This is a genomic window from Rhizobium sp. BR 249 (assembly GCF_047445895.1).
Classification (GTDB): Bacteria; Pseudomonadota; Alphaproteobacteria; order Rhizobiales; family Rhizobiaceae; genus Rhizobium.
Map to the genome: position 1 here is coordinate 168750 of NZ_JARWKX010000008.1, position 42003 is coordinate 210752.

The following is a 42003-nucleotide window of genomic DNA, read 5'->3' on the forward strand; positions in this document are numbered from 1 at the left end:
CTATGGTTGTGAGAAAAAATATGTATTTCAGCTACTTAAGTCATCGACGTACATCTAATTCGCACGCGGAGTATAGCCCCAGTAAGTGCAACACGCGGTTGGGCGTTCGAGTCCTAAACGTTGCGGGTTCGTGTCCCACGATACCCGCAATTTCCTATTCACAGCCGAAGGCTCGGGCTTTGCCGCCTGAGTTGGTTAACGCTACCAACCATGATGGTGCTACATGAGAAGCATCCCTGAAAATTTCACCCTGCTCCATACCGGCGAAGAAGACCTTCGAGCGAAGTCCATCCGCTTATCGAGGCCAGCGAGGATATGTCGCTGCATGTCGCGATGATCGAAACCTGTATGGATATGCTGCAGTACGTCCGCATGAACACTTCCGAGATGAGTGAGGATCAGGTGATTGTCGCGCTTATCGGCGCTAGCGTGTTTAACTCAATGGCTTCGGCATTCAAACTTTTGCTCAGCGGCTACTATCAATCTTCCGGTCTGCAGATTCGCTACATTATGGAGAGCGGTTGGCTGCTCGACTATTTGATGACTGACCGGAAGCTGATGCAGGAGTGGAAGGCTACCCCCGAGGACAAGCGACAGAGTGTCTTCCGCCCTGGCAAGATCCGCGATGCTTTGGACAAGCGGGACGGGTTCAAAGAGAAGAGGCGCGAGGCTCACTACAAACGCCTCTGCGTCCTCTGCGGCCATCCGACGTTTGCTGGGTTCGCGATGCTTCGACCAGAACCGACTGCTGACGCCCACATGGGACCGTTCCTTGTGCCCAGCCTGCTCAAAGCGTGCATTCAGGAACTGGTGCAGGTGTCGATCACGGCCTCTCAGGCTTTCATGCGTTTCTTTCCGCCAAAGACGCTCTCTGACTACAAGGCCCGTGTCCATTTCATCGAAACCAACGGAGATTGGATGGAGAAGGTGTTTGACAAACGGCCTGATCCCACGTCAGTGAACGAACTCAAGAAACTCATTGCGCAATTGGAGGCAAGACAACGACAGTAGCAATCCCAGGCCTTTGAACGGCTGGTAGATCGTTGTGAAACACAAAAGCCCCGCTGTTTTGTCGGGGCTTTCTCACTGCTAATCTGACAAACTGCTAATCTGACAAAAAGCTCTTAGAACTTCACACCAATGCCGAACTTGACTTCGTGCTGATCGAGATCGACATCCACGCCGAGAACGTCTTTCTCGCCGAAGTCATTGAACCGATATTCGCCGCGAGCGAAGATGTTGTTGGTGATGGCGAAGTCGACGCCGGCTCCGACGGTGTAGCCGTTGAAGGTCTCTGTTTCCTTGTCCAATCCCGGCAGGTCGACATATCCGCGCGTGGTGGCCCAGCCGGCTGCGCCGTAAAGCAGCGCTCTGTCGAAGGCGTAGCCGACACGGCCGCGAACGGCGCCGGCCCAATCGGTCCCGGCGTCCCCGCCCAGCACTTCCTCTTCGTTCCAGTTGTATTCGAGATTGCCCTCGATGCCGACGACGATGCTGTCGAACTGGAAGTTGTAGCCCGCGAATCCACCGAAAACGCCGCCGTTGAAGTCTTGAGAATCGCTGACGCCGCCGGCACTGAAGTCACCGTTGAGCCACGCGGCGCCGCCATCGATACCGAAATACGGGCCAGACCAGGTGAAAACAGGTGCAGCCGCAACAGGTGCCGCCGGTACGTCCTGCACGGCATCGGCGGCAAATGCGGTCGATGCAACCAGTGCTACGAGAGTGGTGGCTATAGCTAGCTTCATTTTCGTTTACCCCATGGCATGAGAATACAACCAAAGGATACAGCCCATCTCAACAGATAGCTGTAACGCCAAAGACACACACGCAGGAATGTACGGTAGCGGACATATTCTCCGAGGTGATTGCGCCTTTTAGTAGCTGCAAGAGCGCCCATCGCTCGGTCTGAACCCGCCCCCGCAAGCTGGATTAAGCGGCTGACGTTCGTAATAACCGCCGCCATAATAACCGCCGTTAATCGACGAGGTGTAATCGGCACTTCCGGATGAGGTGCAGCCCGAAGCGATCGTGGCAAGGCCGATCAGCGTTCCGGTCAAGACAAATGCGAAAAATCGGGTCATCTGAGCTTCTCCTTCGCAGGGGCTGGCTTTAGCCCAAGCGCGCAATCTACCACGACGCGGCGTTCACAGGCGAAGATTCATGGCAACTGACCGCCCTCAACACGCCCTTCTAACGTCAATGTGATCGCCATGCACGGCTGTGCATAGCAGTTATGCCGAAATGCCCATTGTTATGGCAGCCTGCGCAAAATATATGCCGCCGGCTAACAAGAAAAAGAATGAGTGAATCGCCATGAGTGCCATACATAAACTTTTCAACCGCCGGCTCCTGACGCGTTTCGTCAGCGGTCTCGGTGCCGTTCCCCAGCGCATCCGCGAAGCCCGCGAAGAGCGCACGCCTGCCATCCATCCCTCCTTCATGGATGATTTCGGCGCCTGAACGCGCGCCTGACAATTCCTTTCGGAACCAGATCCTGTCGACGGGCCGGCCTTCGGCCTATCCGCTGACCCTGCCGAATTCGGCACAGCGGAGTTTTCCGCCTCCATTAGCTTCGCGCAGGGAACGAAGGGCGTGCCGTGTGGTCACCCCCTCTGCCCTGCCGGGCCCGGGGTCGAGCCACGGGTCTCGACCCGTCCTTCGGACCCCCACAGGTGGGGAGATCAGCTAGGCGCATCGGCTTCCCCAAGCAACTGAGCATAGTTCTCTCGATAGAGAAGAGAGGGACGGGTGATCCATCCTCTTGCCGATCTCCCTCCTTGTGGGGGAGATGCCCGGCAGGGCAGAGGGGGGTGACACGACGCGCCCTTTCGATATTCGTCATGGCACCGGATCCTGGTGTAAGCGCCCGCCGTCATATTTTTCACTCCGCGCCCATCCGTCCTTCCCTTCCGCCGCAATAGCTTCACAATCAACCGACAGAAAGTTCATCCGGGAAACGACAACTAGGGAATGAAAACATGGCGCCGACTCTTACCAAGACTCTTGTAATGACTGCCCTTCTGGCCCTGCCGCTTGGCAGCGCGGCCCCCGCATTCGCGCAGGAGGCAAAGCCGCGCGAGCCGGTGATCTCGGTGACGGGCGACGGCGAATCGGCGCTCGCTCCCGATATGGCCGTCGTCAACCTTGCCGTCGTCAAGCAGGCTAAGACCGCCCGCGAAGCGCTCGACGAGAACAACAAGGCGATGAACGACGTGCTGAAGGCGCTGAAGGATGGCGGCATCGCCGAGCGCGACCTGCAGACCTCGGGCTTCTCCATCCAGCCGCAATACAACTATCCCCAGCCGGTGGACGGCCAGCCACAGCAGCCGCAATTGATCGGCTACCAGACCATCAATTCCGTCACCGTCAGGCTGCGTGATCTTTCCAAGCTCGGCGCGGTGATCGACCAGTCCGTCAGCCTCGGCATCAACCAGGGCGGCGACATCCAGTTCACCAACGACAAGCCGGAAACAGCGCTGGAAGAGGCGCGCAAGAATGCCGTCGCCAATGCGGTCAAGAAGGCGAAGACGCTGAGCGAAGCCGCCGGCGTCAAGCTCGGCCGCATCATCGAGATCAACGAGAACGAACCTCGCCCCCTGCCGCAGCCGGTCTATCGCGCCACGATGATGAAGGAAGCCTCCGACGCCGCCGTCCCCGTCCAGGGCGGCGAGAACAATTACACCGTCAGCGTCACCGTGACCTTTGCCATCGAGCAGTGAAATAAGGGTCGGAGGGAGATTGGTGAAAACAGCCCCTCATCCGCCTGCCGGCACCTTCTCCCCGTAAACGGGGCGAAGGGAACGGGGCGCAACCTCTCCGTCCCTCTCTTACCTCTCGCGTGGCACGTCCCCTCGCCCCGTTTTTACGGGGAGAGGGCTAGGGTGAGGGGCCGCGTTCATCGCGCAAACCGGACAGCCGTGACCTTGATAAAACTGCGCCGCGCGTCTTCCCGGACACGCGGCGCAGTAAAAGTTGCTCATTCCGTTCCGGCAAGCCGGGCGGTATTCTTCTGAAATCAGCGGCGCAGCGGAGGGCAGCCGCGGACGTTGGCGAAGCTCATCTCGTCGGGGCCGCGACGTGTCCAGCCCTGCACGATGACGCGGCGCGGGGTGATGTCGACGACGCGCGCGCGGCGGAAGCCGTAGTCACGGGCCATGTCTTCGGCAAGGCGCGGATCGCAGGCGCGCATCGGGCGGCGGCCGTAGCCCTGCGGCGGCGGTACACGACGGTAATCCGGCGGCGGCGGACCGCGGTCCGGCTCGCCGATAATGATATTGAGCTGGGCGGCGGCCGGAGCCACCGTGCCGGCAAGAGTGCCGACGGTCAGCATGGCGGCAAGACCCGCCTTTGCCAGAAAATGCATCATCAAAAACCTCTCCTTTGAAGTCGGTGCGGTCAAGCCGCCCTCCCCACGACCCCATCACGCGGAAGCGTCGTCTGGGAATCACCTGTACGAATCTGACAAGAGACGGCGGAAAGTGGCGCCGTCAAGGCAAAACGGCCGGAAGCGGCGTATCGAGCCTCCGGCCGCAGCCCTTACAGCGCCGAGTGTCTTTTAAGACGCACAGAACACTGCAACACTTTCAGCCTTCGTGTCGTGCTAGAGCGGTTCAGCTTTTCACGGAAGCGCAGAACCGCTCTAGCCTTTTGGATTTACGCAATTCCCGGCAAAAGCGCTTCGCGCTTTGCCTGAGAAAACCGCTTCGCACTTTTCCTGGAATTGCTCTAGTTAGCGCCGGATCAGCGGGCAGCCGCGGACATTGGCGAAGACCATCCGGTCCCAGCCGCGACGGTCACGCCCGGCAACGACGACGACGCGCGGCGACATGCGGGTGATATGAGCTCTGTGCAGACCGAAGTCGCGCGCCTTGCGCACCGCATGCATCGGAGAGCACCCGCGGATCGGGCGATGGTATTGCGCCTCGACGATGAAGTTCGTCTGCGGCCCTGCCGCCGCCGCCGTGGAAGCCGTTGCCGGAATGGCGCAGAGGGCGAGCACTGCGGCAAAGCAAGCCTTGGTGAGGAAATGCGTCATGAGGTGTCTCCGTCGATTGGTAAGACCTAAGCTCTCCCTTCAGGGATTGTCTCGACAGTAACCGCGGTAAACTGAACGGTGTTCGAACCGCCCATTCAGTTTGCATTCACAAGAGGATGACACCGAAGCGGCCAGACCTCACGGGCTGAGATGCAGCACGATTTCGCGCCGGTGCGGCCGGTCGCGATGTTCGAAAAGATAAAGGCCCTGCCAGGTGCCGAGCGTCAGGCGCCCGCTTGAAACCGGAATGCCGATCGAAACCTGCGTCAGCGCCGATTTGATATGCGCCGGCATGTCGTCCGGCCCTTCGTCCCTATGGATGACCCAGCCCATCGAGGCATCGGAGGCCGGCGGCACGAGGCGGCCGAAGAAGGAGAGAAGGTCGGTTTTCACATCGGGATCGGCATTCTCCTGGATCAGCAGCGAACAGGAGGTATGGCGCACGAAGACGGTCAGAAGCCCCTCCGCCTGCCCCGAGGAACTGACGAAGGCCTCCGCCTGACCGGTGAATTCGTAAAGGCCCTGCCCACGCGTGGACAGGGTAAGGATCGTCTGGGGCAAGGCGCTCTCCCATCTCGCAAGCATACCGCCAGCGAGGTGGCGCGCCGTGAGCGACAAGTCAAGACTTGACCGGGCAAGGGCAGTTTGCCCAGGCAAGCCAGCTTGCCCTAAAAGGAGGACAGGATGAAGCGTCGGTTGGCGGCCAGCACCGGCCGCGCATTCCTCGGATAGAGCGCCGTGAAAGCCTTTATGTCCTTCTCGTCGACCTCGATCGGCTGCTTCAGCACCATCCAGTCGACGATCTCGCTGCAGGGCGGCGTCGTCAGCGACCCCTCGTAAGACCAGTAGGCGCGCTCCTTCGGCAGGAAGCCGTTCGGGTCGACATCCTCCACGGCCGCTTCGCCGCCTGCCGTTTTCGGAAAAGCCGCCGCCAGCCGCGAAAAACCTGCATTGGCCGCCCCCAGCGTCACGAACACGCCGAGCACCCCAAGCGCGCCGGTCTCCTTGTGCTTGTGGACGAAATGCGCCTCCATCGGGAAGCTCCTGCCGTCGACATGATGCTCGCTCGGGGCATGAAAATGATATTGCAGCAGCTCGTAGCGGCTGCCGTCGCGCGAAAGCCCGCTGCCTCCAGGCATATTGATCTGGATCGTGTGGCCGTTATTGACCATCTTGCCGCCCGGCTTCCAGTCGATCGCCAGCGGCGGAAGCTCCGCCTTGACCGCGCCGGCCAGGTCGAGCGGCGATTGCTGCGAACCGGCCGAACAGGCGGCATTCTCCGGCGCCATCGCGCCCCAGTGGTCGGGGCCGGACTGGCCCTCATAGCTCCAATGCGCACTCTCCGCCGCAAAGCCTGCCTTGGCGCAGGCCGGGCAGGCGCCGAGCACAATCATTCCCTTGATGAAATCACGTCGCTGCATATCCGTTTCCCTCATCGGCTGGCGGCCGCTGCGGCCTGACCAAACCTACGGCGGGACTATATCACAGGCGGAAACGGACTGAACGCACTGGTGCGACGAAAGCCCTGCAGCGCCCTTCGCGTGTCTAAAAAGACACGTCGATCAGAGCTTGAGCAGCGTCTCGAAGCCGCCATAAATCATGCGCCTGCCATCGAACGGCATCTGCCATTGGTCGCCCTTGAGCCTGGGATCGTTCATCACCTTGGCATTGATATCGTCACGCTCCTGCCGGGACCGGTAGGTGATCCAGGAAAACACCACCACCTCGTCCTCCGTGGCCTGCACGGCGCGCGGGAAGGATGTCAGCTCGCCATAGGGCACGTCGTCGCCGATGCATTCGACATATTCGAGCGCGCCGTATTCCTTCCAGATCGACCCCGCGAACGTCGAGAACTCCTTATAGGCCTCGACATTCTCCTTCGGCACCGCGACGATGAAACCATCGACATAGGACATTGCATTTCTCCTCCGCTGTCCTCGTGAGCGGAGAGATAGGAGGCCGGGCGGACAGGTCCAGACAAAGTCGGTTTCCCGCCCGATCAGTGCCCATTCACCAGCTTGAGGATGAGCTGCTGGATATTGCCGCCGTCGCCCATTTCCACCTTGTCGAAGTCGCGGCCGCGCTGACGCTGCTTCGCGGAAATCTCGCCGAGGCGCCGGGTCAGTTCGACCCTGATCTTCTTGCAATCGGGGTCGTCGGCGACGGTGAGGCCGATGCTCATCGCCTCGATTTCCCGAACCATGTCCTTGATGGTGTCGCCATGCACCCGCTCATGCGCCGCAACGCCCGAAACGAAGGTCTCCCAGTTGCCCTTGACGGCCGCCGGCAGATCGCCGGCCGGTTTCGGCAGCGTATAGGTGATGATGAGCTTCGGCCGGTTGGTCGTAATCACGCAGGCATTGCCCTGCGTTTCGTATTTCCGGGTCCAGGTCAGCTTGAAGGTCGTATGCGCGATGACCCGGCCGGTGACGCCGGCCTTCGGCCCCCGCTCCCCGATCGATTCGTAGAGCTCCGCTCCGGTCTTGCCTGATATCGAATAGGGCCGCACTTCTTCGACCGCCTGCCATTCGGCCGATGCAACAGGCGCTGACGCGAAAAACGCCGCCAGCACATAGGATAGAAAACGTCTCGTCACGCACGCCCCCGGATGATGTTTCGCGCGAAACTAGAGCAATTCCGGGAAAAGTGCGAAGCGGTTTGTCAATTGGTACGGGCTGACATCACCGGATTATGCAAAAAGTGGTTCCCCCTTTCTTCGGCCGGATCAGAAGGTGCCCGCCTCGGGCGAAGCCATTTCCTCGATTCCATCGACCCGGTCGGGATAGAAGGCGAGATGGTCCTTGATGCTGCTGACGGCGGCATGCGGCGCCTCGTAGGTCCAGACGGCATTCTTCGAACGCTCGCCGCCAAGCGCGATGCTGTAATAGGAGGCATCACCCTTGTAAGGGCAATGCGTGCTGTGATCGGTGCGCTGAAGCAGCGACATGTCCACATCCCCGCGTGGGATATACTGCACCGGCGGATAGGAGGCCTCGCGCAGCGTCAGCGCATTGTGGGTATCGGCAATCGTCCTGCCGCCGACGGTGACGACGACGCGGGAGAGATTGTGCTCGACGGTGATCGGATGGTCCGGCCCTGGAATCTTGATCGACTTGTCCAACATGGGTTCGTCTCCAGAAGATATCGGTCCCCCTGAGATAGGGCGCCCATGCCGCCGGCCCAAGGCCTGAATGCCGCGTTGCCTCAACGTTCGAATTCGAAACGCGGTGAAGCCGAGGTCAGCATCGCCGTCTTCGGCACGACCGGCCAGTGACGCGCAAGCTCATCCGCGACCGTCGCGACCAGCCTGCCGATATCCTCGCCGGCGGAAGCATGCAGCGCCTCGGCGACGATCAGCGCTGAGCCCGTCGTCTCCCGCACCGCCGAAAGCCCGCTCTGCCGGTTCGTCCAGCGCCGTGCATGCGCCCTCCCCTCGCCATCCGCGAAGATCACCTCGTCCGGCTCGGGATGCTCGGTCTCGCCGCCGAAGGTCAGATAGGTCTCACGCCCCGTTGCCCGCCGCACCTCGAGATCGCCCGCAATCTTATTCGTGTCGAAGACGGCGATGGGAATCGCGAAGGCGAGCGAAATCGCATTGCAGAGATCGACGAGCGGATGGAGGCGCGGCAGTCCATGCTCCTGGCGGAAGCGGCGCAGCAGCGCTTCGGAAGCGCAGCGATATTGCGTCGGCTTCAACCCCATGCGGGAAAAGCCGCGCCGCCACGCCTGGATCTCCGGGAATTCGCCTTCCTGCGCTTTGGCGAGCCGCGCCTCGGCGATGGCGTTGAAGCTTGCGACCGCCTCTTCGACGTCCGCCCCCGCCTGAACGCCTTCGGCATGGAGCACGCCGGCGCGAAGCTCCGGAAATGCCTGCCATATCGCCTCCGAATGGCTGAACTGCATGGTCTATCTCCCCTCGATGAATTTCGGCTCGGTGCGGCTGCCGGCAAAGGCAAGCCCGAACACGGCCGCAAGCACGCAGGCGATGCCGGCGATCTGGTTGAACCCGACCGGCTCGCCGAGAATGGTGAAGGCGAGAATGACGGCGGAAACCGGGGCAAGCGCGGTGAACAGCGAGGCCTCCGTGCCGCTTACCCTTTCGGCGCCCGCATACCAGAGCAGGAAGCCGCCGACCGTCGGCACCAGCGCATAATAGACGACGGCAGCGATGGCACTGGTGGAAAACCCATGCGCGAGAGGCGCCTCGAAAACAGCCGGAACGACCGAAACGACGAAGCCGATGCCGGTCACCAGCGTCGATTGCACAAGCGGCGGAATGTCGATCGTCAGCCGCTTGTTCAACAGGATGAACAGCCCCTCGCAGACGACTGCCAGGAAGATCAACGCATTGCCGGCAAGCGACCCGCCGGCGGCCTCCGGCGTGAAGGCGATCGAAAATACGCCTGCACTCGCCAGCCCCACGGCAAAAAGCAGCGCGCGCCGCGGCCGCTCGCGAAGCAGCAGAATGGAGATCGCCGCCGAGACCACCGGCAGCGTACCGATGATGACGCCGGCATCCGCCGCCGAGGTCAGGCTGAGGCCGGAGATCAGCAGCGTGGTATAACCGACGCTGCCGGCGCCGGCCTGAACGAAAAGAATGAGACGGTCATGTCGGGAGAGCTTCGGCAGCCGAACTCCGCTCGCCCGCATCAGCAGAAAAAAGACGGGAAGAGCGAGAGCGAAGCGCAATGCGGTGGCAGTGAACGGCGGCAGGCCGGCCGCGATCAGCTTGCTCGCAATGACGGTGCTTCCGACCGTCAGCATGGCGAGCGCCAGATAGAAATATCCTTGAACCTGTTTCGACATTCAGCGCCTCCTGTTGGCGCGCCGAGAAAACAGCAGGGATGATCAAGGGTCTTGAACGAAATTGCAGCCGCCGTTCAAAGAAAAGCGTTGGCGTAAGAGCGTGGCGACAGGCCATACTTGCGCACGAAGACCCGCGTCATGTGGCTCTGGTCGGCAAAGCCGCTGGCAAAGGCGGCTTCGGCAAGCGGCACGCCCTGAGCGATCAGCCGCCGCGCAATATGGATGCGGGCCTGCACGAGATAGGCATGCGGCGTCAGTCCCGTCGCCCTGGCAAAGCCGCGCAGCACCTGGAACCGGCTGAGCCCGCTTTCCCGGGCAAGATCGGCGAGCGAGACGGCGGCCAGCGGATCGCTGTCGATCAGATCCCGCGCCGCGCGGATGGACGCCGGCACCGCCGGTCGCTCCTCCTCTTCGGCGCGCTCGCGCATGACGTCGGCGACGAGTTGCAGAAGCAGTTCCTCATGCAGCAGTCCCGGACTTGCCGTGGCCTCGGTGAGGGCGCGAAACAGCGTTTCGAAGCGGGCGGCAATGCGTGGACTGCGGATGACGGGATGCGGGATCTCCGATCGTCCCGCACCGCTCTCGCTGATCTCACACGACAGACCGGTGACGATGGCAGGATCGAAATAGAGGATGCGCCAGGATCGCCCCTCACCGATCGGCGCGCCGTCATGCACCTCGTTCGGATTGACGGTGATGATCTCGCCGGCCTCGGCCTCCACCATGCCGCGCCCGCTCAGCGATTTCTGCGCGCCCGCAGAAATGAGGCCGATGCCGAACTGCTCATGCGTGTGCCTGGCGAAGCTGTGCTGCGTTTGCGCCTCCACCGCTTCGATGCCGGCAACCGCCGAGCGCAGCATTCTGAACTGATTTTTCGGCATTTCTGGTCCGCCGCTCCGCTCCGGCCACTTTGCCAGCCGGACGCATGGCACGCAACCGCTGGAGCCGTTCAGAAGAACTCGTCGAGCAGCCGGTAATAATCGAGCCGCGCCCGATCCGGCGCCGGCAGGCCGTAGCGATCGAGAAAAGGCTGAACCAGCGCCTCGCCGAAATTGTGGGCGATGCTGCGGCAGGCAAGCGCGATATCCTGATGGCGGTCGGCGAGACCGAGACGGCTGCAATCGATATAGCCCGAGAACCGGCCGTCGGAAGCGATGAAATTCGGCAGACAGGCATCGCCATGCGCAACGACGAGGTCCTCGCCGTCCGGCCTCATGCTCTCGAGCGCGGCAAAAAGCTCGGCAGCGCTTTTCCCAAGCCGGGCCGCATCGAAATCCTCCTCGTCGACGATCCCTGCATCCATATGCGCCTTCGCCACCGGCAGGCGCTTTTCCAGGCGGTGATCGAACGGACAGGAAGCGATCGGCAGGCGATGAAGATCGAACAGTGCCTCCGCCAGCAGCTCGACGCGGGCGAGCGGCGTCAGCGCCGCAGCGCTGGCAAGGTCGCTCCCCGGCAGCGCGCTCAGCAGCAGCCAGTTGCGCTCGCTGTCGCTTTCCCGTGCAATCACATCAGGACATGCGAGACCCGAGGCCTTGAGCCAGCCGAGCCGGGCCGCCTCATCGGCAAGCTCGCCGAACGGACCCGCCGCCTCGACCTTCAGATAAAGCGCCGGCAGGCCCTCGCCTTCCAGCCGGAAAACGCTCGCCGCCGACTTGCCGAGCGCATCCCGCTCCATCCGGTAGCCGGACAGGCGCGCACCAAGCGGCCCAGTCGGCAATCTGTCGGAGAATGTCAATGAATCGTTTCGGCGGGCGCTGCTTCGAGAAGGACCTCGAAAGCCTCTTCAAGCGCCGCCACCAGAATATCGGTCAGCTCGTCGGATTTGTTTTCCAGGAACCGCATGCTCACGGCTTCGTCCTGACGCTCCAAAAACTGCTCGATTTCGTTCGACATATCATTGTCCCTTCTTCACCGTACCATCACGGCCATGGGGAAACGATAAGGGCGCTTCCTTGCGCGTGGCTTGTTGTGAGCGGCGGATCGCATCAACTACTCACGAATGCTGTAGGTCGCATACTGGCTACGAGGGATCAACCCGCCAGCTTCATGAGCGAACGAGACGACTTTCGTGGCATCCTCGTTAACCTCACAACGAAACCGAATTCGATACCAACCCTCAGCAGTACGGAAAGCCGCGCTCTTGATATCGAGAACGGTGCCACGTGATAATCCGAAAGTAGGCACTATGATTGGCTGAAAGCTGGGCGAACCATGCATGAGCTGTTGCTGGAGCTCATTGCCGCAAAGCTGTGCGACACGTCTGCCACGCGGCACACCATTCATCGCGATTCTCGCCATCGGATCATCGTCGGCTGTCTGCGAAAATAATGTCTTAGCCTTAGGCAGATCGTTCTTTGCAACATCTGCCTTCGGCGGTTCAGGGGGCTTCTGCTCCGGCGGCGGGACGGCCTCGATAGCGGTCTTGGCTTCACTGTCGGCTTCTGCCAGAGGCGCATTGCGCTCAGAAGAGACATCGGCCGTAGCAATCTCGGGAAGGTTCACATCATCCGGAACCGGCCTTGCAGGTGGCGTCTCAGCCTGCGGTTTTTCCACGGCAACCTTCGCAGGCTCTTGTTCCGGTTTTGCGCCATGCTCAGGTGCTGTCGTCGCGGGCTTCGCGTCGCCCTGGGAGGAGTTCCCCGCCGTCGATTTTTTGGGTCCGCTGTCCCTGTCGCCGAACTCGAAGACAGGTCTCAAACTGGGCATGGGGGCGGCAGACCTGGCTTGCTCAGATGGCTTATTTCCAGCTGGCGGAGGTGGCGGAGGAGGAGGCGCGGCCTTTGCCTGCTCTTGCGGCTTCTCCTTCGGTTTTTCCTCGGCCTTCTTTTCCTCCGGCTTCTTCTCCTCCGGCGGCGGCACGAGTTCCACCTTCACGCTCTCGTCTTCCGGAGGCTTCGGCTCGATCTTCGGCAGGCCAAAAATCAGCAGCGCGAGAAGCGGAACGTGCAAGAGTAGGGACACACCGACACCCCAGCGGATTTCGGGCCGCCGTCTTGCCGTTTCGTGATTCGCCTCTGCCAGGTCCACTTCGTCTGTCACAGCAGCGATGTGGCCTCTAAAGCCGGCAGCATCAAGCCGTTAACGGAAAAAACCTCGTGATCGCGGCGAAGTCATCCGATGGCGCGCACTATCTCTTTCCCCAGGCTTGGGCAACGGAGCACCGACGAGCGGGGCCGAAACCGCGACCTTGATGGGAATGGGTGCCAAACTTCCGCATGTGTTAACTGAGTGAGCCGATGAGGTCCCGATAGGCGGCCTCCGGGAAGGCCTTGAGCGTCTGGGTTCGGACATTGCCGCCCATCGCCAGTGACAGGGTAAAATGCGCCATTACGGCGTCATCGGGCGCTTCGCAGACGGCGACCATGTCGTGCCCGCCCATCGTCAGAAAGAATTGATTGATTGAACCGCCGACGCCGGCGAGCAGTTTTTTCGCCGCGTCCAGCCTTTTTGCCGAGTCGCGAACGTTGCGAATGCCTTGATCCGTCCAATTGATCAAAAGAATGTAAGTGGTCATTTCGCACCTCCCCGGGCATGATGCCGAAAAGTGTAAGCGGTTTTCGGACAACATCATGCCCAATTTTTCGAGGTAGGTTCGGATTCAGATTTGAGGCCGATCCGGCCTAAAATCATCCGGACCTAGCGGAGGATCAGTCCACGCAGGGACGCGTCGACTCTCGCTCGCATTGCGATTGATCTCTTCCCCCGTGGCCGGATTATAATCCTGTCGCCACGGAGGGACAAGAAAACCGCCGGGATCATTGGTACTAATCACAAAAGCAAAAGCCGGGCACGAGGCCCGGCTTTTCAATCAGAATAAAGTCGTCGACGCCTTAGCTGTCGAGGAACGAGCGCAGCTTTCTCGAGCGGCTCGGATGCTTGAGCTTGCGCAGCGCCTTCGCTTCGATCTGGCGGATACGTTCGCGCGTGACCGAGAACTGCTGGCCGACTTCTTCGAGCGTATGGTCGGTATTCATGCCGATGCCGAAGCGCATGCGCAGCACGCGCTCTTCGCGCGGCGTCAGCGAGGCGAGAACGCGGGTCGTCGTCTCGCGCAAGTTCGCCTGGATGGCGGCGTCGATCGGCAGCAGCGCGTTCTTGTCCTCGATGAAATCGCCGAGATGCGAATCTTCTTCGTCGCCCACCGGGGTTTCAAGCGAGATCGGCTCCTTGGCGATCTTCAGGACCTTGCGCACCTTTTCGAGCGGCATGGCGAGCTTTTCGGCCAGTTCTTCCGGCGTCGGCTCGCGGCCGATTTCATGCAGCATCTGGCGCGATGTACGGACAATCTTGTTGATCGTCTCGATCATGTGCACCGGAATGCGGATCGTGCGGGCCTGGTCGGCGATCGAGCGGGTGATCGCCTGACGGATCCACCACGTCGCATAGGTCGAGAACTTATAGCCGCGGCGGTATTCGAACTTGTCGACCGCCTTCATCAGGCCGATATTGCCTTCCTGAATGAGGTCGAGGAACTGCAGGCCGCGGTTCGTGTACTTCTTGGCGATTGAAATGACGAGGCGAAGGTTCGCTTCGACCATTTCCTTCTTGGCGATGCGCGCTTCGCGCTCGCCCTTCTGCACCATATGCACGATGCGGCGGAATTCCGAGATCGAAATGCCGGTTTCCGTCGCGAGATTCTGGATCTCCTGGCGGATGTCGCGGATCGTCGTGTTCTCGGCCTTGGCGAATTCCTTCCAGCCGCGGGCGGCCAGATTGCCGATCGACTTCATCCAGTTCGGATCGAGCTCGGCGCCCTGATACTGCTCCAGGAACGAGTCGCGTTTGACGCCGTAGGATTCGGCCAGACGCAGCAGGCGGCCTTCGTTCTGCACGAGGCGCTTGTTGATGTCGTAGAGCTGCTCGACCAGCGCATCGATACGGTTCTGGTTGAGCGACAGCGACTTCACGGCCTTGATCAGTTCGTCCTTGAGCTCCTTGTAGCGGCGCTCCTGGGCGGAAGACAGCGTGCCGGTGGCCGCCAGGCGCTGCTCGACCTGCTGGTCCTGCAGCTTGCGCAGCTTCTTGTAGGTCTCGGCGATGATGTCGAGCGTTTCCATGACCTGCGGACGAAGCTCGGCTTCCATCGCGGCGAGAGAGAGGTTGGATTCGTCCTCGTCCTCTTCTTCCTCTTCCGGAGGCATGCCTTCGCCGCCGACATCGGTAATGTCGTCGTCACCGGAGCGCGCGCGCCGGGTCTTTTCCTTCTCCTCGGCAGCCTTGCGGTCGGCCTCGATCTTCTCGGGGCTCTGGAACTGCGGCGCAGCCTTGGCTTCCGGACCGGAATAGGTCGTTTCGAGATCGATGATCTCGCGCAGCAGCGTCGTGCCTTCGTTGAGTTCGTCGCGCCAGATGATCAGCGCCTGGAAGGTCAGCGGGCTCTCGCAGAGGCCGGCGATCATCGTCTCGCGGCCGGCTTCGATCCGCTTGGCGATGGCGATTTCGCCCTCACGGGAAAGAAGCTCCACCGAGCCCATCTCGCGCAGATACATGCGCACCGGATCGTCGGTACGATCGGTCGGTTCTTTCTTCTTGGCGGTCGCAAGCGCGGTGCCGCTCGAAGGCGCGAGTTCGCCGCCTTCGCTGTCGTCATCGCCGCCGGCATCGTCGTCATCGCCGCCGGAAGCTCCTGCCTCTTCGGCTTCCTCGTCCTCGATGACGTTGATGCCCATGTCCGACAGCATCGACATCGTGTCTTCGATCTGCTCTGATGTCACTTCCTCGGACGGCAGGACCGCATTGAGCTCGTCCATCGTCACGTAGCCGCGCTTCTTGGCGGCCTTGATCATCTTCTTGACCGCGTCGTCGGAAAGATCGAGAAGAGGGCCGTCGCTTGCGCCGTCGCGTTCGACTTCCGCGTCTTCGTTCTCTTTGACCTTGGTTGCCATTTATATCGTCGCCTTCCTGACGCTATCCAATCTCGCTACGGTGAATGGGCCGTCTCAGGGCCTGACGCGCCGCTCGCGTCGCCCTTGAATCACCTGAGCCCACCTAACGGGATGACATTTAAAGTCTGATTAACCACGATCGCCGGTACCGGACAGCAAAGCTTTCTTGCCTTTGGATTTCCGGCCATGGTTGCGCGATCCGCCTTGACCCTGTTCACCGTTTCAACAAGTCGAACGGTGATTCCCACATTTTTTGTTCTCGTCAAGCTTTTCCAGAAAAAAAGCCCGCGAAAACTCGGAAAAAGCCTTATCCACAGGCTTTGAACCGCGGCTGCGATTGCGAAGCTTATTTAAGAAGCGGCGAACAAAAGACAAGGGCGGCCGGAATTTTGCCCGCCGCCCCAGTTGTTCCGGCCATTTCCTGCAATTGTGCCGACGGTATATTCGCCTCTCTCCGGGCAAATATTGGCTAACGTGCCTGGCCGTCGTAAGGCGTTACCTTCAGCGCGCCGAGATCGATCGCCGGAATGCAGCGCAGGTTGATCGAGGCCATCGCCGCACCGTTCGGCGCCACGCCCTCGCCGAAGGGGGCGATGCCGCAATTGGCGCAGAAATGATGCTTGATGACATGCCGGTTGAAAGTATAGGTCGAAAGATCGTCTTCCGGTGTCTTCAGCGCCAGTTTCTCGCGCGGCACGAAAGCGAGAAGCCCTCCCCGCCTGCGGCAGAGCGAACAGTTGCAGTCCAGCGCCTCGGTGAATTCGCCTTCGACCTCGAAAGCGACGTTGCCGCAATGGCAGCTTCCCTCGTAAAGCATTTCGTTCTCCCTCACATCCAGTCCATCACGACCTTGCCTGAATTGCCCGACCGCATCGCCTCGAAGCCGTCGCGGAATTCGTCGATCTTGATGCGATGGGTGATGACGGGCGAAAGGTCAAGCCCGCCCTGGACGAAGGCGATCATCTTGTACCAGGTCTCGAACATCTCGCGGCCGTAAATGCCCTTGAGATTGAGCATCTTGAAGATCACCTTGTTCCAGTCGATCTCGAAACCGGCGGGCGCGATGCCGAGAATGGCGATCTTGCCGCCATTGTTCATCTTGTCGATCATGTCGCGGAAGGCGGGAGCGGCGCCCGACATTTCGAGCCCGACATCGAAACCCTCCGTCATGCCGATCGCCTTCATCACATCGGCGAGATTTTCCTTCGACGCGTCGACGACGTGATCGATGCCGAGCTTGCGCGCCAGCGCCAGCCGGTGCGGATTGATATCGGTGATGACGACCTTGCGAGCGCCCGAACGCTTGGCGACGAGCGCCCCCATGATGCCGATCGGCCCGGCGCCGGTGACGAGCACGTCCTCGCCGACGAGATCGAAGGAGAGTGCTGTGTGCACCGCATTGCCGAACGGATCGAAGATCGCGGCGATCTCGTCTGATATATCGTCCGGGATCGGCACGACATTGCTTTCGGGAATGCAGACGAATTCGCCGAAGGAGCCCGGCCGGTTGACGCCGACGCCGAGCGTGTTGCGGCAGAGATGCCCCCTGCCCGCCCGGCAGTTGCGGCACTTGCCGCAGACGATATGCCCCTCGCCCGAGACCCGCTCGCCGACATGATAACGTGTGACCGCCGAACCGATTTCGGCGATCTCGCCGCAGAATTCATGGCCGACGACCATCGGCACCGGAATGGTCTTCTGCGCCCACTGGTCCCAGTTCCAGATATGCACGTCGGTGCCGCAGATCGCCGATTTCTTCACCCGGATCAGCACATCGTTCGGCCCCACCTCCGGCACCGGCACGTTCTCCATCCAGAGCCCGACCTCCGGCTTCGACTTCACCAGCGCCTTCATCATGTTCGACATCGACAATATCCCGCCCTTGTTCTGGCGCCGACTTTGCGACTCCCTCTTCTCCCCAGCGGGGAGAAGGTGCCCGTAGGGCGGATGAGGGGGCCGCACGGCACACCATATAATGCTTGGTTTGTTTCTCGCTTATCGCTCGAAACCTCGCTTCGCTCGCCCCCTCATCTGTCCTGACGGACACCGAACCGGGGTCGAGCCGCAGGTCTCGCCCCGTCCTTCGGACCCCCGCTGGGGAGAAGCGGGAGCAGCCTCGCTCAAATCACACCCAGTTCCCGCCCAGCTTCCGCAAAGGCCGCAATCGCCCGCTCCACATCCGCCTTCGAATGCGCCGCAGACATCTGCGTGCGGATGCGAGCCTGGCCCTTCGGCACGACGGGGAAGGAGAAGCCGATCACATAAATCCCCTTCTTCAGCATCAGCCCCGCCATGTCCTGCGCCAGCTTGGCATCACCCAGCATGACGGGAATGATCGGATGGCCCTTACCGGCAAGCGTGAAGCCGAGCTTCGTCATCTCGCGGCGGAAGAGATCGGCATTGTCGGAAAGGCGCTGGCGCAGGGCATCGCCGTTTTCGATGAGATCGAACACTTTCAGCGAAGCCGCAGCGATAACAGGCGCCAGCGTGTTCGAGAACAGATAAGGCCGCGAGCGCTGCCGCAGCCATTCGACGATCTCGGCTTTCGCCGAGGTATAACCGCCGGAGGCACCGCCGAGCGCCTTGCCGAGCGTGCCGGTGATGATGTCGATCCGGCCTTCGACGCCGCAATATTCCGGCGAACCGCGGCCATTCCTGCCGACGAAACCAACCGCGTGGCTGTCGTCGACCATGACCATGGCGCCATATTTTTCGGCGAGATCACAGACGCCGCCGAGATTGGCGATGATGCCGTCCATCGAGAAGACGCCGTCGGTGGCGATCAGCTTGAAGCGGCTGCCTTCGGCCTTTTTCAGCTCCTCTTCGAGCGCCGCCATATCGTTGTTGGCGTAGCGGAAGCGCTTGGCTTTCGAAAGACGCACGCCATCGATAATCGAGGCATGGTTCAGCGCATCCGAGATGATCGCATCCTCTTCGCCGAGCAGCGTCTCGAACAGGCCGCCATTGGCATCGAAGCAGGAGGAATAGAGGATCGTGTCTTCCATGCCGAGGAAGGAGGAGATACGGGCTTCGAGCTGCTTATGCTCCTCCTGCGTGCCGCAGATGAAACGCACCGAGGCCATGCCGTAGCCGTAGCGGTCGAGCGCCTTCTTGCCGGCCTCGGCCAGTTCCTCGTTGTCGGCAAGGCCGAGATAGTTGTTGGCGCAGAAATTCAGCACCCGCTCGCCGGAAACAACGGCGATTTCGCCGGCCTGCTTCGAGGTGATGACGCGTTCGGACTTGTAGAGGCCGGCGTCCTTGAGAGAGGCGAGTTCAGATTGCAGGTGGGAGAGAAATGCTTTTGTCATTGTAAGCGCCCTTTTCTCCAAAACATTCTCCGATGGGCGCTGCAATTAGCACAAAGCAAGTGCAGATGTCGCCGATCCGGTACGAAATATTTTCACAAAGGAAGGCCGGCAGCGAGAGAAATTGAAATGAATATTCAAAAATGATATCTGTATATGCAAAAGGAATATCAACGTGGCGCTTTATATCAGAGACCCTGAAGTAGACGAGCTTGCGAGTGAGCTGCAGCGCCTGACCAAGGCTGCGACAAAAACCGAGGCCGTGCGAACCGCACTCCATCATGAGCTTACGCGCGCGCGGCAAAGCCGGCCGCTGCATGAACGCCTCACGCGCGCAAAATCGCTGGCGGATGCGATGGGAGCAAACGACCCGTCATTCGACATGAAGAAATTCAGCGACGACATGTGGGGCAGCTGATGTTTATCGACGCATCGGCGATCGTCGCCATTCTTGCGCGAGAGCCCGGCCATGAGGAACTTGAGAAGGCTCTGGCGGCATCGGGCGATCCCATTATGCACATCTCGCCCCTTGCCCGCTTCGAGGCTATCCAGGCGCTCGCACGGCAGAAGACGCCCGCAGGCAGGAAAACGACACCCGAACTTCTAAGGGCATCGGCCGAAGCGGTCGACGCATTCGCCGAAGATCTGATTCTCGAAGAGATTTCGATCTCGCATGAGATCGGCGAAGATGCGCTGTCTGCAAGCATGAACTATGGAAAAGTCATTGGTCATCGGGCAGACCTGAATTTCGGCGATTGCTTTGCTTATGCTTGCGCCAAAGCACTGAAAACGCGGCTTCTCTACAAAGGCAACGATTTTCTTCACACAGACCTTGCCTAACCAACTGCTCCGCGAGGCCGGCCTATTGGCCGTGCGAGAGAATGATATCGAGAAACGCGTCACCGTAGCGCTCGAGCTTCGACTGGCCGACGCCTGATATGCCGAGCAATTCCTTGCGGCTGCGCGGCCGTTCCGTTGCAAAGGCAATGAGCGTCGTATCTGGAAAGACGACATAGGGCGGCACGCCGAGCGACTTGGCGATCGACATGCGCTCGGCCCTGAGCGCCTCGAAGAGGCTGCCATCGGCGCCGGACAGTGCCGATTTGCGCTCGCTGCGCTCCGCCTTCTTCGTGCGCCGTTCCGAGGCCGGCCGGTCCTTGCGGAAGAAGACCTGCCGCTCGTGCTTGAAGACGGCGCGCGACTCCGGCTCCAGCTTCAGCGCGCCATAGGCTTCATGATCGATGCGGATCAGCCCCATGGCGAGCAGCTGGCGATAGACGGATTGCCATGTGCGCGCCGGAATGTCCTTGCCGGCGCCGAAGACCGGCATATTCACATGGCCGAAACGCTCGGTCTTTTCGTTGACGTTGCCGACCAGCACGTCGATGACGTGACCGGCACCGAAGCGTTCGCCGGTGCGGTAGACGGCGGCGAGCGCCTTGATCGCGGCTTCCGTGCCTTCCCAGGTCTCGACCGGCTTCAGGCAGGTGTCGCAATTGCCGCATTGGCCGGCATGCGCCTCGCCGAAATGGGCAAGGATCGCCTGCCGGCGGCAGGAAGCGGTTTCGCAGATCGCCAGCAAGGCATTGAGCTTGGCGCGCTCGACCCGCTTGATCTCGTCGGCGGCACTGCCCTCGTCGATCATCCGGCGGCGCTGGATGACGTCGGCCATGCCATAAGCCATCCAGACCTCGGACGGCAGGCCGTCGCGGCCCGCGCGTCCCGTCTCCTGGTAGTAGGCTTCCACCGAGCCCGGAAGATCGAGATGGGCGACATAGCGCACGTTCGGCTTGTCGATGCCCATGCCGAAGGCGACGGTGGCGACCAGGCAAAGGTTTTCCTCTTTCAGGAAGGCATCCTGATTGGCGTCACGCAGCGCCCGGTCCATGCCGGCATGGTAGGCAAGCGCGCGAACTCCCTGCCCGTTCAGCCAGTCAGCCGTATCCTCGACCTTGGCGCGCGACAGGCAGTAGACGATGCCGCTGTCGCCCTTGTGACCGGAGAGGAAGCGCAGAAGCTGCTGGCGCGGCTGGTCGCGCTCGACGATTTCATAGGCGATATTCGGCCGGTCGAAGCTGGTGGTGAAGATCTCGGCATTCTCGAGCCCCAGCCGCTCGACGATATCGTCGCGCGTATGCGGATCGGCCGTTGCCGTCAGCGCCACGCGGGGCACACCCGGATATTGCTCGCCGAGCCGGCCGAGCTCGCGATATTCCGGCCGGAAATCATGGCCCCATTGCGAGACGCAATGGGCCTCGTCGATCGCAAACAGCGCGATCTTCTCGTTGGCGATCAGGTCGCGGAAACCATCGGTCAGGATGCGCTCGGGCGTTACGTAGAGAAGGTCGAGCCGGCCTGATGAAAGCGCGCGGCGAACCTCGACGAACTCCTCGCGCGACAGCGACGAATTGAGTGCGCCGGCGCGGATGCCGAGCTGCTTCATCGCCTCCACCTGATCGCGCATCAGCGCAATCAGCGGCGAGACGACGATACCGACACCGTCACGGCAGAGCGCCGGGATCTGGAAGCACAGCGATTTGCCCGCGCCCGTCGGAAAGAGCACCACCGCGTCGCCGCCGGAAACCACGTGCTCGACGACCTGCTGCTGCTTGCCGCGGAAGGAGGAATAGCCATAGATCTGCTTCAGCACGTCGAGCGGCGCGCGGCCAGCCGAAAACAGCGCGTCGGAAGCGGAAAAGCCCGGTTCATTGCGTTCGCTGAGCGGCATCAGTGGTTCGCCGCCCCTTTGACGCGGCCGGAAAGCACGCCGAAGCCGTCGATGATCGCCTCCTGGTTTTCGAGGCGCACCCCTTCGAAATGCACTTCCTGCTGTGCCCGCATCAGCTGGGCTATGGCCTCGCCGTCTCCGGCTTCGGTCGCGAGCGCAATCTCGCGCTCCAGTTCGATCTTCTGCCGGCGCAGCGCCTTCGCGCGTTTGTGGAAGGCGAGCGCCTGGCGGTATCCCTCGCGCGCATCCTCCATCGCCGCCTCCTCGGTCGCCGTCCACAGCCGGGCATTGCGCACCTGCTGGTCGAGGCTCTTGATGAGCGGGCCGAAACCCTCGAATTCCAGCCGTTCGGTCAGATATTCCCGCGTCAGATGCGGACCGGCGACGGCCGCGGCTGCCCCCAGCATCGCCGACCAGAGCCGCTGCAGCGGCTTGCTGTCATATTCGATCGCGGCAATTTCGTCGTAATCGTCGATCATCAGCGAGGGATGGTTGACGATCGTCAGCGCCAGCACGCTCTCGCGCAGCGCCGTATTGTCCTGATGGCCGCGCACCAGGCCGGAGCGGGCGAGCCGGTCGGAAATGACGTTCGGGCTTTTCGGCCCCGCCTTGCCGGCATTGTCGCGGCCTGCCCGGCCGTTGAAGCCGCGCCGCTCGCCATTGCCGCGGTTCTGGAACTGCGGCTGGAAGAAGGCGTTCAGCCGGTCGCGAATGTCCTGCTGGTAGTGGCGGCGCACATTCTCGTCGGCGATGACGGCGACGAGCTGCTTCAGCCGCGCCTCCAGTTCGGCGCGCGCTTCGGGTGTGTCGAACTTGCCGGTGTTGATCTCCCGGTTCCAGAGCATCTCTGAGAGCGGCTTTGCCTGGCTCATCACCTTATCGAAAGGCGCGCGCCCGTCATCACGCACGAGATCGTCGGGGTCCTTGCCATCAGGCAGCAGCGCGAAACGGACGGAGCGGCCGGGCTTCAGATGCGGCAGCGCCAGTTCGGCGGCGCGATTGGCCGCACGGATGCCGGCGCCGTCGCCGTCGAAGCAGAGCACCGGCTGCGGCACCATTTTCCACAGCAATTCGAGCTGGTTTTCGGTGAGCGCCGTGCCGAGCGGCGCAACGGCATTCTCGACGCCCGCCTGATGGAGCGCGATCACATCCATATAGCCTTCGACGGCAATGATGGTGCCGGACGCGTTGTCGTCCTGGTGATCACCGCGCCCCGGCCCCTGGATTGCGCGGCGCGCACGGGCGAAATTGTAGAGCACGTTGCCCTTGTGGAAGAGCTCCGTCTCGTTGGAGTTCAGATATTTCGCCGGCGCATCTGATGACATGGCGCGGCCGCCGAAGGCGATGACCTTTTCCCGCGACGACAGGATCGGGAACATGATGCGGTCGCGGAAGCGATCGTAGGACACCGGCACGTTTTCATGCACGACGAGACCACAGGCCTCGATCTGCTCCTTGGTGGCGCCCTTGCCGGCGAGGAACTCCTTGAGCGCGTTGCGGCTGTCGGGCGCATAGCCAAGCCGGAAGGTCTCGATGGTGCGCCCCGTCAGCCCGCGGTCGCGCAGATAGGCGCGCGCCTTGGCTCCATTCGCCGTCTGCAACTGATCCTGGAAAAACTGCGTCGCCATTTCCATGACGTCGATCAGCGAGCCGCGCTCCTTTTCGCGCTTTTCCATCGCGGCATCGGCAAGCGGCATCGGCACGCCGGCCATGTCGGCAATCTGCTGCACGGCCTCGGGAAAACTCAGGCCCTCCAGTTCCGTCAGGAACCGGAAATGATCGCCGGTGACGCCGCAGCCGAAGCAATGGTAACGGCCTTTCCGGTCCTCGCAGTGGAAGCTCGGCGATTTCTCGCCGTGGAACGGGCAGCAGGCCCAGTAATCCCCGCGCGAAACGTTGGTCTTGCGCTTGTCCCAGCTCACGCGGCGCGCGATCACGTTCGAAATCGGAACGCGGTCGCGGATCTCATCGAGAAAGGTGTTGGAAAAGCGCATTTATACCTCTTGGCCAAGCTCCATATAAGCTGCTTTGCCGCGCCATGCCACGAAACTTGTCGGGAAAACCCGCTATTCACAGGCAAGTGCACCCATCGCCGACAGTGTCGGTTATCCGATCAACAACGCGTTATCGCCCCTGCGACAAGGGGTGCGACACTGTTATCGTCAGAGGTTGCGATTTCGGTTGCCGCCACTCTTCCATCGGGAGCTTCCGCCTTCGGAAACGCTGAATTAAAACGTTTTAAAACAGCAGCTTATCAATTCCCTCGATCGAGCGGCGTCATTGTCCGCCCAAGCGCCGAAACGCCGCTTCGACGCCTCCGAAACCGCCGTTTGCGGCAATCATTATTTTTTTGTAATTTGAATAAACAGCCGCCCGGCCATAGGTTCATCTCAACAAAGCGATCCCCGAGCGAAGCACCATCCCTACCCCCGGCGCCGCTTCGCAAGGGTGCCTTTGCAAATACCCTCCGGCTTGGGCCTCAGCCCTGCGTGCCGGCGGAAGCAAAGAGCAAGAAGGCAGGAGCGCCCCCAGCTCCTGCCTTCTTAATTTTTGGCTTCTCCTGATACAATTTCCCTTTGAAATTAACCGATTATTGACAAAGCCGTTGACAGGCGGCGGCAGCATGAAAGATGTATGCGCCGATATCCTGGACCCTCCCAATGGCCTTCACCGCTGAAAATCTTGCAGCAGACGATCGCTTTTCCGCTGCGATCCTGCATTGCGCCAATCAGTTGCTCGCGATCTATCGCGAAAGCCCGCGCATCGCCTCGATTTTCGCCGCGCAGCAGCGCTGGCTGATGGCCCATGCCGGCTTCGCGCTTCATTACGGCTATCCCGGCGATGGGAAGCGAGGCCTTTATTCCGGCCGCTTCATCGATTTCGCGGTGAGGAACGACATCGCCAGCCGCAACACGGCCGCCGCCTTCATGCAGGAGATGCTGGCCTATCGCTTCCTGCAGGCCGTTCCCGGCCCTGACAAGCGCACGCGCTACCTGGAACCCACCGAGATCGCCGAGCAGCATTTTACCCGGTGGCTCCTGGCGCACATGATGATCCTCGACAACCTCGACGGCGGTGAACGCGCTGCGAAGGTCGCCGCCGATCCTTCGGCGATGATGGCGGCCATCCAGCCGCTGATTGCAAGGGCGATCATCGACAGCCAGGCGGTGCGCAGCCCGGGCCCGACCTTCAACCTCTTCAACTGGGCGAATTCCGGCGGACTGGTGATGGATTACCTGATCTCGCGGCTTCCGGAATTTCCCCGGGCGGCCGAACGCGTCGTGGTCGGCCCGCTGTCGCTGCGGGAACTGCGCGAGCAGTTCATGATCTCCAACACCCACCTGAAGCGCCTTCTGACGCAGGCGTCGAATATGGGAAGCGTCGGCTGGACCGAGCCCTCCCGCAAGGGCGACTTCTGGCTGTCCGGCCCCTTCATCCTGGAATATTGGAATTATCAGGCGGCGAAATTCGCCATTATCGACGCCGCCGCCGAGGCGGTGCTCGGGCCTGCGGTCCACGAAGAACCGCAGGCGAGACGTTTTAGTTCAGCAGTTCTTTGACGGTCGCCGACGCCTTGGCGAAATCCATCTGGCCGGCATAACGTTCCTTGAGCGCCGCCATCACCTTGCCCATGTCCTTGACGCCCGAGGAGCCGGTCTCCGCAATGATCGCCGATATGTTGGCGCGCACTTCGCCGTCGGAAAGCTGCTTCGGCATGAAATCCTGAATGATGGTGATTTCGGCACGCTCCTTGGCGGCGAGTTCCGGGCGCGAATTCTCCTCGTAGATCTTGGCCGATTCGTCGCGCTGCTTCACCATCTTGGCGAGGATCTGCAGGATTTCGTCCTCGCTCGCCTCTCCCTTGCCGGTGCCGCGATTGGCGATATCGCGGTCCTTGATCGCGGCCTGGATGAGCCGGACGGTCGAAAGCCGCTCCGAATCCTTGGCCTTCATCGCCTCTTTCAGCTGGGTGGCGAGTTGATCGCGCAGCATGGTCTTCACTCCTTTTTTGATGCCGCTTCATAAACCACGCCGATGCGAGGGATCAAATAAATTGCGCGATCGGCGCGATAAACCGCAGGAAAACAGCCTCGATCTCGGCTACAAAGAGTTGACCGTGAGCGATTGCGTGGCTATCTACCGCCACCTGCACCAAAATTCGTGATCAGGCCTGAAGCGCGCGGCATTGCCGCGTCCACACGCCTGCGAGATCAAATGGCGACGAGCGCGGCAACGCGACCGACCGCCGGAAACGGGATGAAGATGACCGCGACAGCACCCTGGACAATCGAAAAGCCGACCGCCCTGCTCGTTCTTGCCGACGGCACCGTGATCGAAGGCAAGGGCATCGGCGCCACCGGCAAGGTCCAAGCCGAAGTGGTCTTCAACACGGCGCTGACCGGCTACGAAGAGATCATGACCGACCCTTCCTATCTCGGCCAGATCGTCACCTTCACCTTTCCCCATATCGGCAACATCGGCACCAACGATGAAGACATCGAGGACCTGACGCCCGCCGCCCGCCACGGCGCCGTCGGCGTCATCTTCAAGGCCGACATCACCGAACCCTCGAACTACCGCGCCGCCAAGCATCTCGACCAATGGCTGAAGGCGCGCGGCATCATCGGCCTCTGCGGCATCGACACGCGCGCGCTGACCGCCTGGATCCGCGAGAACGGCGCCCCGAACGCAGTGATTGCCCACGACCCGAACGGCGTCTTCGACATCGAGACGCTGAAAGCCGAAGCCAAGGCCTGGAGCGGCCTCGAAGGCCTCGACCTCGCCAAGATCGCCTCCTCGGGCCAGTCCCTACAATGGACCCAGACCCCCTGGGTCTGGAACGAAGGCTACGGCGAGCTCGGCGCAGCGGATGCGAAATACCACGTCGTCTGCCTCGATTACGGCGTCAAGCGCAACATCCTGCGCCTGTTTGCCGGGCTCGACTGCAAGGTCACGGTCGTACCCGCCGCAACGAGCGCCGAAGACGTGCTCGCCATGCAGCCGGACGGCATCTTCCTGTCGAACGGCCCGGGCGATCCGGCGGCAACCGGCGAATATGCCGTGCCGGTGATTCAGACGCTCATCAAAACCGACATCCCGGTCTTCGGCATCTGCCTCGGCCATCAGATGCTGGGCCTCGCCCTCGGCGCCAAGACCGAGAAGATGCATCAGGGCCATCACGGCGCCAACCACCCCGTCAAGGACCACACGACCGGCAAGGTCGAGATCGTCTCGATGAACCACGGCTTCGCGGTCGACTCGAAGTCGCTCCCCGACGGCGTTGAAGAGACTCATATTTCGCTTTTCGACGGCACCAATTGCGGCCTGCGCGTCCTCGGCAAACAGGTCTTCTCCGTCCAGCACCACCCCGAAGCCTCCCCCGGCCCGCAGGACAGCCACTACCTCTTCCGCCGCTTCATCAACATGGTGCGCGAGAAGAAGGGCGAACCGGCGCTCGCTGAGCGCTGATTTCAGGAGCTGCCCAGTTCAGATGAAGGCTCGCCGATAGGCGAGCCTTTAACATATTGACAAACCTCACTCTTCGTCATCCCAGGCCTTATGCCGCGGATCTGCTGCCCTATCGACTGTAGGCAGATGCTCGGGACAAGCCCGAGCATGACGAAAGAGAAGCTGGCGCGCTTTGTCAGCACTCCTAAGACTCGCCTGGGCGAACCTTTTTCTTTCCTTCCATATTGACCTCAACTTAACTTGAGGAATTACAGACCTACCTGCAGATCCATGATGCAGGAGAGAACATGAGCGGAGCTTTCTATCGAATCGACAAGTTCATCGTGCCGGCGGCGGCGCGGGAGGAATTTCTTGTCAAAGTGATGATGACCCATAAGCTGCTGGAGACGCAGGACGGTTTCATCGATCATCGGGTGCTGGAGCAGGTCGCCGGCCCAGGCGAATTCAATTTCGTCACGATTGCCGAATGGGAAAATACCGAGGTTGTCGAGCGCGCGCGGGCGGCCGTTGCCGCCGCTCACAAGGCGGCGAATTTCGATCCGCAGGAAATGTTTTCCCGTCTCGGCATTCGCGCCGATATCGCCAGCTACAAGCCCGTCGCGGCTTGAGGTAAGGGACCCGCCGGCTCAAGCGCCGACGGTCGCCCCTTCCCGGCGCAGGAGAATATAGAACCGCGCGCAGAGCATGATGGCGGCGGCCGCAAGCCCGACGAGGAAGCCGAACCAGATGCCGATGCCGCCGAAGCCGAGCGGGAAGGCGAAGGCCCAGGCGAGGAAGAAGCCGATCGGCCAATAGGCGATCAGCGCCATGATCATCGGCACACGCGCGTCCTTCAGGCCGCGCAGCAATCCGTTGGCGACCACCTGCAGCCCGTCGACGAGCTGAAAGAGACCGGCAACGACGATCAGCGGCCCGGCATAAGCGAGCACTTCAGGCGCTTCCGGCGAGCTGACATCGAGGAACCAGCTGCCGAGGAATTGCGGCAGGCTGGCAAAGAGCACCGAGCCGACCGCCGAGATAGCGCAGGCGAGGATGAGCACCATGATCGAGCCGCGCACCAGCCCGTCATAATCGCCCTGCCCGTGCGCGACGCCGACGCGCACCGTCGCCGCCTGGCTGAGGCCGAGCGGGATCATGAAGGCGATCGAAGCCCATTGCAGGGCGATGCCGTGGGCGGCGAGCTCGATGGTGCCGATATAGCCCATCAGCAGCGACGCCACTGTAAACAGGCTCACCTCGGCAAGCACCGTGACGCTGATCGGGAAACCGAGCCGGATGACCTCCAGCAGCGCATGCCAGTCGGGCTTCCAGAACCGCACGAAGATCTCGTAGCGCCGCGTTTCTTCCCGCCCCTGGACGAAGGCGAAAATGAAGAGGAAACCGGCCGTCTGCACCACGACCGAAACGATCGCCGCACCTTCGAGCCCCATCGCCGGAAAGCCGAAATGGCCGAGCACGAGGATGTAGGCGAAGATCGCATTCATCACCAGCGTGACGATGGTGACGTTGAGGATGATGCCCGCCTTGCCGATGGCGCTGACAAGCGCCCGCATGACGTTGAAAAGCAGGGCCGGCAGCACGCCGAACTGGCCGATGACGATGTAGCCATGGGCGAGCTTGGCCACCTCGGGCTTCTGCTGCGCGAAGAGAAGGATCTGTTCTGCATTGAAAAAGGCCGGTTGCGCGATGATCCAGAATCCGATCACCACCCACAGACCCATGCGCAACGAGCGGCGCACGGAGACGACGTCGCCCCGGCCATAGGCCTGCGCCACCATCGGAATGACGGCGATGGCAAAACCCGAGCCGAAGATCAGGATCGTGAACAGGAACTGGGCCGACAGCACCATGGCCGCCAGCTGCTCGGCGCCGAGGCGGCCGACGATCATCACATCGGTGGTATTGATGCCGAGCTGGGCGAGCTGCGCGCCGATCAGAGGAATGCCGAGCGCCAGCGTGGCACGGAAATGTGCGCTCCAACGATTATCGGTAGTCGGCGCAAGCCTGCGCGCGTCGATCGGCGTGTCCATGACACCAGTCCTGTGGTTGAAATATCCGTCGCCGCGCAGTTTTCCGGCGAAATATCATTCGGACTTAGATCAAAGCCCCGCGAAGAACTACCCCAAAACAGGCAGATGATGAAAAATTCATCATCACATCACCATTTCTGATCGATCAACCCGCCGCTTCCAGCGCCTCGGCCGGCTGACGGACCCGGACGCGGGTGAGGAACACACCGGCCGCCAGCAGGATGAACAGGGCAGCCATCAGATAGGGCGCCCCGGCAAAGGTAACAGGCGCTTCGGGCCGGGTGAAATAACCGAACATCTGCGTGAAGATCAGCGGTCCCAGAATGGTCGTGATGCTGCTGAGGCTGGTCAGAGCGCCCTGCAGCTCGCCCTGCGCGGAGGGCGGCACCTTGCCGGCGGCGATGCTGCGCAGCGGCGGATCGGCAACGTTTTCCATCACGGTCGCGACGATGACGACATAGACCACCCAGCCTTCCCAGGCGAAGGCATAGCCGGTCAGCCCCGCAGCCGAAAAACAGAGGCCGAGCAGCGCCGTCTTCCATTCGCCGAGCAGCGGCACGACACGCGGCAGGACCAAACCCATGACGAGTGCCGCGCCGATGCCGTAAATGCCGAGCGACAGGCCGATCTGGCCCTCGCTCCAGCCATAGCGGTAGGTCGAGACGAAGGACCAGACCGAGGGATAGACGGCATGCGCCAGGAAGAACAGGAACATGACGAGGCTGACCCAGCCGATGCCGGGATAGTGGCGCATCTGGCGCAGCGCGCCGAGCGGGTTGGCGCGTTTCCATTCGAAGCGGCGGCGGTTCTTCGCCTCCAGCGTTTCCGGCAGCAGGAAGCAGGCGGCGATGAAATTGAGCAGCGACAGCGCAGCCGCGCCGAGGAAGGGCACACGCGGGCCGAATTCGCCGAGAAACCCGCCGATGACCGGGCCGATGATGAAGCCGACGCCGAAGGCGATGCCGATCAGCCCGAAATTCTTCGCCCGGTTTTCCTCCGTGCTGATGTCGGCGATATAGGCCGAGCATGTGGCGAAGCTGCCGCCGCTGATGCCCGCAAGGACACGGCCGACGAACAGCATCCAGAAGCTGGTGGCGATGCCGCAGATGAAATTGTCGATCGCGAAGGTCAGCACCGAAAGCAGAAGGATCGGCCGGCGGCCGAAACGATCCGACAGGTTTCCGAGCAGCGGCGCAAACAGGAACTGCATGCCGGCATAAACGAGCATCAGCCAGCCGCCGTCGACCGCCGCGTCGCTGACGCTGTCGCCGGTCAACTGCTCCAGATAGGCCGGCAGCACCGGCATGATGATGGCGATGCCGATAATGTCGAGGAAAAGGATGACGAAGACCAGGAACAGGCCGCGGCGAACGAATTTGGGATCAAGCATGAAGCATCTCAACAGCGGTGGTTTCTGAAAAGACGATCTCGTCGCCGGTAATGTGACATAGCCTAGAAAGGAGACCGAAACAATCCGTGAACATCTCAAAAGCTTTTGATGAGTTGCGCGGGAAATTCAGAAGGGCCTCAATCGATGGGCGCACTCCCTTGCAATCGCCGCGAAGGCATCCAGATCAAAGGAAATCGCTCATTGTGCATTCGAACGCGCCGTTCCGGAGGGCGCAGCTGCGGGCGGGCGTTATCCCGAGCGGATGGATAGTGAGAAGTAATTGGGAACGTCCTGCCGTGCGGCCCCCTCATCCGCCCTACGGGCACCTTCTCCCCGAGGGGCTATCGGATTCACACATCTTTTTCGCTTAAAAAAAACAAAGTAATATCAAAAAGTTAGCGGAAGGTATGGTTGAGTTTTTTCCTTGCCTAAGGGATAAAAAAACACCGATTTCCCGTTGCTTTTTCAGCAACTCTTTGAAATTGCAGCAAAAGATGTGTGAATGCCATAGCCCCGAGGGGAGAAGAGGGAGTCGAAACGCTGCGGCGCATCCCCTTCTCCCCAGCGGGGAGAAGGTGCCGGCAGGCGGATGAGGGGGCGGCACGGCAGGACCTCACACCGTCAAACCGGCCCCGAGAACGTATCACACGCCGTCATCTGCCCGCTGTCGAAACCGCGCTTGAACCACCTGGCGCGCTGCGCCGAGGTGCCGTGGTTGAAACTCTCGGGCACGACGTAACCCTGCGAGCGCTTCTGCAGCGTGTCGTCGCCGATCTGCTGGGCGGCGTTCAGGGCCTCCTCGAGGTCGCCGGCTTCCAGGATACCCTTCTGCTGGGTATATTTGCCCCAGATGCCGGCAAAGCAATCGGCCTGTAGCTCGACGCGCACCGACATCTTGTTGGCTTCTTCCTCGCTCATGCGCTGGCGGGCCTGGTTGAACTTCGGCAGGATGCCGAGCAGGTTCTGCACGTGATGGCCGACTTCGTGGGCAACCACATAGGCTTCGGCGAAATCGCCCGATGCGCCGAAGCGGTCGGAGAGCTCCTGGAAGAACGTCGTATCGAGATAGACCTTGTGGTCACCCGGGCAATAGAACGGACCGGTCGCGGCAGAGGCAAAGCCGCAGGCCGATTGTGTCTGGCCTGAGAAGAGCACGAGGCGCGGCTCCTCGTAATTGCGGCCCTGCGCCTGGAAGATGCCGTTCCAGGTATCCTCGGTCTCGGCAAGAACGGTGCGCATGAAGGCGGTCATCTCGTCATTGGCGGGGGKGCGCGTTCCCTCGGACTGGCTCTGCTCGTAGCCTGGGCCGCTCGACATGCCGCCGCCATCGAGCACCTGCATCAGATCGATGCCCATCGCCTTGAAGATGAGATAGATGACGACGAGGAAGATGATGGTGCCGATGCTCAACCCCCCGCCGGCGCGACGAACACCGCCGCCGGACGGGAAACTGAACCCGCCGCCTCGGCCGAAGGGGCTGCCGCCCGAATTGCCACGGCGATCCTCGACATTATCGGACTGACGCCGGCCTCTCCATTCCATCTTCGTTCTCCCCGGCAATGCCCGTGCTTATACTCTTGGAATTTATATATCCGTCGGCGCGGAGAATTCCAGCGGCTTCATCCGCCTCGAAACAGTCGGCGGACCAGCCATCATGGCTCCAGCGTCCCGCCGGAAACCTTGGGAGCGGGATATTGTTCCCTCAAATGCACGCGCCGCCGCTTCAGGTAAAGAAGGCGCGCTAAGCGCTTGACTGGACTCCCGCTTTCGCTCTTCCTGAACCAGGAGGGAAAGCAGGAGGAAGAGCAATGAAGGCCGTACGCCTGGAAGCAACCGGAAAACTGCAGCTCTGCGAGGTCGAAAAGCCATCGCCAGGCCCGGGCGAACTGCTGGTGCGCATCGAAGCCTGCGGCATCTGCGGCACCGACCGCCATATCTATCACGGTGAATTTCCTTCCAAATCGCCGGTGACGCTCGGCCATGAATTCGCAGGCATCGTCGAAGCGGTCGGGGATGGCGTAACCGATTTTCGGCCCGGCATGCGCGTGACCGGCGATCCCAACATTTCCTGCGGCGGCTGCGAGGAATGCCGGCGCGGCCGCGTCAATCTCTGCCGGAAGCTGCAGGCGATCGGCATTCACCGCGACGGCGGTTTTGCCGATTATGTCTGCATGCCGCAAAGCCAGGCCTTCGCGCTGCCTGGTGATCTCGATCCGCTCCACGGCGCCTTCTGCGAGCCCCTCGCCTGCTGCATTCACGGCGTCGATCTCGGTGGTCTGCAGGCCGGCTCATCGGCGGTCGTGCTCGGCGGCGGTGTCATCGGCCTGCTCACGGTGCAGCTGGCACGGCTTGCCGGCGCGACCCGCGTCGTGCTGGTGACGCGCAGCCGCGAAAAACGCCGGCTGGCCGAAAGCCTCGGGGCGACCGCGACGGTCGATCCCGGCGATGGCGATGTCGTCACCCGCATCGCCGCCGAAGACGGGCTGTTGCCCGGTGGCGCCGATGTCGTCTTCGAATGCGCAGGTGTCCCCGAGACCATGCAACAGGCGCCCCGGCTTGCCCGGCGCGGCGGCGGCGCCGTCATCCTCGGCGTCATGCCACAGGGCGCGGTGATCGCGATCGAGCCCTTCGACCTGCTTTTTCGCGAAGTCAGGCTGATCGGCTCCTTCGTCAACCCCTTCACCCACGGCCGCGCCGCCGATCTCATCGCCTCCGGCAGGATCAAGGTCGAGCCGCTGATCTCGAGGCGCATCGGCCTTGCGGAGGCCCCGGAAGCGATCACAAATCCGGCGCGCGGCGGGGAAATCCGGGTGCTTGTCGTGCCCAACGGGAAATAGGCTTTCGCATCATGTCGGGATTCCTGTCGATTCCGTGATTTATGGGGTTCCGTTTGCAAAAACATTTGCCTATAAGCCGCTTCTAGCCTGAAAAGACCTCAATGCGCGACCCGACCTGGTGATCTCCCACCCTGGCCGGCTTTTTGCGCAGCCAGACAATGGATATCGCCCATGCCGAAGCGCCAAGACATCAAATCGATCCTCATCATCGGCGCGGGACCGATTGTCATTGGCCAGGCTTGCGAATTCGACTATTCCGGCACCCAGGCCTGCAAGGCGCTGAAGGAGGAAGGCTACCGCGTCATCCTCGTCAACTCCAACCCGGCGACGATCATGACCGATCCGGGCCTGGCCGACGCCACTTACGTCGAGCCGATCACCCCCGAGGTCGTCGCCAAGATCATCGCCAAGGAGCGCCCCGACGCGCTGCTGCCGACCATGGGCGGCCAGACGGCTTTGAATACCGCCCTCTCTCTGAAGCGCATGGGTGTGCTCGACCGCTACAATGTCGAGATGATCGGCGCCAAGCCCGCCGCCATCGACATGGCCGAGGATCGCGCGCTGTTCCGTGAAGCCATGGCCCGCATCGGCCTGGAAACGCCGCGCTCGATGCTGGCGAATGCCACCGACATCAAGGATCTCGACCGCAAGACCCATGAGGCCGAGCGCACCAAGCTGCGCGAAAGCCTCTCCGGCACGGATCTCGACAAGGCGCTGGACGAACTGGAAAACCAGTGGAACCTCGGCGAGAGCGACCGCAAGCAGCGCTATATGAACCACGCCATGGCGATCGCCGCTCAGGCGCTCGATCATGTCGGCCTGCCCGCCATCATCCGCCCGTCCTTCACGCTCGGCGGCACCGGCGGCGGCATTGCCTACAACCGCTCGGAATTCTTCGAGATCGTCGGCGGCGGCCTCGATGCTTCGCCGACGACCGAAGTGCTGATCGAGGAATCGGTGCTCGGCTGGAAGGAGTATGAGATGGAGGTCGTTCGCGACAAGGCGGACAACTGCATCATCATCTGCTCCATCGAGAACATCGATCCGATGGGCGTCCACACCGGCGATTCGATCACCGTCGCCCCGGCGCTGACGCTGACGGACAAGGAATACCAGATCATGCGCAACGCCTCGATCGCGGTGCTGCGCGAGATCGGCGTCGAGACCGGCGGCTCGAACGTCCAGTTCGCCGTCAATCCGAAGGACGGCCGCCTCGTCGTCATCGAAATGAACCCGCGCGTCTCGCGCTCTTCGGCACTCGCCTCCAAGGCCACCGGCTTCCCGATCGCCAAGGTCGCCGCCAAGCTCGCCATCGGCTACACGCTGGACGAACTCGAAAACGACATTACCGGCGGCGCGACGCCCGCTTCCTTCGAGCCGTCGATCGATTATGTCGTCACCAAGATCCCGCGCTTCGCCTTCGAGAAATTCCCCGGCGCCTCGCCTGTCCTGACCACGGCCATGAAATCGGTCGGCGAAGTCATGGCGATCGGCCGCACCTTCGCCGAATCGCTGCAGAAGGCGCTGCGCGGTCTCGAAACCGGCCTGACCGGCCTCGACGAGATCGAAATCCCCGACTTCGAAGAAGGCGAATCCAGCCAGAACGCCATCCGCGCCGCCATCGGCACGCCGACGCCGGACCGCCTGCGTATGGTCGCCCAGGCGCTGCGCCAGGGCCTCAGCATCGAAGAGGTGCATGAAGGCTGCAAGATCGATCCCTGGTTCATCGCCGAACTCAAGAACATCGTCGACATGGAAGCCCGCATCCGCGAGCACGGCCTGCCCAATGATGCTGCGAACCTCCGCATGCTCAAGGCCATGGGCTTCTCCGACGCGCGTCTGGCGACGCTGACCGGCAAGCGCCCGAAGGAAGTCGCCGAACTGCGCAACGGCCTGAACGTCCGCCCGGTCTTCAAGCGCATCGACACCTGTGCGGCCGAATTCGCTTCGCCGACCGCCTATATGTATTCGACCTACGAGACGCCCTTCGTCGGCGCCGCGCGCTCGGAGGCCCAGGTCTCCGACCGCAAGAAGGTCGTCATCCTCGGCGGCGGCCCGAACCGCATCGGCCAGGGCATCGAGTTCGACTATTGCTGCTGCCATGCCGCCTTCGCGCTGAAGGATGCAGGCTACGAAGCGATCATGATCAACTGCAACCCGGAAACCGTTTCGACCGACTACGATACATCAGACCGCCTCTATTTCGAGCCGCTGACGGCCGAAGACGTGATCGAGATCCTGCGCGCCGAACAGGAAAAGGGCGAAGTCGTCGGCGTCATCGTCCAGTTCGGCGGCCAGACGCCGTTGAAGCTTGCCGAAGCGCTCGAAAAGAACGGCATCCCGATCCTTGGCACCGCGCCCGATATGATCGACCTTGCCGAAGACCGCGACCGCTTCCAGAAGCTTCTGATGAAGCTCGACTTGAACCAGCCGAACAACGGCATCGCCTATTCGGTCGAGCAGGCCCGCCTGGTCGCCGCCGAAATCGGCTTCCCGCTGGTCGTGCGCCCCTCCTACGTGCTCGGCGGCCGCGCCATGCAGATCCTGCATTCGGAAGGCCAGCTGCAGACCTATCTGCTCGATACGGTTCCGGAACTGGTGCCTGAGGATATCAAGCAGCGTTATCCAAACGACAAGACCGGCCAGATCAACACCCTGCTCGGCAAGAACCCGCTGCTCTTCGACAGCTACCTGACCCACGCCATCGAAGTCGACGTCGACTGCCTCTCCGACGGCACCGACGTCTATGTCGCCGGCATCATGGAGCATATCGAGGAAGCCGGCATCCATTCGGGCGACTCCGCCTGCTCGCTGCCGCCGCGCTCGCTGCCCGTCGAACTGCTCGACGAGCTGGAGCGCCAGGCAAAAGCCATGGCCAAGGCGCTCAATGTCGGCGGCCTGATGAACGTCCAGTTCGCCATCAAGGACGGCACTGTCTACGTGCTCGAAGTCAATCCGCGCGCCTCGCGCACCGTGCCCTTCGTCGCCAAGACCATTGGCGCGCCGATCGCCAAGATCGCCGCCCGCGTCATGGCCGGCGAAAAGCTCGATGCGACCTTCGCCGCCTACGGACAGAAGCCCGATCCGCGCAAGCTCACCCACATCGCCGTCAAGGAAGCCGTCTTCCCCTTCGCCCGCTTCCCCGGCGTCGACACGCTGCTCGGCCCGGAAATGCGCTCGACCGGCGAAGTCATCGGCCTCGACACCGATTTTGCCCTGGCCTTCGCCAAATCGCAGCTCGGCGCCGGCGTCGAGCTGCCGCGTGACGGAACGGTCTTCGTCTCCGTGCGCGACGAGGACAAGGCACGCGTGCTGCCGGCGATCCGCATCCTCGTCGAACAGGGCTTCAAGGTTCTGGCAACAGGCGGCACCGCCCGCTTCCTCGGCGAAAACGGCATCACCGCCACCAAGATCAACAAGGTTCTGGAGGGCCGTCCGCACATCGAGGACGCGATCCGCAACCGCCAGGTCCAGCTCGTCATCAACACCACCGACGGCAACAAGGCGATCTCCGACTCCAAGTCGCTGCGCCGCGCGACGCTGATGCAGAAGGTGCCCTACTACACGACGATGGCCGGCGCCGAAGCCGCCGCCCAGGCGATCAAGGCGCTGAAGGCAGGCAATCTCGAAGTCCGGCCGCTGCAGAGCTACTTCGCGTGAAATCGGACAGCGCCATCGCCCGGTGGGTGATGGCGCGAACTCCGCCGGAATCTCTTTATCCGGCTGATGCGATAAGCCGCTGAATCGTCATCATATCCTCGCGAAACCGCGCCAGTTCCTCCGCCTTCAGCCGCTCGTCGGGAATGCGCAAGAGATAGGACGGATGCACGGTTACGAAGAGGGTGCGCCCTCCTTCCATCGCCATCGCTCTTCCCCTGACATCCTGCAGGCGCTCCTTCACATCGGTCAGCGCCGCAAGCGCCGTCGCTCCCATCGCGACGATCAGCTTCGGCTTGACGAGCGCCATCTCCCGATCGAGCCACCAGCGGCAATGCTTCACCTCGCCCATATTGGGCTTCTGGTGGATGCGCCGCTTTCCGCGCGGCTCGTATTTGAAATGCTTGACGGCATTGGTGATGTAGAGCCTCGACCGGTCGATGCCCGCCTCTGATATCGCCTGATCGAGAAGCCTGCCGGCAGGTCCGACGAAGGGACGCCCTGAAATATCCTCCTGGTCGCCCGGCTGCTCGCCGACGAACATCGCCTCCGCATCGCACGGCCCCTCCCCGAATACCGTCTGGGTCGCATTGGCGTGAAGCGGACAGCGCGTGCAGACAGCAGCCTCCGAGCGCAGTGCTTCGAGTGTGCCCGCCGGAGCCTCCGATTCTGCAGGAAGATTGCGCGCGGCCTGCTGCAAGCGGTCGTGAAAGGGCAGCGATTGCGTCGCTTCCCGCGCCGCCATCTCCTGCACTTTGCTTTCGGCCGATGCGATCAAGCCGGGAATGAGATCGGCTTCCGGCAGGTTCCTCCAGTATTTCTTCGGCATCTCCGCCTGCATCGCCTTCACCTTCAATCGCGCCGGGTTGAAAATGTTGGCGTAGTAGGTGCGCCAGAGTTCGTCCGTGGCATCGCTGAGATTGGGCTTTTCGCAGGGCTCGTCGGTGATCGTCAGCCGCTCGCCGTCCCAGGCCGCTGAGCCCTTGGGCGTGGCAATCAGCCAGTCCATGTCGTTGAAGCGCCGCTGGAAGAAGGGAGCCGTGCGCCTGACGATATGATGATCCGGCTCGAACCAGGCGAGGAACTTTCGACGCGCCGCCGCTACCGCGCCGACTTCCTTGAAACGGACGAAGGCCGTCATCTTGTGCGCGTCGCGCCGAACGTTCTTCGCCATCAGCCTGGCCCGCACGACATCCTCGTCGGAAGAGACTTCAAGCAGTTGCCGGTCCAGTTGCAGCCGCCAGAGCAGGCGGTAAAGCAGGGAAAACCGCGCCGGATCGGAATGGCAGAGAACCGTCTCCGCAAGCTCGATGAAGGCCGGCGGCACCGTCATCGGCTTGCGTGATGCCGCAGGCTCCGGCGGCATGGCGTCGCGTTGAAACGAAAGATCGGCCTCAGCACTTTTTTCGCGCCAATCGATCTCCTCGGGCAAGATGCCTGCGGCCGCCAGGGCGCGCGCGGCATCGCGCCATTCGCCAAGCTCTCCCCGCCCCGCAAGCACGACCCGGCGCATCACAGCAACGACAATTGTTCAGGCTGCGGCTCGAACATGGCGCGCAGGTCCTGGCGGTCGATCAGCCGGCGCGGCGACCAGCCTTCCGCCGAGATAAAGGCTTGGACCTTCTTGATCGAAACACCGAGCCGCGAGAGATCGTCGAGCCGGAGGCGGCGAAAACGGCGCGAGGAAACGATCGCCTTCACCGTCTTGGTGCCGAGACCGGGTACGCGCAATAACCGCTCGCGCTCGGCTTTGTTGATGTCGACGGGAAATTCAGCCCGGTTGGCAAGCGCCCAGGCAAGTTTCGGATCGAGATTGAGATCGAGCATGCCGCCCGCCTGGTTTGCGGTAATCTCGTCGACGCCGAAACCGTAGAAGCGATAGAGCCAGTCGGCCTGATAAAGCCGATGCTCGCGCATCAACGGTGGCTTGATGAGCGGCAGGTTCTTCGAAGCGTCGGGGATCGGGCTGAAGGCCGAATAATAGACACGCCTCAGGCCATAGCTGCTGTAGAGCCGGCCGCTGCTGGCAAGGATGGTCGCGTCGCTCGCCCCGTCCGCCCCGACGATCATCTGCGTGCTCTGGCCGGCAGGGACGAAACGCTGGCGCTTCTTCGTCTTCAGCGTCGGTTCGCCGGCCGCTTCGATCTTCAGCCTGAGATCCCCCATCGATCGCCGGATATTGGCCGGCTTCTTTTCCGGCGCAAAGCGGGTGATGCCGCTGTCGGTCGGCAGTTCGATATTGAGCGACAGCCTGTCGGCATGAAGCCCCGCCTCCTCGATCAGATGCGGCGACGCCTCGGGGATCGCTTTGAGATGGATATAGCCGCGAAAATTATGGGTCACGCGCAGTTCGCGGACGATGCGGACCATCTCCTCCATCGTGTAATCGGAAGAGCGAATAATGCCGGAGGAAAGGAACAGGCCTTCGATATAATTGCGGCGGTAGAATTCGAGCGTCAGCCAGACGACCTCCTCAGCCGTGAAGCGTGCCCGCTCGACATTGCTGGACGAGCGATTGACGCAATAAGCGCAGTCGTAGATGCAGAAATTGGTGAGCAGGATCTTCAGCAGCGAAATGCACCGCCCATCCGGAGCATAGGCATGGCAGATGCCGGACCCTTCGGTCGAACCCAGTCCTCCGCTTGCGCTCGAATCGCGTTTCACAGTGCCGCTGGAGGCGCAGGAAGCGTCATATTTCGCGGCGTCGGAAAGAATGGCCAAGCGTTCGGCAAGCGACTTCTTCATTCTTATGTTCACTATATGTTCCAATAAACGCAGTCAACCGAAACGATCCCGCCTCCGCCCATTTTTGGGGGTGCATCGCCCGATAGCGCCGCGGGTTGGATCTCGCCCATGCGAATTTTCTGGAAATCGGCCTTGCCGATCTGCTATAAGCACTTAACTAGGATTGTGGCACGGTTCCGAAGCTCCCCTTCGGGACCTGTTTTCTTTTGTGTGGGCGCCTGATTGCGCGGACGCAAGGAGTGAAGGACAGAAAAATGGTTGAAAAGGTACCGATGACGCAGGGTGGTTTCGTCAAGCTGCAGGAAGAGCTGCGCTGGCGTCAGCAGGAGGAGCGCCCCCGAATCATCGAGGCGATCGCCGAAGCCCGTGCTCATGGCGACCTTTCCGAAAATGCCGAATACCATGCCGCCAAGGAAGCCCAAAGCCACAACGAGGGCCGCATCAGCGAACTGGAAGACCTGACGGCGCGCGCCGAGGTCATCGACCTCACCAAGATGTCGGGCGACAAGATCAAGTTCGGCGCCAAGGTGAAGCTCGTCGACGAGGACACCGAGGAAGAAAAGACCTACCAGATCGTCGGCGACCAGGAAGCCGACGTCAAGGCCGGCCGCATCTCCATCTCCTCCCCGATCGCCCGCGCGCTGATCGGCAAGGAAGTCGGCGATTCCATCGAGGTCAACGCACCCGGCGGTTCCAAGGCCTACGAGATCCTCCAGGTTTCCTGGGGCTGATCGCCCGCCAGACACGAGATCCATCCCTTGCCGGACATTCGTGACGTCGAGATCATCGCGCCCAATTTCAAGCGCCGGCTCTCCGGCGTCACGTCGACCATCGTCCAGCTCATCCCGTGCCAGCTCCGGCTCGGCATCCGGATCGCGACGCTCGGCCCCGGCCTGCCGGAGGGCCTTCCGAAACTGAAGTGGCCGCAACTCGTCGGCCTCTGGCGCCCGCCGGCACGCCGGCGCCACCGCGTCTGGCACGCCCGCCGCAACAATGAGATGGCCGTCGGCATCCTGCTTCGCCATGTCCTGCGCATGCCGCTGAAGCTGCTCTTCACCTCGGCCGCGCAACGCCGCCACACCGCCTATACGAAATGGCTGATCCGCCGCATGGACGCGGTGATCGCAACCAGCGACCGGTCCGGCTCCTTCCTCGAGGTGCCCCACACCGTCATCCAGCACGGCGTCGACCTCTCCCTGTTCCACCCGCCGGAAACGGCCGAGGACGGCATCGCTGCGACCGGCCTGCCCGGCCGCTATCTCGTCGGCTGCTTCGGCCGCGTGCGCCATCAGAAGGGCACCGATCTCTTCGTTCAGGCGATGATCGAACTCCTGCCGCAGCACCCGGAATGGACGGCCATCGTCTCCGGCCGGGTGACGGCGGAGCACGTGGGCTTTGGCGAAAAGCTCAAGGCCGATGTCGCCGCCGCCGGCCTCAGCGACCGCATTCTCTTCCTTGGCGAAGTGCCTGATATCAAGGTCTGGTATCGCCGGCTGACGCTTTACGTCGCCCCTTCCCGCAACGAAGGCTTCGGTCTGACACCGCTCGAAGCCATGGCCTCGCGGACCGCCGTGGTGGCGTCGGATGCGGGCGCCTATGCCGAGCTCATTGCCGAGGGCGAGTCCGGCTCGGTGGTGGCTGCCGGCGATGGCGAGGCGCTGACGCGGGCAATCGCCCCCTATATCGCAGATCCCGCGCTGGCGATCGCCCATGGCGAGAATGCACTGTGCCACGTCAGGGCGAATTTCGCGCTGGAGAAGGAAGCAACCGCGATCGGCGCCGTTTACGATCGCCTCCTCGGCGACAATCGCGGCTGAGCGAGAAAGAGAAACGGCTATTGGATAAGGGGCCGCCGGGGCCGCTGAAAAAGTCCACCAACCCCTCCTCCGTCATGCTCGGGCTTGCCCCACTGGTGTCCGGTTTAAATTTGGTCACCATTGGAGGCTCATCTGGTGGGGACTGTGTGGTGGACTGCCGGTGGGTTGCAGCAGGCGGTCGATCCTGCGTCGGTGCATGAGATTGGCGCGCACCAGGCGGGCGAAGGCGAGCGGGCTTGCGACGGTGGTCTGGTCTGCCTTGGCCATCTGCAGCAGCAGGTATGCGATCAGGG

The 42003-nt window shown here is 61.9% G+C and carries 40 protein-coding genes and 1 pseudogene; 12 read left to right on the forward strand and 29 right to left on the reverse strand.

Annotated features, from left to right (window positions below):
• Positions 1-315 precede the first annotated feature (315 nt).
• Positions 316-1011, forward strand: a complete 696-nt coding sequence (locus QD408_RS10275) for a hypothetical protein (RefSeq protein WP_414139222.1) — start codon at positions 316-318, stop codon at positions 1009-1011.
• A gap of 113 nt (positions 1012-1124) precedes the next feature.
• Here QD408_RS10275 and QD408_RS10280 read toward each other — a convergent pair whose 3' ends face one another.
• Together QD408_RS10280 and QD408_RS10285 are read right to left on the reverse strand one after the other, a co-directional pair.
• Entirely contained in the window at positions 1125-1748 is a 624-nt protein-coding gene (locus QD408_RS10280) for an outer membrane protein (protein WP_414139223.1), read from the reverse strand.
• Positions 1749-1877: 129 nt separating this feature from the next.
• The gene (locus QD408_RS10285; protein WP_414139224.1) at positions 1878-2084 is read right to left on the reverse strand and encodes a hypothetical protein; all 207 of its coding nucleotides are present in this window, start codon (positions 2082-2084) and stop codon (positions 1878-1880) included.
• Between the two features lie 232 nt (positions 2085-2316).
• Between QD408_RS10285 and QD408_RS10290 the strand changes: the two genes are divergently transcribed.
• Both QD408_RS10290 and QD408_RS10295 read left to right on the forward strand, forming a co-directional pair.
• The gene (locus QD408_RS10290) at positions 2317-2463 is read left to right on the forward strand and encodes a hypothetical protein (RefSeq protein WP_190237395.1); all 147 of its coding nucleotides are present in this window, start codon (positions 2317-2319) and stop codon (positions 2461-2463) included.
• A 518-nt stretch (positions 2464-2981) separates the two neighbouring features.
• Entirely contained in the window at positions 2982-3722 is a 741-nt protein-coding gene (locus QD408_RS10295; protein ID WP_414139225.1) for an SIMPL domain-containing protein, read from the forward strand.
• 296 nt (positions 3723-4018) lie between these two features.
• On the opposite strand, the gene QD408_RS10300 is transcribed toward QD408_RS10295, so the two are convergent.
• The 18 genes from QD408_RS10300 to QD408_RS10385 all read right to left on the reverse strand — a co-directional run bounded on the left by QD408_RS10300 (position 4019) and on the right by QD408_RS10385 (position 19040).
• A complete protein-coding gene (locus tag QD408_RS10300; protein ID WP_088681255.1) occupies positions 4019-4369 on the reverse strand; it encodes a hypothetical protein in 351 nt (116 codons plus the stop codon).
• Positions 4370-4732: 363 nt separating this feature from the next.
• Positions 4733-5038: a hypothetical protein gene (locus tag QD408_RS10305; RefSeq protein WP_088681254.1), complete on the reverse strand. Its 306-nt coding sequence runs from the start codon at positions 5036-5038 to the stop codon at positions 4733-4735.
• A gap of 138 nt (positions 5039-5176) precedes the next feature.
• Positions 5177-5599: a secondary thiamine-phosphate synthase enzyme YjbQ gene (locus tag QD408_RS10310; protein WP_414139226.1), complete on the reverse strand. Its 423-nt coding sequence runs from the start codon at positions 5597-5599 to the stop codon at positions 5177-5179.
• A 107-nt stretch (positions 5600-5706) separates the two neighbouring features.
• Positions 5707-6459 carry a carbonic anhydrase gene (locus QD408_RS10315; RefSeq protein WP_414139227.1) on the reverse strand — a complete coding sequence of 251 codons (753 nt, stop codon included), beginning with the start codon at positions 6457-6459 and terminating at the stop codon, positions 5707-5709.
• Between the two features lie 141 nt (positions 6460-6600).
• Positions 6601-6954 (reverse strand): DUF1428 domain-containing protein, encoded by a 354-nt coding sequence (locus QD408_RS10320; RefSeq protein ID WP_414139228.1) that lies wholly within the window; start codon positions 6952-6954, stop codon positions 6601-6603.
• Between the two features lie 83 nt (positions 6955-7037).
• The gene (locus tag QD408_RS10325; RefSeq protein WP_414139229.1) at positions 7038-7634 is read right to left on the reverse strand and encodes a DUF922 domain-containing Zn-dependent protease; all 597 of its coding nucleotides are present in this window, start codon (positions 7632-7634) and stop codon (positions 7038-7040) included.
• Positions 7635-7763: 129 nt separating this feature from the next.
• Positions 7764-8162 (reverse strand): DUF427 domain-containing protein, encoded by a 399-nt coding sequence (locus QD408_RS10330; protein WP_088681249.1) that lies wholly within the window; start codon positions 8160-8162, stop codon positions 7764-7766.
• A gap of 80 nt (positions 8163-8242) precedes the next feature.
• Positions 8243-8941 carry a B3/4 domain-containing protein gene (locus QD408_RS10335; RefSeq protein ID WP_414139230.1) on the reverse strand — a complete coding sequence of 233 codons (699 nt, stop codon included), beginning with the start codon at positions 8939-8941 and terminating at the stop codon, positions 8243-8245.
• A gap of 3 nt (positions 8942-8944) precedes the next feature.
• On the reverse strand, positions 8945-9844 hold the full coding sequence (locus tag QD408_RS10340) for a DMT family transporter (RefSeq protein WP_414139231.1): 900 nt from the start codon (positions 9842-9844) through the stop codon (positions 8945-8947).
• 74 nt (positions 9845-9918) lie between these two features.
• Entirely contained in the window at positions 9919-10725 is an 807-nt protein-coding gene (locus QD408_RS10345) for an AraC family transcriptional regulator (protein WP_414139232.1), read from the reverse strand.
• A gap of 68 nt (positions 10726-10793) precedes the next feature.
• Positions 10794-11582, reverse strand: a complete 789-nt coding sequence (locus QD408_RS10350; protein ID WP_414139233.1) for an APH(3')-II family aminoglycoside O-phosphotransferase — start codon at positions 11580-11582, stop codon at positions 10794-10796.
• Positions 11579-11740, reverse strand: a complete 162-nt coding sequence (locus QD408_RS10355; protein WP_414139234.1) for a hypothetical protein — start codon at positions 11738-11740, stop codon at positions 11579-11581. Before QD408_RS10355 ends, QD408_RS10350 begins: the two co-directional genes overlap by 4 nt.
• A gap of 96 nt (positions 11741-11836) precedes the next feature.
• Positions 11837-12886, reverse strand: a complete 1050-nt coding sequence (locus tag QD408_RS10360; RefSeq protein ID WP_414139235.1) for a DUF930 domain-containing protein — start codon at positions 12884-12886, stop codon at positions 11837-11839.
• 181 nt (positions 12887-13067) lie between these two features.
• Positions 13068-13361 carry a GYD domain-containing protein gene (locus tag QD408_RS10365; protein ID WP_088681243.1) on the reverse strand — a complete coding sequence of 98 codons (294 nt, stop codon included), beginning with the start codon at positions 13359-13361 and terminating at the stop codon, positions 13068-13070.
• Between the two features lie 316 nt (positions 13362-13677).
• Complete coding sequence (gene rpoD / locus QD408_RS10370) at positions 13678-15732, reverse strand: RNA polymerase sigma factor RpoD (RefSeq protein WP_414139236.1); 2055 nt, start codon at positions 15730-15732, stop codon at positions 13678-13680.
• Between the two features lie 469 nt (positions 15733-16201).
• Positions 16202-16549: a GFA family protein gene (locus tag QD408_RS10375; RefSeq protein WP_414139237.1), complete on the reverse strand. Its 348-nt coding sequence runs from the start codon at positions 16547-16549 to the stop codon at positions 16202-16204.
• 11 nt (positions 16550-16560) lie between these two features.
• Positions 16561-17598, reverse strand: a complete 1038-nt coding sequence (gene tdh / locus QD408_RS10380) for an L-threonine 3-dehydrogenase (RefSeq protein ID WP_414139238.1) — start codon at positions 17596-17598, stop codon at positions 16561-16563.
• Positions 17599-17852: 254 nt separating this feature from the next.
• Entirely contained in the window at positions 17853-19040 is a 1188-nt protein-coding gene (locus QD408_RS10385) for a glycine C-acetyltransferase (RefSeq protein ID WP_414139239.1), read from the reverse strand.
• Between the two features lie 172 nt (positions 19041-19212).
• Here QD408_RS10385 and QD408_RS10390 point away from each other — a divergent pair, with 172 nt between their 5' ends.
• Both QD408_RS10390 and QD408_RS10395 read left to right on the forward strand, forming a co-directional pair.
• Positions 19213-19455 (forward strand): type II toxin-antitoxin system VapB family antitoxin, encoded by a 243-nt coding sequence (locus QD408_RS10390; protein ID WP_088681238.1) that lies wholly within the window; start codon positions 19213-19215, stop codon positions 19453-19455.
• Positions 19455-19877, forward strand: coding sequence for a type II toxin-antitoxin system VapC family toxin (locus QD408_RS10395; protein WP_414139240.1), 423 nt, complete (start codon positions 19455-19457; stop codon positions 19875-19877). The genes QD408_RS10390 and QD408_RS10395 overlap by 1 nt, the downstream gene beginning before the upstream one ends.
• 22 nt (positions 19878-19899) lie before the next feature.
• On the opposite strand, the gene recQ is transcribed toward QD408_RS10395, so the two are convergent.
• The gene (gene recQ / locus QD408_RS10400) at positions 19900-21765 is read right to left on the reverse strand and encodes a DNA helicase RecQ (protein ID WP_414139241.1); all 1866 of its coding nucleotides are present in this window, start codon (positions 21763-21765) and stop codon (positions 19900-19902) included.
• Positions 21765-23759 carry a DNA primase gene (dnaG, locus tag QD408_RS10405; RefSeq protein WP_414139242.1) on the reverse strand — a complete coding sequence of 665 codons (1995 nt, stop codon included), beginning with the start codon at positions 23757-23759 and terminating at the stop codon, positions 21765-21767. Before dnaG ends, recQ begins: the two co-directional genes overlap by 1 nt.
• A gap of 666 nt (positions 23760-24425) precedes the next feature.
• On the opposite strand from dnaG, the gene QD408_RS10410 reads away from it, so the two are divergent.
• Complete coding sequence (locus QD408_RS10410; RefSeq protein WP_414139243.1) at positions 24426-25325, forward strand: hypothetical protein; 900 nt, start codon at positions 24426-24428, stop codon at positions 25323-25325.
• Here the strand turns inward: QD408_RS10410 and QD408_RS10415 are convergent.
• Positions 25306-25758: a GatB/YqeY domain-containing protein gene (locus tag QD408_RS10415; RefSeq protein ID WP_414139244.1), complete on the reverse strand. Its 453-nt coding sequence runs from the start codon at positions 25756-25758 to the stop codon at positions 25306-25308. The two genes, QD408_RS10410 and QD408_RS10415, sit on opposite strands and share 20 nt — an antisense overlap.
• 270 nt (positions 25759-26028) lie before the next feature.
• Here QD408_RS10415 and carA point away from each other — a divergent pair, with 270 nt between their 5' ends.
• Together carA and QD408_RS10425 are read left to right on the forward strand one after the other, a co-directional pair.
• Positions 26029-27234: a glutamine-hydrolyzing carbamoyl-phosphate synthase small subunit gene (gene carA / locus QD408_RS10420; protein ID WP_414139245.1), complete on the forward strand. Its 1206-nt coding sequence runs from the start codon at positions 26029-26031 to the stop codon at positions 27232-27234.
• A 287-nt stretch (positions 27235-27521) separates the two neighbouring features.
• Positions 27522-27842 (forward strand): antibiotic biosynthesis monooxygenase family protein, encoded by a 321-nt coding sequence (locus QD408_RS10425; RefSeq protein WP_088681233.1) that lies wholly within the window; start codon positions 27522-27524, stop codon positions 27840-27842.
• A gap of 18 nt (positions 27843-27860) precedes the next feature.
• Here QD408_RS10425 and QD408_RS10430 read toward each other — a convergent pair whose 3' ends face one another.
• The 3 genes from QD408_RS10430 to QD408_RS10440 form a co-directional block, all read right to left on the reverse strand.
• A complete protein-coding gene (locus tag QD408_RS10430) occupies positions 27861-29264 on the reverse strand; it encodes an MATE family efflux transporter (RefSeq protein ID WP_414139246.1) in 1404 nt (467 codons plus the stop codon).
• A 145-nt stretch (positions 29265-29409) separates the two neighbouring features.
• Complete coding sequence (locus tag QD408_RS10435; RefSeq protein ID WP_414139247.1) at positions 29410-30654, reverse strand: TCR/Tet family MFS transporter; 1245 nt, start codon at positions 30652-30654, stop codon at positions 29410-29412.
• 621 nt (positions 30655-31275) lie between these two features.
• Entirely contained in the window at positions 31276-32196 is a 921-nt protein-coding gene (locus tag QD408_RS10440; protein ID WP_414139248.1) for a neutral zinc metallopeptidase, read from the reverse strand.
• 266 nt (positions 32197-32462) lie between these two features.
• Between QD408_RS10440 and QD408_RS10445 the strand changes: the two genes are divergently transcribed.
• Both QD408_RS10445 and carB read left to right on the forward strand, forming a co-directional pair.
• Complete coding sequence (locus QD408_RS10445; protein WP_414139249.1) at positions 32463-33491, forward strand: zinc-dependent alcohol dehydrogenase family protein; 1029 nt, start codon at positions 32463-32465, stop codon at positions 33489-33491.
• A gap of 171 nt (positions 33492-33662) precedes the next feature.
• Positions 33663-37151 carry a carbamoyl-phosphate synthase large subunit gene (gene carB, locus QD408_RS10450; RefSeq protein WP_088681228.1) on the forward strand — a complete coding sequence of 1163 codons (3489 nt, stop codon included), beginning with the start codon at positions 33663-33665 and terminating at the stop codon, positions 37149-37151.
• A 55-nt stretch (positions 37152-37206) separates the two neighbouring features.
• On the opposite strand, the gene QD408_RS10455 is transcribed toward carB, so the two are convergent.
• Positions 37207-38661 carry a UdgX family uracil-DNA binding protein gene (locus QD408_RS10455; RefSeq protein ID WP_414139250.1) on the reverse strand — a complete coding sequence of 485 codons (1455 nt, stop codon included), beginning with the start codon at positions 38659-38661 and terminating at the stop codon, positions 37207-37209.
• Positions 38661-39893 (reverse strand): putative DNA modification/repair radical SAM protein, encoded by a 1233-nt coding sequence (locus QD408_RS10460; protein ID WP_414139251.1) that lies wholly within the window; start codon positions 39891-39893, stop codon positions 38661-38663. The genes QD408_RS10455 and QD408_RS10460 overlap by 1 nt, the downstream gene beginning before the upstream one ends.
• 254 nt (positions 39894-40147) lie before the next feature.
• On the opposite strand from QD408_RS10460, the gene greA reads away from it, so the two are divergent.
• Entirely contained in the window at positions 40148-40624 is a 477-nt protein-coding gene (gene greA, locus QD408_RS10465; RefSeq protein ID WP_017965278.1) for a transcription elongation factor GreA, read from the forward strand.
• 27 nt (positions 40625-40651) lie between these two features.
• The gene (locus QD408_RS10470; protein ID WP_414139252.1) at positions 40652-41710 is read left to right on the forward strand and encodes a glycosyltransferase family 4 protein; all 1059 of its coding nucleotides are present in this window, start codon (positions 40652-40654) and stop codon (positions 41708-41710) included.
• 114 nt (positions 41711-41824) lie between these two features.
• Here the strand turns inward: QD408_RS10470 and QD408_RS10475 are convergent.
• Positions 41825-42003, reverse strand: a pseudogene (locus QD408_RS10475) (IS4 family transposase); the annotation flags it as partial.

What these genes read in the sequence shown, in the direction of transcription:
- QD408_RS10410 (WP_414139243.1), top strand. Translation starts at nt 24,426, where the DNA reads ATGGCCTTCACCGCTGAAAATCTTGCAGCAGACGATCGCTTTTCCGCT.
- QD408_RS10330 (WP_088681249.1), bottom strand. Translation starts at nt 8,162, where the DNA reads ATGTTGGACAAGTCGATCAAGATTCCAGGGCCGGACCATCCGATCACC.
- QD408_RS10285 (WP_414139224.1), bottom strand. Translation starts at nt 2,084, where the DNA reads ATGACCCGATTTTTCGCATTTGTCTTGACCGGAACGCTGATCGGCCTT.
- QD408_RS10280 (WP_414139223.1), bottom strand. Translation starts at nt 1,748, where the DNA reads ATGAAGCTAGCTATAGCCACCACTCTCGTAGCACTGGTTGCATCGACC.
- QD408_RS10365 (WP_088681243.1), bottom strand. Translation starts at nt 13,361, where the DNA reads ATGACCACTTACATTCTTTTGATCAATTGGACGGATCAAGGCATTCGC.
- QD408_RS10395 (WP_414139240.1), top strand. Translation starts at nt 19,455, where the DNA reads ATGTTTATCGACGCATCGGCGATCGTCGCCATTCTTGCGCGAGAGCCC.
- QD408_RS10345 (WP_414139232.1), bottom strand. Translation starts at nt 10,725, where the DNA reads ATGCCGAAAAATCAGTTCAGAATGCTGCGCTCGGCGGTTGCCGGCATC.
- QD408_RS10335 (WP_414139230.1), bottom strand. Translation starts at nt 8,941, where the DNA reads ATGCAGTTCAGCCATTCGGAGGCGATATGGCAGGCATTTCCGGAGCTT.
- rpoD (WP_414139236.1), bottom strand. Translation starts at nt 15,732, where the DNA reads ATGGCAACCAAGGTCAAAGAGAACGAAGACGCGGAAGTCGAACGCGAC.
- QD408_RS10425 (WP_088681233.1), top strand. Translation starts at nt 27,522, where the DNA reads ATGAGCGGAGCTTTCTATCGAATCGACAAGTTCATCGTGCCGGCGGCG.
- QD408_RS10445 (WP_414139249.1), top strand. Translation starts at nt 32,463, where the DNA reads ATGAAGGCCGTACGCCTGGAAGCAACCGGAAAACTGCAGCTCTGCGAG.
- QD408_RS10315 (WP_414139227.1), bottom strand. Translation starts at nt 6,459, where the DNA reads ATGCAGCGACGTGATTTCATCAAGGGAATGATTGTGCTCGGCGCCTGC.
- carA (WP_414139245.1), top strand. Translation starts at nt 26,029, where the DNA reads ATGACCGCGACAGCACCCTGGACAATCGAAAAGCCGACCGCCCTGCTC.
- carB (WP_088681228.1), top strand. Translation starts at nt 33,663, where the DNA reads ATGCCGAAGCGCCAAGACATCAAATCGATCCTCATCATCGGCGCGGGA.
- QD408_RS10430 (WP_414139246.1), bottom strand. Translation starts at nt 29,264, where the DNA reads ATGGACACGCCGATCGACGCGCGCAGGCTTGCGCCGACTACCGATAAT.
- greA (WP_017965278.1), top strand. Translation starts at nt 40,148, where the DNA reads ATGGTTGAAAAGGTACCGATGACGCAGGGTGGTTTCGTCAAGCTGCAG.
- QD408_RS10295 (WP_414139225.1), top strand. Translation starts at nt 2,982, where the DNA reads ATGGCGCCGACTCTTACCAAGACTCTTGTAATGACTGCCCTTCTGGCC.
- QD408_RS10305 (WP_088681254.1), bottom strand. Translation starts at nt 5,038, where the DNA reads ATGACGCATTTCCTCACCAAGGCTTGCTTTGCCGCAGTGCTCGCCCTC.
- QD408_RS10290 (WP_190237395.1), top strand. Translation starts at nt 2,317, where the DNA reads ATGAGTGCCATACATAAACTTTTCAACCGCCGGCTCCTGACGCGTTTC.
- dnaG (WP_414139242.1), bottom strand. Translation starts at nt 23,759, where the DNA reads ATGCGCTTTTCCAACACCTTTCTCGATGAGATCCGCGACCGCGTTCCG.
- recQ (WP_414139241.1), bottom strand. Translation starts at nt 21,765, where the DNA reads ATGCCGCTCAGCGAACGCAATGAACCGGGCTTTTCCGCTTCCGACGCG.
- QD408_RS10320 (WP_414139228.1), bottom strand. Translation starts at nt 6,954, where the DNA reads ATGTCCTATGTCGATGGTTTCATCGTCGCGGTGCCGAAGGAGAATGTC.
- QD408_RS10460 (WP_414139251.1), bottom strand. Translation starts at nt 39,893, where the DNA reads ATGAAGAAGTCGCTTGCCGAACGCTTGGCCATTCTTTCCGACGCCGCG.
- QD408_RS10435 (WP_414139247.1), bottom strand. Translation starts at nt 30,654, where the DNA reads ATGCTTGATCCCAAATTCGTTCGCCGCGGCCTGTTCCTGGTCTTCGTC.
- tdh (WP_414139238.1), bottom strand. Translation starts at nt 17,598, where the DNA reads ATGTCGAACATGATGAAGGCGCTGGTGAAGTCGAAGCCGGAGGTCGGG.
- QD408_RS10340 (WP_414139231.1), bottom strand. Translation starts at nt 9,844, where the DNA reads ATGTCGAAACAGGTTCAAGGATATTTCTATCTGGCGCTCGCCATGCTG.
- QD408_RS10275 (WP_414139222.1), top strand. Translation starts at nt 316, where the DNA reads ATGTCGCTGCATGTCGCGATGATCGAAACCTGTATGGATATGCTGCAG.
- QD408_RS10375 (WP_414139237.1), bottom strand. Translation starts at nt 16,549, where the DNA reads ATGCTTTACGAGGGAAGCTGCCATTGCGGCAACGTCGCTTTCGAGGTC.
- QD408_RS10415 (WP_414139244.1), bottom strand. Translation starts at nt 25,758, where the DNA reads ATGCTGCGCGATCAACTCGCCACCCAGCTGAAAGAGGCGATGAAGGCC.
- QD408_RS10355 (WP_414139234.1), bottom strand. Translation starts at nt 11,740, where the DNA reads ATGTCGAACGAAATCGAGCAGTTTTTGGAGCGTCAGGACGAAGCCGTG.
- QD408_RS10300 (WP_088681255.1), bottom strand. Translation starts at nt 4,369, where the DNA reads ATGATGCATTTTCTGGCAAAGGCGGGTCTTGCCGCCATGCTGACCGTC.
- QD408_RS10385 (WP_414139239.1), bottom strand. Translation starts at nt 19,040, where the DNA reads ATGACAAAAGCATTTCTCTCCCACCTGCAATCTGAACTCGCCTCTCTC.
- QD408_RS10455 (WP_414139250.1), bottom strand. Translation starts at nt 38,661, where the DNA reads ATGCGCCGGGTCGTGCTTGCGGGGCGGGGAGAGCTTGGCGAATGGCGC.